The following is a 55,422-nucleotide window of genomic DNA, read 5'->3' as shown; positions in this document are numbered from 1 at the left end:
CCGTCGAGGACCGCGTAGTGCGAGGTCTCGCCGAACCGGTGGGCGAGCGCTTCGAGTGCGGGACGGATACGTACGTGCTCGGGGCGGGCCTCGTGGTGGGCGAAGGCCATCCGGAGGAACTCGTCGCCGAGCACATAGCGGCCGCGGGCGTCCTGGTCGGCCAGACCGGCCCGGCGCAGGGCACCGAGTGCCCGGTGCACGGTCGGCTTGGGGCTGCCGATCACCCGGGTCAGCTCCTCAAGTCCCACCCCGTCGGGGTACCGGGCGAGTTCCTTGAGGACGGCGAGCACCCGGTCCGATCCCACAAGTCGGCTGCTGTCTGCGCCTGTTGAGCCGTCCGCGCCGAGGTCTGTCGATCCTTCGAACGTCTGCGTATGCTTCATGGCGTTCCAAAGATTAGACCCCTGTGTCGATTATTGGAAGGAGCTCAATGGTGACGCTCCGCAGCGCCCAGTGGTACGCGGGCCAGGACCGCAACGCGTACATCCACCGGGCGTGGATGCGCCGTGGTGTGCCGGCGGACGCCTTCGCCGGCCGCCCGCAGATCGCCATCGCCAACACCGCCTCGGACCTGACTCCCTGCAACGCGCACCTGAACGAGGTGGCGGCCTCGGTCCGCAACGGGATCTACGAGGCGGGCGGCATTCCGCTCGACCTGCCCGTGGTGTCGCTCGGCGAGACACAGGTGCGACCCACGGCGATGCTCTGGCGCAACATGGCGGCGATGGCCACGGAGGAGATGCTGCGGGCCAACCCCATCGACGGCGTCGTCCTGTTGGGAGGCTGCGATAAGACGATCCCGTCGCTGCTGATGGCCGCAGCCTCGGTGGACCTGCCCGCCGTCGTCGTGCCCGGTGGCCCGATGCTGACCGGCACCTTCCGCGGTACGCCGCTGGGGTGCGGCACGGACGTGTGGCGGCTGTCGGAGGAGGTACGGGCCGGCACGCTCTCCCAGGAGCAGTTCACCCGCTCCGAGTCGGCGATGATCCGCAGCCGCGGGCACTGCAACACCATGGGCACCGCCTCCACCATGGCGTTGGTGGCGGAGGCCCTCGGTACGGTCGTGCCCGGTGTCGCCGGCACCCCCGCCCCCGACAGCCGACTGCTGGAGGCCGCGCACGGCACCGGCCGGCTGGTGGTGGACATGGTCGCCGTCGACCGGCGGCCGGGGACCTTCCTGACTAAGGCGTCGTTCCACAACGCGATCGTCGCGCTGGCCGCGATCGGCGGTTCGACCAACGCGGTCGTCCATCTCCTGGCGATCGCGGGGCGGTTGGGAATCGACCTGTCCCTCGACGACTTCGACCGCATCGGCTCCCGGGTGCCGGTCCTGGTCGACCTCCAGCCGGCCGGGCGCTTCCTCATGGAGGACTTCCACCGCGCCGGAGGCCTGTCCGCCGTCCTGCGCGAGGTACGCGACCTGCTCGACCCGGACGCGCTCACGGTCACCGGCGAACCGCTGGTCGGCCATCTCGACGACGCGCCGATCTGGGACGGCGAGGTCATCCGCACCCGCGCCGAGCCACTGGTCGCCGAGGGCGGCATCGCCGTGCTCCGCGGCAACCTCGCCCCGGACGGCGCGCTCATCAAACCCGCCGCGGCCTCCGCCCACCTGCTGCGCCATCGCGGCCGGGCGGTCGTCTTCGACTCGATCGAGGACTTCCACGCCCGCATCGACGACCCCGATCTCGACGTCGACGCCGACTCGGTCCTCGTGCTGCGCGGCTGCGGCCCCAAGGGCTACCCGGGCATGCCCGAGGTCGCCAACATGCCGCTCCCGAAGAAGCTCCTCGAACAGGGTGTCCGCGACATGGTCCGCGTCTGCGACGGCCGCATGAGCGGCACAGCGTACGGCACCGTCGTCCTGCACGTGGCCCCGGAGGCCGCGGCCGGCGGCCCCCTCGCCCTCGCGCGTACGGGGGACCACATCAGCCTCGACGTCCCGGCCCGCCGCATCGACCTCGACGTATCGGCCGACGAACTGGCCCGCAGGACCCCCACCAAGGCCACCGTCACGGGTTTCGCGAGCCCCCGGCGCGGCTGGGAACGCCTCTACGTCGACCACGTCCTGCAGGCCGACACCGGCGCCGACCTGGACTTCCTCGTCGGTTCCAGCGGCTCGGAGGTGAGCCGTGAATCGCACTGACTCCCGTCCGCCTCCGGCGGCAGAGCGCCCCACTGACAGCCGAGAACCTCCGAACCCTCACGAAGGCCGTTGATCTGCCAGCGACTCGAAGTAGGCCTGCTGGGCGGGGTAGTAGTCGTCGAAGCTCGGCGCCGGAGTGCCTTCGCGCGAGGCGACGAGCATGTCGAGGTAGTACTCCCAGCCCGGTCCGATCTCGCCGATTCCCTTCGTGGTCGTGAGGTGATGGACGAACTGGAGCTCCGTCGTCCCGGCCGACTCGGACAGCCGCAGTTCCATGCGCCAGTCGCCCGCTTCGTCGGACGTGGAGACGGCGAGGCGCCGCGGCGGTTCGCACGCGTCGATGCGCACCTCGGTCCACGCCTCGCCTTCTTCGAACGCCATCCGGACCCGGACGGTACGACCCGGCGCCGCGTCCCCTTCCCAGGGACCGAACCACCGTGCCGTGCGCTCCGGTTCGGTGACGCTCGCCCAGACGTCATCGATGGGTGCCCGGAAGATACGGGTAAGGATCAGGTCGTTGCCGTCGGCGGTGGACATGAGCCGGCCGCTGGGCAGTGGTTTCATGCGGTGTCCTCCGTACGTTCTCCGTGTGCTGCCGTGTGACGCGTGGACCTCTCACGCCGGGTGCGACGAACCTCTGTCTCAAGGGCATCCAGCCGCTGGTCCCAGCCGCCCGGCGCGCGAATCACAGCGACCCACTCGGCGACCTCCGCCAGGGGCGCCGCATCGAGCCTGTACATCCGCCGCCTCCCCACCAACTCGTCCCGAACCAGCCCGCACTCCCGCAACACCCGCAGATGACGACTGACCGCCGGCCGACTGATGGTGAAGCAACGCGCAATCTCCCCCACCGTGAGCGTGGCCCCACGCAGCATGAGAAGGATCTCCCTGCGCACGGGATCCGCTATCGCGTGGGCCACGTCGTCCATCCCAGAAGCGTAACCCATTGGTTACGGGTTCATGCGGACCGCTCCGGAGGAACGCCGGGATGTCACAGCCACTTGGCATCATGAACACGGTGAATACGACCGAGGCTTCAGACGAGCGTGACCAGCTTCTTCGTGTGCGGCTGACGAGCCTGCTGGAGGGTGTTCGGCCCTGGGACGAGCAGGAGCGTGCGCATCTTGCCGAGGCAGTGGAGTGGATCGCCGGCGGAGCTCCGCTCTATCGGGTACGGAAACCCGATGTGCCGGAGGTTCATCTGGTCAGCTACTTCGTGGTCCTGGACGAGAAGCGCGGCGAACTTCTGCTGGTCGCCCACCGGAAGGCCGGTCTGTGGCTTCCCAGTGGCGGTCACGTCGAGCCGAGGGAGGACCCGTGGGACACAGTGGTGCGTGAGTGCGGCGAGGAGCTGTGCATCGAGGCCGTCCCGTCGGGGGTCTCCGGCAGCGAGCCGTTCTTCCTGACCATCACGCAAACGCGCGGGCAGGGCCGGCACACCGACGTGTCGCTCTGGTATGTCCTGCAGGCGGACGTCGGCAGCATCGTCACCTTCGACGAGGATGAGTTCTCGGCGATCAAGTGGCTGTCGCTGTCACAGGTCCTCGCCGAACCCGTGGACACCCTCGACCCGCACATGCACAGGTTCACCCGCAAGCTCATGGCCGCGCAGCCAGGGTGAGGGCCCTCTCCGTCCGGTCACAGCTCACGTTCAAAGCGCGTCAGCCACCAGCGCGTTGGTGTCCGACCCGCTCGCGACGCCTTCCTGCGTCGGTGTCCGGCGACGAGCAACGCCGAGCCGGCGAGGGCCGCGATTCCGGTGCCGACGGCCCAGCCGCCAACGCCGCCGTTGTCCTCGGGCAGAGCGCAGGAGATCGTGCCGTTCTCGGCCACCTGGACGGGTGCCGTGTCGTTGCTGCGTTCGGTGTCCCTGACCCGGGTGCCGCCCGGCGCTGATTCGTCGGTCCAGGCCGAGACGGACACACAGCCGGAACGGGTGTCGTCGCTGGTGGTGCGCAAGGTGAACTCGTAGAAGACCTTCTGGCCGACCTCGCTGTACTGGCTGCAGGTGTAGCTGCGGCCGCGATTCTTCGTCCGGCAGACCTGGTCGGCCATCTCCTCCTCGGCCTCGGGGTCGTAAGGCGCCCGGATCACCTCGGTGCCGGGCGGTGCGATGAACACGGTCCGGATCTCGCCCGTCTCGGCGGGGCCGTTGTTGCGGTAGCCGATGCGGATACGGTGGGTCGTGCCGGCATTGCCGCGCAGCGCCGCGCCGATCGCCTCGATGTCGGCGGTGTTCCGCACCGGCACTCTCACCTCCGTCGGCTCAGGGGTGGTGGTGAACTTCGTCCCTCTGCCGCCGGTCGGGTCCGGGGTGAGGGAAACGGGTGTCCCCTGCCCCGGTGTGAGGCCGGAGGCGGGGGCGTCCACGCAGCACGGTGGGCCCGGGTGCCGTCCGGAGGAATGGAAGGACCACGCCCCGTAGGACAGTCGCTCCGCCAGCGCGGCACGGCTCGGCCTGACCCGCGGCACCGGATTCACCCGCATCGTCTCGCCGGGAGCTATGACGGCGTCGGGAAGGAGGCACTGGATGGTGTCGGCGTCCTTGGCGTAGCGGCAGTTGCTGTGCCGGGTGACCGCTGACAGATCTGCGTTGCCTTCGATGAGCAGGACGACGCCGCGGGCAGGAACATCGCCGGTGTTGCGGATGACGATGGGCACGCCGAAGGTCTCACCGACAGCGGTCGTCCTGAGCGCGGGACTCTCGTTCACCCGCAGTTCGGGCCGCCCGGCGATGACCTTCAGGCTGCCTCGGACGGCGGGCAGGCCCTCCGGCTTGAGGGTGTAGCTCAGGAGGCCGGAGTCCCCGGCACGGGCCCCGGCTGCGGGGCGGAGCTTCAGCTCCTGCATGTTCCAGCCCTCGGAGTCGGGGTGCAACTGCTTGGAACAGGTGAAGGACGGCATTCTCGGCCTGCAGCCATCGGCCCCCGACACGACGACCGCGACGCCGTCGATCCCCGCCGCGTCCACGGTCAGTTCGGCATTCCGCGGTGGCCCGTCGTACGCGAACTCAAGGCCGAGCACATCGGAGGTGTACGGCTCCTGCGAATGCAGCGGTACGTAGAAATACTCCTGTGTGACGTCGCGCGGACCCCTCTCCGCCGCCGTCGCCCGGCCCATGCCCGTGAGAGCGGTCATCAGGGTCAGGGCAACGGCCACCACACACCGCACGACGACCTCGCGCCGACGGTCCCGTATCCCGAACATTGCCGCAGTATCCCGCACCGCCTCCCATGTGACCTGCCGTCCGTGGAGCCGAAACAGGGTGGCTGGCCCTTGCAGTCGGGGCCTACGATCACGACCAAGGCGGGGTCGTAGCACAGAGGTAGTGCGCCGCGACATCATCTCGGAGGACGTCGGTTCGAATCCGGCCGCCCCGCCCCTTCAGAGCACGCGGTTCGAGGCCCGCGGTCAAGAACAGGCCACGGGTCGAGAACAAGCTCCAGGCGGAGACGCCTGTTCAGTCGATGATCGCGGTGGCCTCCACCTCGACCAGGAGGTCGGGCGCGGCCAGGGCGGCGACGCCAACCCCTGTGAGCGGTGGGGCCGGTGTGACCCCCAGCTTCGCGGCTGCCCGTGCGGCCCCCTCCATGAACAGGGGCATCTTGTCCGGGGTCCAGTCGACGAGGTAGACGGTCAGCTTCACCACGTCGTCGAAGGAGGCGCCGACCTCGGCCAGGGCGGTGCCGACGTTGAGGTAGCACTGCTCGACCTGTGCGGCGAGGTCACCTTCGCCGACCGTGACCCCATCGGCGTCCCAGGCGACCTGCCCCGCGAGGAAGACCAGCCTCGACCCGGTGGCGACCGACACCTGACGGTAGAGGTCGACCTTCGCCAGTCCTTCGGGGTTCACCAGAGTGATGGCCATGCTGACTCCTTGTCATAGAGCCCGGGGCTCGTTTCCGTCGAACCACGGTGCTCGTGCTCTCTTGTGGTTACTGGGAAACCGTAGGAGAGTGTGCGCTGACATGGAAGAACGCACTTTTCAGTGACTGGGGAACCTCATGGTGACCAAGCAGTTCAGCGACTCGCCCGACGAAGCGGACCTGACGCGCGCGGACTCCTTGGCGCGGGAGATCTTCTCGGACGTCGCCAACAAGTGGGCGCTCCTGATCATCGAGTCCCTCGGTGAGCGCACCCTGCGCTTCAGTGAACTGCGGGACGAGGTCGAGGGCATCAGCCACAAGATGCTCACGCAGAATCTGCGCATGCTGGAGCGCAACGGTCTGGTCGACCGGAAGGTGCACCCCACCGTGCCGCCGCGGGTCGAGTACACCCTCACCGAGCCGGGCCAGGGGCTACGGGCGACGGTGGACGGAATGTGCGACTGGACCCACCGCTACTTCGGCCACATCGAGGCCTCCCGCCGCAGCTTCGACGGCTGACAAGGGGGACTTGCGGGCGTTCTGTAATGGTTGTCATGCCTCGCGGTGTTACATCAGCCTGTCGGTATGCGCCGTACGAGTCCCAGTACCCAGGCCCCTGAATTCCCTGCCGGCGTCGCCACTCCGGACGGGGCGCCGGCGTGATCGCACTGACCATCAAGGCGCTCGTTCCGGTCGTCCTGCTCATCGCGCTGGGCTACGCGCTCAAGCGGACGATGATCACAGCCGAGACTTTCTGGTCGGACGCCGAGCGGCTGAGCTACCGCGTCCTGCTGCCCGCACTGTTCCTGTACAGCCTGGCGACCGCCGACACCGACGATCTGCCGGTACGTGCCCTGGCGGGCGTTCTGATCGCCTCCACGGTGGCCGTGGCCGTGCTGGTCATCGCGTGCAAGCCCATGCTGCGACTGAAGGACGACGCCTTCACCTCGGTCTTCCAGGGCAGCATCCGGTTCAACAACTACATCGGCGTGACGATCGCGGGCGGCCTGTTCGGCACCAAAGGCATTGCCTTCGCCGCGGTCTGCAACGCGGCGATCGTGCCCACGGTCAACGTGCTGTGCGTGCTGGTCTTCGCACGGTTCGGCAGTGCGCGGCTCAGCTTCTCGGGCGTTGTCAGGCAGCTGGTGACCAACCCGCTCATCCTCGCCTGCGCGGGAGGCATCCTCCTCCAGGCCCTCGACCTGCACCTGCCGCCGGGCATCGCACTGGCCATCCAGGCGCTGGGTGCCGCCTCTATGCCGCTGGGTCTGCTCTGCATCGGTGCCGCGCTGCGCTTCGGTGCCGCACGGTCGTGGACAGCACCCATCCTCGCGTCCTCGTCCGCCAAGTTCGCACTCATGCCGGCCGCCACGTTCCTGGCGGCTCAACTGGTCGGCCTGGGCTCCCACGCGCTGATCATCGCCGTACTCTTCCAGGCCCTGCCCACGGCATCGTCGTCGTACATCATGGCCAGGCAACTGGGCGGCGACGCACCGCTGATGGCCGGGATCACCGCGACGCAGACACTCCTGGGAATCGCCGCCGTTCCGCTCGTCGTGGCACTGGTCCCGGCATAGGGCCAACCCCGGTTGGAGGGGGAGAGGCAGCTGCCGAACTGCGCACCACTTCCTGTCGGGAAGGCAATCCGTGCCCGCTGGGCGCGCTAGCCCTGTTTCATGCGATGGCGCCGGACAGCGTCAGTGTTGGCACAGCGCGCGCGACAGTAGGCGCGGCGGCCGTTGCGGCTGGTGTCCACGAAGACGGTCCCGCAGGAGTCGAGCGCGCATACGCCCAGCCGTTCCCCCTCGGCCTCCATGGTGAAGATGGCCAGACCTCCCGCAGTCACGGCCTTCACGCGGCTCTGGAGGTCCTGGCCCTCCGGAGCGAAGTGCAGATGCGGTCGCAAGGCGTCGTGCGTGGTCAGGTACACACTTCCTGCTCCGTCCGCGAGCAGCGCGTTGATGGTCTGGCACAGCCCGGTCTGCGAAGACGCCTCGAAGGCGGGCCTCATCCGCCGCGACCACTCCCGGATCTCTTCACCGGCGGCAGCAGTCACCCGCGGACGCCGGATCTGATGCTCCCGCAGCGTCCGCTCCAGCACCTCGGGCATCCACGAGCCGCTCGATTCGAGATTCACCAGGGCCACGGCCAGATGGACGCCGACCATGTTGTCATGCTCAAACTGCACTCAACCATTACAGCACATGCCCTGCGCCGGAGTCGTAACGGTGGGTGCTCGAATTCGTCAACTGCCTTGCCTGTCCGGCAATTTGGCGGTCCGACATTGGCGCCGTCAGCCGGTGTCGCCTATTCTCGAAAATACCTACGGGGGTATCGCGTGAAGATCGTGAGGAGTCCTTCATGCCATTCACGTCCTCCACCCGCCGTTCCGCCCGGAGGCGCCACCGGGTACTGATCGTCGGAGGCGGAACCGCCGGGATCACGGTCGCTGCCCGCTTGCGCCGAGCCGGGGTCACCGACGTCGCGGTGGTCGAACCGGAGAGCACCCACTGGTACCAGCCGCTGTGGACCCTCGTCGGCGGCGGTCAGGCCCCGCTGGACATCACCCGCCGCCCCGAAGCCTCCGTGATGCCGACGCGGGTGTGCTGGATCCGCGAGGCCGCCGCATCCGTCGACCCCGAGGCACGTACGGTCACCACCACTGGGCGCCGCACCATCGGGTACGACCACCTGGTGATGGCACCCGGTCTCCAGCTGGACTGGGACGCGGTCCCCGGCCTGGACACAGCTGTCGGACACGGGGCCGTCTCCAGCAACTACTCCTTCGAGCATGCCCCGTACACCTGGGAACTGATTCGTGGCCTGCGCTCGGGCACCGCGGTCTTCACCCAGCCGACCGGCCCCGTCAAGTGCGGCGGCGCCCCGCAGAAGATCGCCTACCTGGCCGCCGACCACTGGCGCAGGCAAGGAGTTCTGGACCGTATCCGAGTGGTCCTCGTCCTGCCCGCGGACTCCATGTTCGGTGTACCGGTCTGGCGCCGGGCCCTGGAGCGGGTCGCCGGCCGCTATGGCATCGAGGTGCGGCTGAGCTCGGAGATGACGGCTGTTGATGGCGCCGCCCGCCGGCTGACCGTGACCGACCACTCCACGGGCGACGAGGAGACCCTCGGCTTCGATCTGCTCCACGCCGTCCCACCGCAAAGTGCCCCCGACTGGGTCAAGAGCAGCCCGCTCGCCGACCCCGCGAGTCCGTACGGCTATGTGGAGGTCGACAAGTACACCCTCCAACACCCTCGCCACCGCAATGTCTTCGCCCTGGGTGACGTCGCGAACCTGCCCACCTCCAAGACCGGCGCCGCCGTCCGCAGGCAGGCCCCCGTCGTGGTCGCAAACCTGCTGGCCGAGGCCCAACCCAAGAGCGAGCGGCCTGAACTGCGGCGCTACGACGGTTACACCTCCTGCCCGTTGGTCACGGCACGCGACAGGATGCTGCTCGCCGAGTTCGACTACGACCAGCGCCCAACTCCCAGCATCCCCTTGGTGGACACCACCAAGGAACGCCGGGACATGTGGCTGCTCAAGCGCTACGGCCTGCCTGCCCTGTACTGGCACGGCATGCTCAAAGGCCTTGCCTAGAGGTTCGGGTGTTCCGCACCCTGTCCGGCCACTCCGAGAACTCACTGCTCGAACCTGTGGGATGCGTGAACTGATGTACGCACCAGGCCAGTTGGGACGTACGTTGTGCGTTGAACCATCCATGCCTCGGCCGAGAGACGGGCTGCACTCATGACCGACCACGTGACAACACCCGGACCCGCGGCGCATCAGGAGATCGACACTTCGGTGCCGCACTCGGCGCGGATCTGGAACTACTGGCTGGGTGGCAAGGACAACTACCCCGTGGACAAGGAGGCCGGCGACGCCTACACCGCCGTCTTCCCCGGCATCGTGACCATCGCCCGCAGCAGCCGCGCCTTCCTGCGCCGCAACATCACGTACCTGGTCGCCGAGGCGGGCATCCGGCAGTTCCTGGACGTCGGAACCGGTCTGCCGACCGCTGACAACACCCATGAGGTCGCCCAGCGCCTCGCGCCGGAGTCCAGGATCGTCTACGTCGACAACGACCCGCTGGTCATCGCCCACGCCCGCGATCTGCTCCACTCCACCCCGGAGGGGGCGACCGCCTTCGTCGACGCCGACGTGCTGGACCCGGACCGGATCCTGGCGGCCGCCGCCGGGACGCTGGACTTCACCCGCCCCACCGCCCTCGTCCTCAGCAACATCCTGGGCCACGTCGCCGACCACGACCAGGCGCGCTCCATCGTCACCCGCCTCATGGACGCGCTGCCTTCCGGCAGCCACCTCTCCATCAACGACGGTTCACGCGGCATCGACCCGGTCTTCGAGCAGGCCCAGGACGCCTACAACGAAAGCGGCGCCGTCCCGTACAACCTGCGTACCGTCGACGAGATCACGGCGTACTTCGACGGCCTGGACCTCATGGAGCCCGGGGTCGTCTCGGTCCCCCTCTGGCGTCCGGACCCCGCCTCCGCCACCCCCGAACCCGTCGGCGAGCACGGAGGCCTCGCCCGCAAGCCGTGACCGTCGGCCGTACGGGAGTGCCTCAGGGGCCGAAGTGCTCCATGCGCGCCTGGGCGGGCGGACTGGGGGACGAGGAGGTCGTGCCGACGGACCAGTACTCGCCGGTGCCGGGGATCCGGGCGAGTGCGTTGAGCAGGACCGGTGTCGTCGCGAGCGGTCCGCGTTCGCTCGCCCAGGCCGTGCCGTCCCAGCGCAGATAGTGCGCCCGTGTCTGGTCCCAGAAGTCCCATCCTGCGATACGGTCCGGCCGCCCCTGCTCGTCGCCGGTGATGCCGCTGAGCAGGCCGACGGTGAACGGTGGGGTGACGTGGCTCCAAGCGGTGCCGTCCCAGTGCCGCAGGACGCAGCTCGGGGGCTTTCCGGGCGGTCCGCCGACTCCGTAGTCCCAGCCGGTGAGCCAGACGTCGTTGTCCGCGCAGGGGAGAAGCCCGGTGACACCGAAGCGGATCCCTGTGGGCGGCGGCAGTTCGGTCCACGCTCCGTCCCAGCGAGCGACGACACCGGTTCCGTACACCCATATCTCGCCACCCGGTGTGCGATGGACGCCTGACGGCGCCTCGGTCACCGTGCCCGGCAGCGGCGCGCACCAGCGCCACTCCCGCTTGTTCCAGTGCAGCAGCCCCTGCCCGTCACTGTTGCGGCCGGAGACCCAGGCCCGCCCGTCGGGGGCGACCGTCAGGCCGGTGAGTTCGGTCCCGGTGTCCTCCCGCCCCGGGTACGCCACCTCCCGCCAGGTGACGCCGTCCCAGGCGAGAAGGTGTCCGCGGCCGGAGGTGTCGGTGCCGACGGCCCACGCCGCGTCGGGGGAGCTGCCGGCGACGGAGTGCAGTTGTCCGGCGAACCCCAGATGGTCCAGGCCGGTCCGCGTCCACGCCGTACCGTCCCAGGCCATCGCCAGGGGCCTGCCCCGCGTGGATCCGTTCCGGCCCTCCTCGCCCACGGCCCACGCGAGCCCGGGCCCCGCGGCCGCCACGTCCAGGAGCTGCGCGGCCTCCTGCCCGTTCGGCACGGGTACGGGCTGCCAGCCCGGGGGAAACGCGCCGGTGGCGCTGCGGGCGGCCGCGAACGGTCCGGCCGCCGTGGTCAGCCCGAACCCTGCCGTGGTGCCGATCAATCCACTGACGAAGTGCCGTCTTCGCACGGGAACTTCCCTTCTTGTGCCGAGTAGGGAGGATCCACCGTTGGGCAGTACGCCGAAGAGGTCAATGCACGGAAGTGAGCATCTCGCGGGCCGTCGAGAATCGGCCGAAACACCCCGGCCGACGCCCTGGAGCGGGTGTGCCAGGAAGTCGTACGGTTCTCACCGCACCCGGGGCAGGCCCGTCACGGACATCATGAGCGAGTAGAGCGAGGTCGTGGCCGTGATGAAGAGCCGGTTGTTCTTCGGGCCGCCGAAGGCGATGTTGGAGACCGGCTCGGGCACGAGCAGTCGTCCGATGAGAGTGCCGTCGGGGTCGTAGCAGTGCACGCCCTCGTCGAACGCGGCGGCCCACAGCCGCCCTTCGTCGTCGAAGCGGATGTTGTCGAAGCCGCCCTCGGTGTGCTGGGCGAAAACCTTGCCGTCCGAGAGGGTGCGATCCTCGTGCACGTCGAAGACGCGGATCTGTCCGGCCCTCGTGTCGGCGACGTACAACTGCCTTTCGTCCGGTGAGAAGACCAGTCCGTTCGGTCCGCCGAAACCGTCCGCGACCCGTTGGATCCCGCCGGTCACGGGGTCGATGCGATAGACGTCGCAGGTGCCGAGCTCGCTCTCGGCGCGGAACCCCTCGTAGTCACTGGTGATCCCGAAGTCCGGGTCCGTGAACCAGACGGAGCCGTCGGAGCGTACGACCGCGTCGTTCGGGCTGTTGAACCGCTTGCCCTCGAAGCGGTCGGCGAGCACGGTGACGCGACCGTCGTGCTCGGTGCGGGTGACCCGGCGGTTGCCCTGCTCGCAGCTCACCAGCCGGCCCTCGCGGTCGATCGTGTTGCCGTTGACGTGCCCGGCCGGGGACCTGAAGACCCCGATCGCGCCTGTGGCCTCGTCCCAGCGCAGCAGGCGGTCGTTGGGAATGTCGCTCCAGATCAGCTGCCGCCAGGCGGGCAGATAGAGCGGCCCTTCGGCCCAGCGGCAGTCGGAGTGCAACCGCTCCAGCCGCGCGTCGCCGTTCGCGCACCGCCCGGTGCGAAAGCGCTCATCCAGGACCTCGTACAGATTGTTGAGTATCTCGCCGGACATGGCCAACCTCTCTCCGTGCGGATCTGAACACCATTCGCTGTGATCATAATATGACCGAACCAGATATGGTGGAGGCATGGGGATGGCCAACGGGATCGTGGACGACGTCGACAGGGCACTGATCGCCGAGCTGCAGCGTGACGCCGGGCAGGCTTATGCGTTGCTCGGCAGGGCGGTCGGCCTGTCGGCCGGCGCGGCACATGATCGCGTACGTAAGCTCCGTGAACGCGGCGTCATCCGCCGCACGACCGTGGAGGTCGACCCGGCCGCCCTCGGGCGGGGTGTACTCGCCTTCGTCATGGTCGACTCGTCGGCCTGGATGGGGGAGGCGTCCGAATCCTTCGCCGCCATCCCCGAGATCCAGGAAGCCCACGTCATCGCTGGCACGGCCTCCGTCCTCGTCAAGGTGCGCACGGCCTCCACGGAGCAGTTGCAGGACGTCCTGCGGCGGCTCTACGCGATCGAGGGTGTGAGCGGGACGCAGGCTACGGTCGTGCTGGAGACGTTCTTCGAAAGGCCGGTCCGCGCCGACTGATGTTGCTGGGCCGATGGAGTCGGGTGCCGGAAGGCAGCCGGGGGCCGGGAGGCGCTCCATCGTGAAACTGCTTGTTGGAAAGGGCACTTCGAAATCGTGAATCTCTGGTCGATCTACCAGCACGGCTTCGCGCGGATCGCCGCGTGCACCGGCCATGCGGCCATCGCCGACCCGCCCGCCAACGCGGAGGCGGTCCTGCGACAAGGCCGCCGATGCGCGCAGGAGGGGGTCGCCGTCGCCGTGTTCCCCGAACTCTGCCTGTCCGGCTACTCGATCGAGGACCTGCTGCTGCAGGACTCGTTGCTCGACGAGGTCGAAGCCGCGCTCCAGACCGTGGTCGCCGGTTCGGCGGATCTGCTGACGGTGCTCGTCGTCGGCGCCCCGCTGCGCCATCGCCACCGGATCTACAACTGCGCGGTGATGGTGCACCGCGGGCGGATCCTCGGCGTCGCGCCCAAGTCCTACCTGCCCAACTACCGCGAGTTCTACGAGCGGCGGCAGATCGCCGCGGGCGACGACGAGCGGGGCGGGACGATCCGGGTCGGCGGCGCGGCCGTGCCGTTCGGCACGGACCTGCTCTTCGCGGCGGAGGACGTTCCCGGCCTGGTGCTGCACGCGGAGATCTGCGAGGACATGTGGGTGCCGGTGCCCCCGAGCGCGGAGGCGGCGCTGGCCGGAGCGACCGTCCTCCTCAACCTCTCGGGCAGCCCCATCACGGTCGGACGGGCCGAGGACCGGCGACTGCTGTGCCGCGCCGCGTCCGCCCGCTGCCTTGCCGCCTACGTCTACGCGGCGGCCGGACTGGGAGAGTCGACCACCGACCTGTCCTGGGACGGCCAGACCATGATCTACGAGAACGGGGAACTGCTCGCCGAGACCGACCGGTTCCCGCTCGACGACCAGTACGCGGTGGCCGACATCGACCTCGACCTGCTGCGCCAGGCCCGCCAGCGGATGGGCACGTTCGACGACAACCGCCGCACCCACGCCGCACGCACCAGCGGCTTCAGGTCCGTGTCGTTCCGGCTGGACCCGCCCGCGACCGACCTCGGACTCCGCCGCCGGGTCGAGCGGTTCCCGTTCGTGCCGGCCGACCCGAGCCGCCTCGCCCAGGACTGCTACGAGGCGTACAACATCCAGGTCACGGGTCTGCAGCAGCGACTGGCGGCCATCGGCGGCCCGAAGGTCGTCATCGGAGTGTCGGGTGGCCTCGACTCCACGCACGCGCTGATCGTCGCCGCCCGGGCCATGGACCGCGCGGGCCGCCCGCGCAGCGACATCCTGGCCTTCACGCTGCCCGGTTTCGCGACCAGCGAGGGCACCAAGGGCAACGCGCACAAGCTGATGCGTTCGCTCGGAGTCACCGCCGCCGAACTGGACATCACGCCGACGGCCCGACTCATGCTCCAGGAGATCGAGCACCCGTTCTCCTCCGGTGAGCCGGTGTACGACGTGACCTTCGAGAACGTGCAGGCAGGGCTGCGCACCGACTACCTGTTCCGGCTGGCCAACCAGCGCGGTGGCATCGTGCTCGGCACCGGTGACCTGTCCGAGTTGGCGCTCGGCTGGTGCACCTATGGCGTCGGCGACCAGATGAGTCACTACAACGTCAACTCCGGCGTCCCGAAGACACTCATCCAGCACCTGATCCGATGGGTCATCAGCAGCGGCCAGTTCGAGGAGGAGACCAACGAGACGCTGGCCGCCATCCTCGACACGGAGATCAGCCCGGAGCTCGTGCCGGGAGAGGAACTGCAGTCCACCGAGTCCAAGATCGGCCCGTACGCGCTGCACGACTTCACCCTCTTCCACATCCTGCGCCACGGCTTCCGGCCGTCGAAGATCGGCTTTCTCGCCTGGCACGCCTGGCACGACCAGGACGCCGGTGTGTGGCCGCCGGGATTCCCCGAGGCCAAGCGGACGGAGTACGACCTGCCGGAGATCCGGCACTGGCTGGAGACCTTCTGCCGCCGCTTCTTCGGGTTCGCGCAGTTCAAGCGCTCAGCCATGCCGAACGGGCCGAAGGTCCTGGCCGGCGGCTCCCTCTCACCTCGCGGCGACTGGCGCGCCCCCTCGGACAGCACGGCGGCGGTCTGGCTCAGGGACCTCGCCCGCTGGGACGTGCCGCGGGAACAGGAAGGGGAGTAGCCGGGCCCCGGAACTGCGGACAGAGCCTAGGAATGTTCCCGCAGTGGGCGGATGTCGTCGCCGTCGAGGACCGGCTCAAGGCCATCGCATCACGACAGGAACCTGTGTCCGAGGGATGAGGGGCGAGCCCGTTGTTGCCGGGTGGCGAGGCTATGCGTACGGCCGGTCGCCCGCGATGGCGACCCGTTCCGCCACCCGAGGGTGCGGCGCGTAGTCGTTCACCGCGTAGTGCTGGGTCGCGCGGTTGTCCCAGAAGGCGACATCGCCCGGCTGCCACCGGAACCGCACCTGGTACTCCGGTACATGGGCCTGCTGTGTGAGGTAGCGCAGCAGCCGGTCGCTCTCCTCGCGGTCCATGCCGGAGATCCGTGTGGTGAACGAGGTGTTGACGAAGAGCAGTCGCCGCCCTGTCTCCGGGTGGGTGCGCACCACCGGGTGCTCCACGGGCGGAAAGGTGTCCTGGAGCGGTACGAGCCGCTCGGGCGGGTAGAAGCGGGCGAAGCCGGGGATGAAGTCGTGCACGGCGGTGGCCCCGTCGACGCGGTCCTTCACCTCCTGCGGCAGGTTGTCGTAGGCGGCGGCCATGTCGGCCCACATGGTGTCCCCGCCGAGCGGCGGGACCTCGTGCAGTTGAAGCACCGCGCCGAGCGCGGGCCGCTCCCGGAAGGTCACATCGGCATGCCAGACGTTCTCGAAGGTCGGCGTGGACCCACTGCCCTTGTCGAAGCGGACGACATCCTCGCTGGAGCCCTGGGCGAGCAGGGGGTTGGTCTCCAACTCCCCCCACTGCCGGGCGAAGTCACGCTGCTGCGCGGATGTCAGCCGCTGGCCGCGGAAGAACAGCACCTTCCACTCCAGCAGTGCCCGGTTCACCTCCTCGCGCAGCGCGTCTCCGAACGGCCGCGCGAGACTGAGGCCGCGTATCTCCGCCCCGATCGTGCGCCCTTGCGGCACGACCTCGAAGTGTTCGTACGGGCGCTCCTCCCATCCCTCGGGCAGGCGGCGCAGGACGCGTGCGCCCTCGTACATCCCGCCCTCGGGTACGCGGGCCTCGCGCAGTGCGGGCTGCGGCCCGGCGCTCATGACAGTCATGGCTTCCAACTCCTCGAATGCGTACTTCCGGTGGCAGAAGGCGGGTTGCTGAGTGCGCGTGCCCTCGCCTGCCGCGAACGGAGGAGTTCAGCGACGCGGTGCGAACGTGCACCGGGGAGTCGTCCAGGCCATGAGGAAGTGGGAGTCGTTCCGGACCATGAGGAAGGAAGACCGGCACTGTCAGGGCGGGGGCGCGGCGAGCGAACGGCTCGGCAGCTGCCCGGCTAGCGGCCTGAGCGCTCGCACCCGGTCCGATCCGGGACGCGCAGCGGCCCCGTCGTGTCGAACCAGTGTCCGGTCATACCGATGAGTGTGTGAGTTCCGCTGGGTACTGTCAACAAGGCATCGCGGGTCAGCCTGTCGACCGCCATGGTGTGGTGGCCCAGGGATGTTGTGTTGCCCGCCGGGCGGCGGCCGCGTCCGGCCGCCGCTGTGCCACCTGCACCCACGGTGGAGTGAGACGTGTCACCCCGGCCGTGTCACCCGACAGGGCGGCGGTCAGGCGGTGACCGGCTCCTGCTCCGCGGAGTTGTCCGCCGCGGATGTCTCGGCCGCCGTGTAGAAGACGGACGAGCCCTGCTTGGTGCGCTGGACATGGCCCTTGGCGACGAGCCCTTCCACCGTGGTGCGCACGACCTTGGGCTTGATGTCGCGGTCGGGGTGGGCCTGGGCGAGCGCGGTGCTGATCTCCGCGGAGGACCGCGGTTCGGACTGCCGTCCGAGGTGGTTGTGGATCAGCTCCACGAGAGTGGGCAGCTTGGCCGCGGGTGCGGACGCCTTCGTCTCGGGGGTCTTGGCTGCGGCCTTCTTCGGCTTCGAGGCAGTTGCCTTCTTGCGCCTGCCCGGCTTGGACTCGGCCGAGGCCTGTCGCGGCAGCGAAGGCTTGGCCGGGACACTGTCCTTCTCGCTCGAACCCGCTTGTTCCAGGCTCTCGGTGCCCAGCGTCCGCTGCAGGTTCGCCAGCAGGGACTGGTCGTGCTCCAGGGCACTCAACTGCTCCTGAAGCGCGGCCACTTCGGCGCCGATACGTTCCTGTTCCTTGGTGTTGCGCTCAAGGTCCGCAGCCACCTGAGCGGCGTACTGCGTCTTGAGTTCCGTGGTCGCTGACTCGACTTCGGACATGGCAGCTACCTCTCCTCCTGCATTGTGTGGTGCTGACGCCGGATGGTACTCGCATCATCCACGCCATGATCCTCACTGTGTCCAGGCTTGTCTCGAGGATCCACGACCTGGACACAACTGCCTTGCGCTGCATATGCCTGGGAAAGAGTGCACTCAGGTGGCGTCAGCACCTCCAGCACGTGATGTCTCAATTTCAACCTTCAAGGTGAACGAGACGCGGGAACGAGAAGGGCCGGCCCGACGCAGTTGGCGTCGGGCCGGCCCTTTCAAGTGGTGTGGTGCGCCTCCCTGGACGGTCAGTCCGTGCCGGACTCCATCGCGGCACGGTCCAGCAGCGCGTCCTCCTCGGAGACCTCGCCGCGGGAGGCGATGGCCTCGGCACCGCCCTCCGGCATCTCCGGCATGGTGCCGATCAGCCCGGTCGCGGCCGCCTGATCGGCACCGATGGCGGGACTGCCGGTGCCGATCAGGCCGAGGACGGCGTACTGCTCCAGCTTGGCGCGCGAGTCGGCGATGTCGAGGTTGCGCATGGTGAGCTGGCCGATCCGGTCCACCGGGCCGAACGCCGAGTCCTCGGTACGCTCCATGGACAGCTTGTCCGGGTGGTAACTGAACGCCGGGCCCGTGGTGTCGAGGAGCGAGTAGTCCTCGCCGCGCCGCAGCCGCAGTGTCACCTCGCCGGTGACGGCCGCGCCGACCCAGCGCTGCAGTGACTCGCGCACCATCAGTGCCTGCGGGTCCAGCCAGCGGCCCTCGTACATCAACCGGCCGAGGCGCCGGCCCTCGTTGTAGTACTGGGCCAGGGTGTCCTCGTTGTGGATGGCGTTGACGAGACGCTCGTACGCGGCGTGCAGGAGGGCCATGCCGGGCGCCTCGTAGATGCCGCGGCTCTTCGCCTCGATGATGCGGTTCTCGATCTGGTCGGACATGCCGAGGCCGTGCCGGCCGCCGATGGCGTTGGCCTCCATGACCAGGTCGACGGCGGAGTCGAACTCCTTGCCGTTGATCGTCACCGGGCGGCCCTGGTCGAAGCCGATCGTCACGTCCTCGGTGAGGATCTCGACCTCGGGGTCCCAGAACCGCACGCCCATGATCGGTTCGACGGTCTCCACGCCGGTGTCCAGGTGCTCAAGCGTCTTGGCCTCGTGGGTGGCGCCCCAGATGTTGGCGTCGGTGGAGTACGCCTTCTCCGTGCTGTCCCGGTAGGGCAGGCCGTGGGCGAGCAGCCACTCCGACATTTCCTTGCGGCCGCCGAGCTCGGTCACGAAGTCCGCGTCCAGCCAGGGCTTGTAGATCCGCAGGTGCGGGTTGGCGAGCAGGCCGTAGCGGTAGAACCGCTCGATGTCGTTGCCCTTGAAGGTCGAGCCGTCGCCCCAGATCTGTACGTCGTCCTCAAGCATCGCCCGCACCAGCAGTGTGCCGGTGACGGCGCGGCCGAGAGGGGTCGTGTTGAAGTACGCGCGCCCGCCCGAGCGGATGTGGAACGCGCCACAGGTGAGGGCGGCCAGGCCCTCCTCGACCAGCGCGGCCCGGCAGTCGACCAGGCGCGCGATCTCCGCACCGTAGGCCTGCGCACGGCCGGGCACCGAGGCGATGTCGGGCTCGTCGTACTGGCCGATGTCGGCGGTGTACGTGCAGGGGACGGCGCCCTTGTCGCGCATCCAGGCGACCGCGACCGAGGTGTCGAGTCCGCCCGAGAAGGCGATACCGACGCGCTCGCCGGTGGGCAGGGAGGTGAGGACCTTAGACATAGGAAGAGTATGCACCACGACGCATGATCATACAAAGCTGATGTGGGGCAGCCCTTTGTCGCTGGTCGAGAAAGCTCAGGATGGCCCGTGGATGCCGTCAGGGGTTACCCGCGGTGACGTCAGGGAGTGAACGTGTCCGTGAGGCGGATGTCGTAGCCGTCCTCTTCCATCAGGACGACGGTGACGCCGAAGGGGGAGGGGTGGTCCATCTCCAGCGGAGTGAAGGAGAAGTCGACAGCGGCCCGGATCGGCGGGACCAGCTCGCCGCCCGACTGCGGCTCGGGAGCGGGAAGCCAGTGGGGTGCGGCCGACGCCTGGTCTTCGGGGGAGTGGGGCGAAGGCTGCTCGTTGTAGGGGAGCTGGTGGAGCACGTGGCCGCCGTCCTTCGTGGCGTGCACCATGTTCAGACAGGGCGCCGGGCCGGTGACCGGCAGCTGACAGGCGGTGGCGACGTCGTGGGTCTCCCAGACGAGGACGACTTCGTCGGCGCCGGCCGCCGCGGCGATGTTCGAGAGCTGTGCGATGCCGGTCTGCGCGTCCCTGCCGACGCTCGTCGGGCGTACCCGGATCAGGCCGACGAGTTCGCCGCGCACCAGCGGCAGGATGACCGGGCGGGGCACCGCTCCTTCGCTCAGACCCGCGGTGTACGCGTTCTTCATCGACTCGACCAGCGTGTCCCAGATCTGCGTGTCCACGAACTTCCCCTTACCAACGACCTGTTCACGAGCACGCCGACCCTGTCACGGCAGCCGCTCAGCCGCCAGCGGCCACGGACAGTGCCGTCCGAGTCACTGTGTCACCGCCGTGCGGGGGCGCACCGCACACAGGGGAAAGCCCCGACTGGACGGGGGAGACCAGCCGGGGCCGTAGGTCGTGGCGTGCGGAGGGCGGTCGCCTCTCGGCGGGGTGCTCCATGGGGCTTCAGCCGAACGATCGTCCCCATGGGCTTGAGGTGAGGCCCGGGGACACTGTCCCCTCCGCAGCCACATACAGATGAACGGCCGGCCGTCCCCGCTTGTTCCGTGAGGGGGCCCGGGCGCCTTGTGAGTTGGGGCACTCAAAGGCGCGCCAGGGTCGCCGCGCGCCTCGCCGACGCCACATCCGCCCCGGCGCTCAAGGAGTGCCCCGTGTCCCCGCCGGTCCGGCCAGGCCGGAACGGTGCATGACCTGATCCACGGTTTCGGTGAGGGAGTTGCCTGCGGGAATCACGGTCTCGATGTCGCCCGGCAGGAGGTCCAGCGGCCGGTACCAGTCGCGCAGTTGGTCTTCGCCGACCGTGTGGGCGATCGGTTTGGTGGCGTGCCGGGCGAGGGTCTCCTCGAAGGGGACGTCCAGGTAGAAGCAGTGGGCGCGGTTCGGGTGGTCGGCCAGGAGCCGGGCCAGCATCTCGCCGTAGTGCGCGACGGACAAGATGCCTTCCAGCACGGTGTGGAAGCCGTGTTCCAGGGCGTGCCGGACCGTCAGGTCGATCAGACCGATGTTCGCGCCGCCGGGGATGTCGCGCTCGCGCAGCACATCGCGGCGGAGGGTGTCCTGGCTCACCAGGGCGAGACCCCGCCCATATCGTTCGCGCAGACCGGCGGCCACCGAACTCTTGCCGCTCGCGCTGTTGCCGCGCAGCACGACCAGTTGTGCGGAGGAGGAGGCCGTCGTCATCGGGATCACCCTACCGATGTCGCCCTCGTCCAAATGCGCTTGTCCGTCGTCGTGGCACCGCACTACCTTGCCGAGGTGCATCTCTTCTCACGCTCCTGGACGGCGTTGCGCGCGGCGGTCGCCGAACTGCCGGACGAGGACTTCGCCCAGCCGTCCGGCTGTACCGGCTGGCTCGTGCGCGACCTGGTGTGCCATCTGGTCATCGACGCTCAGGACGTCCTGATCACTCTCGTGACGCCCGCCGAAGCGGAACCGACCCGCGACGCGGTGACGTACTGGGAGGTCGCCGAAACGCCACCGACCGGGGACGACCCGCTCGACGCGCTGACCGTCCGGCTGGCCGCCGCCTACGGGGAGCCATGGCTGCTCAAGTTCCACCTGGACGACGTCGGCTCCGCCGCCGGCCGCGCCGCCGAACTCGCCGACCCGGGGCGCCGGGTGGGCACCCGCGACCAGGTCCTCACCACGGGCGACTACCTCTGTGCGTACGTCCTTGAGTGGACGCTGCACCACCTCGACCTGGTCGCGCACCTCCAGGGCGCGGCGGAACCGCCCGCGGAGGGGCTCGCCCGGTCCCGTGAGATGCTGGAGAAGATCGCCGGGTCCGCGTTCCCCGCGTCGTTCTCCGACAAGGACGCGCTGCTGGTCGGCACCGGACGGCGTGCCCCGACCGACGCGGAGAACACCGAACTGGGCGGACTGGCCGCGAAACTCCCGCTCGTCCTCGGCTGATCGTGTTCCACGAATCCGCTGATTCCATTCAATCGTCGTGACCCGCGAAAACGATAGAGCGATCCTCGCTATCGCTTGCACAATCCTCTTCGCTTCGGGAGCACAGGGTCGACCGTGTGCTGCAATTGAGGCATGTACCTCGACGAGCTCCGAGCCCTGCTGGTCCGGCACGCGCGGCCGGACTGGACCACCGCCATCGACGGCGTACTGATCTCGAAGGTCGACCGCTCGGATCCACCGTCCCTGTCGATGTCCGGCACGGTGCTGGCGGTCATCGCCCAGGGCGCGAAACGCCTGGCGCTGGGTGAGCGGGTATACGAGTACGGCGCCGGGCAGTACCTCGTCACCTCGGTCGACCTGCCGGTGACCGGCCACTTCACCGAGGCCACTCCGGAGCACCCGGCACTGGGGTTCGGGCTCACGCTGGAGCCGTCCGCTGTCGCCGAGCTGCTGTTGCAGGCGGGGGCGGGAGACATCCCCCGCTCCGGCGGCAGCGCGCCGCCGGGCATCGCCGTCAGTGACGCTCCCGAGCCGCTGCTCGACGCCGTGGTCAGGCTGTTGCGCCTGCTCGACGAGCCACGCGACCGGGCGGTGCTCGCGCCGCTCGTGAAGCGCGAGATCCTGTGGCGGCTGATCACCGGCGAACAAGGCGGCATCGTACGCCAGTTGGGCCTGGCCGACAGCAGTCTCAGCCACATCGCGCGGGCGGTGCGATGGATCCGCGAGCACTACGCGCAACCGTTCAGGGTCGAGGACGTGGCGCAGCTTTCCGGCATGAGCGTCTCCGCCTTCTACCGCAACTTCCAGACGGTGACCGCGATGAGCCCGATCCAGTTCCAGAAGCAGATCCGGCTGCAGGAGGCCCGACTGCTGCTGGCCACCCACCCCAACGACATCACCGGGGTCGGTCAGCGCGTCGGCTACGACAACCCGTCGCAGTTCAGCCGGGAGTACCGCCGCCAGTTCGGCGCACCACCCAGCCAGGACGCTGCCGGCCTGCGCCGCTCCGTACGTACCCCCGCGGCCGCCCTCCCCTGACAGGGCGCAACACAACGGAAGAGGATTGTGCAAGGAGGCAGGAGAATTGTTCTTCTTTCCTCCCGTTTCAGAGTGCTTCCATGAATGAGTCGGATTTCCCCATTGAATTCCCTGTCGGATTCCCCAGTGGGCAAATATAGATCCACTCATGTGCAGGAGGCACGTCATGAAGGTCGCCATTGTCACCGGTGCCAGTTCCGGTATCGGTCGGAGCGCGGCAATACAGATCGCCAAGCGGGGGGTCGGAGTGATTCTGACCTTCAGCGGTAACAGGCAAGGGGGCCTGGACACCGTGGCGGCGATCGAGAAGGAAGGCGGTACGGCTGTCGCGCTGCCGCTGGACGTCGGTGAGAGCGGCAGCTTCCCCGCCTTCCGCACTTCCGTGATCGACGTGCTGCGTGACACCTGGCAGCGCGACACCTTCGACCACCTCGTCAACAACGCCGGCTTCGGGCAGATGGCGATGTTCGAGGACACCACCGAGGAACTCTTCGACCGGTTCATGCGGGTCCTGCTCAAGGGCCCGTACTTCCTGACCCAGACGCTGCTGCCGTTGATGTCCGACGGCGGGGCCGTCGTCAACACGACGAGCAACTCGGCGATGACGTCGGGACTTGAGCCCGGCTACTCGGCCTACGCGTCGATGAAGGGCGGCCTGATCGTGCTGACCCGCTACATGGCCAAGGAGTTCAGCGTGCGGGGCATCCGCGTCAACGCGGTCGCACCGGGTTCCACCCGCACCCGGATCTCCGACGACGCCTTCGAGCGGTTCCCCGAGGTGATCCCGGCACTCGCGGCGAAGACGGCACTGGGCAGGGTCGGCGAATCCGACGACATCGGCCCGGTGATCGCCTCCTTGCTCTCGGAGGAGAGCCGTTGGATCACCGCGCAGAACATCGAGGTGTCCGGCGGCTACAACCTCTAGCGGAGTCCACCGGCGCCCGCACTTGTCGTCTCGGCGGTTCCTGCCGACGCGGCGACAGCGGGGGCACCGCAACCGCCGAGCCCGGGGAGGTGATACCGGGCCAGGAGACGCGGACACCAGCGCTCGTGGGGGACATCCGAGAGCGGGCGCCGTCGGCGGCAGCGCGGCGGGCGCGGTCCGTACCTACCTGGACGGCAGGCAGAGCCGGTACCGCATCGCGGACGCGCAGCGCGGGCAACGTGACAGCGGGCGGTGCCCTGCCGGGTGAGACATCCGGCAGGGCACCGCTCGCCCGGGCATCGGCCACTCCCGCGCCGGGCCCGTACGGACGGGGAATCGTCCGGCCGATCACCGGGTTGACGAGTCAGCAGCCGAGATCCTCGAGGAGTCGACATGTCCGATGAACCCGCTGTCCGCGAACTCCGCCTGGTGGTCACGGCAGCCGACTACGACGCGGCGCTGCACTTCTACCGCGATGTCCTCGGCCTGACGGAACGCGGTGCGTTCGCTTCCGCCGACGGACGGGTCACCATCCTCGATGCCGGCCGCGCCACCCTGGAGCTGACCGATCCCAACCACGCCGCCTTCATCGACGACGTCGAGGTCGGCCGGCGCGTGGCCGGCCACGTTCGGGTCGCCTTCCAGGTCGACGACTCGGTCGCCACCACGTCGAAGCTGGCCGCCGCCGGAGCCCAGGTGATCGCCGAACCGACCCGTACTCCCTGGAACTCACTGAACTCCCGGCTCGACGCACCGGGCGATCTTCAGCTGACGCTCTTCACGGAACTCGACGACTAGGTCGAGGGCTCGGGGTCTCCCGTCTCTGCCGGGAATACGGCTGCGGGGTCCCCTGTTGCACCAGTCAGAATGACATGCCTCCGTCAAGTAGAGGAGGCGGAGGATGCCGTCGCCTCCCGGTGGACGGCTGTGAGGAAGGAAAGCCCATGAGGGTCGGCATTCACCCCGTTTCCCGCCCGGTCGTCTACCGAGACCGTGCCGCGGACGTCGCGTTCCTCACCCGTTCGACCGCGGACTCGTCGAGGACGATCGAATGGGAGGACGGCAACACCTACCCGCTGATCGATGTCGAGGTCTCGTCGGCCAGCCACCCGTTCTACACGGGGACCTCGCGGGTCATGGACAGTGCGGGCCGCGTGGAGCGGTTCGAGCGGCGCTACGGACGTACGGCGTCACTGGCCCGATGACGTGCGGTCGGCATCCGAAAAGATGGGGAGAGCAGAGCCATGAAGGTACGCAAGTCGTTGCGCTCACTGAAGTCGATGCCCGGGGCGCAGGTGGTGCGCCGACGGGGCACGGTGTTCGTGATCAACAAGAAGAACCCGCGCTTCAAGGCCCGCCAGGGCTGACGCGCAGCGCGTACAGCGTGTGAAAGGCAGGGCCCGGCTTCCGGAGACGAAGTCGGGCCCTGCCTGCTGTGCTCCTCACCCGCGGACGGCGCCTGCCGAAGCCGTCCGGCAAGCGGTCGACGCACGTGAACCGGGTGCGGGAGTACCGGTCATCCCAGGTTGCCCAGGCGGGCGTCCCGCCACAGGTCGACGCCGCCGTCGGTGGCGTACTTGTCGATCTCGGCCAGTTCCTCGCTGCTGAAGTCGGGGTTCTCCAGCGCGGCGACGTTCTGCTCCACCTGCTCGGGGCGCGACGCGCCGATCACGAGCGAGGTGACACGTTCGTCCCGCAGGGCCCAGGCGAGGGCCATCTGAGCCAGGGTCTGACCGCGACGGGCCGCGATGTGGTTGAGGGCGCGCAGTCTGCGCAGCATGTCGTCCGACAGCCACGTGGTGTCGAACGACGTGCCCTGTGCCGCTCGCGAGTCCTGCGGGACCCCTTCGAGGTAGCGCCCGGTCAGCAGTCCCTGGGCGAGGGCCGTGAAGCCGATGACCCCGAAACCTTCCTGCTCCGCGGTGTCGAGCAGACCATCGGTCTCGACCCAGCGGTTGAGCATGCTGTACGACGGCTGGTGAATTAGCAGTGGGGTGCCCAGGTCCCGGAGGATGGCGGCCGCCTCACGGCTGCGCTCTGCGTCGTAGGAGGAGATGCCGACGTACAGGGCCTTGCCCTGGCGGACGGCGGTGTCGAGCGCCCCCATCGTCTCCTCGAGGGGAGTGTCGGCGTCGAGCCGGTGGGAGTAGAAGATGTCCACGTACTCCAGCCCCGTGCGGCGCAGCGACTGGTCGAGTGAGGCGAGCATGTACTTGCGGGAGCCGCCGCCCTGGCCGTACGGGCCGGGCCACATGTCCCAGCCGGCCTTGGTGGAGATCACCAGCTCGTCCCGGTACGGCGCGAGGTCCTGCTTCATCAGCCGCCCGAAGTTGGTCTCCGCGGCGCCGTACGGCGGACCGTAGTTGTTCGCGAGGTCGTGATGGGTGATACCGAGGTCGAAGGCGCGCAGAGCGATGTCGCGCTGGCTCTCGAAGGACCGGTCGTCCCCGAAGTTGTGCCAGTAGCCCAGGGACAGGACGGGCAGGTCGAGCCCCGAACGCCCGGTGCGCCGGTAGCGCATGGTGCCGTCGTAGCGGTCAGGATTCGTGACATGGCTCATCGAGTGATCTCCGGGTGGTGCGGTACGGGACGGACCCATCGGGATCGCGGGGATCCGCCGGCCCACACTGCCCCCGCCTGATCCTGAAGTCCAACAGCTCCCCGCCATGGGATTCAGCGGTGCCGCTTCTGAATCGGAAGGGGCGTCACCCAGGGGCCGGATTGACGGATTGGCGTCCGGCCCCGCTGGGCAGGGAGCCATGGAATGTCATGAGCACGACTGCCTTTCCCCCACAAGGAGGTCGACCATGCACGTACGAAAGCCGACTATCGGACTCGCTGCCGTCCTGACGGTGACCTTTTCGCTGATGGGCGGCCAGGCCGTGGCCGCCCCTTCCACGACCGCTCCTTCCGAGGTCGCGGACAGCGCCGTCGCCGCCCGTGTCTTCACCTACGACGCGAGCGGTTCCGCGGAGTTCAGGTCGGCCGTCGACCGCGGTGCGGCGATCTGGAACGAGAGTGTCGACGCCGTCGAACTGCGCCCGGTCGCGACCGGGCAACGCGCCAACATCCGGGTCCTGGCAGACAACGGCTGGCCCCGCGCCCTGCCCACCACACTGGGCAACGGAACCGTCTACATCGGGCGCCAGGCCGTTGACCAGGGCTACAACACGATCCGCATCTCGGCCCACGAACTGGGCCACATCCTCGGCCTGCCGGACCGCAAGCCCGGCCCGTGCTCGAGCCTGATGTCCGGTTCCACCGCGGGAACCGCGTGCACGAACCCCTACCCGGACACGGTGGAGAAGGCGGAGGTCGAGGACAACTTCAGCAGCGCGCTCGCCAGGACGGGCGACGCGGCGCGGAGCGGTGTCCTGATCGTGGACTGACGCACGGTGCCGTGCGCGGGTGTTGGGCGGACACCGGGACATCGCGGTGTCCGCCCGCACCCGCACACGGCGACTGTCCGAGTGATCTCCCTGACGTCAGCCCCGCCGACGCAACTTGCTCAAGAAACCCCGGGCCTGAGCCCGCCGCCGTGGATCGGCGGAGGCACGGCGTACCTGTTCGATGGTGCGCCGCCCCTGAGGACTCCTGGCGAACCGTTTGATCTTCTCGATCATCCCGGGCACAACTCCTCCTACGGCGAGGCCGGTAACGCGGATGCCTGCACGCCCTGTATACCCCGTCGTCGGGAAGTAAGCGCCTGGCGGGCCCCGCTCACGGGATCAGCACCGGTCGGTGCCGGCTACTGCCCCGCCCGGGGAAGGCACTGTCGGACGTGTCCTCTAAGCTCCCGCGCATGAGCGAGGGGGACAGCGACAGACGCGTCATCGACGGTCGGTTCCGGCTGGAGTCGCGACTCGGCGGCGGCGGGATGGGAACGGTCTGGCGGGCCACGGACCTTGCGCTCCACCGGAACGTGGCAGTCAAGGAGGTACGGCCGCCGGACGCGGGGCTGGCCGAGTACGACCCCGACGCCGCGCGGATGCTGCGGGAGCGGGTCCTGCGCGAGGCCAGGGCGCTGGCCAGGATCGATCACCCGAACGTCGTGACGATCCATCACATCGTCGACGGCGGCGAGGGCACCTATCCATGGATCGTCATGGAACTGGTCGGCGGCGGATCGCTGGCCGACCGCCTGAGCCGTGGACCGATGGACCCGGCCGAGACGGCCCGGCTCGGCCGCGAGGTGCTGGCCGCACTGCGCGCCGCGCACGATGCGGGCATCCAGCACCGGGACGTCAAGCCCGCCAATGTGCTGCTGCGCCCCGACGGCCGCCCCGTGCTCACGGACTTCGGTATCGCGGCGATCCGCGAATCAACGGCTCTCACCGCCACCGGGTCGATCATCGGCACGGCCGACTACATGGCACCGGAGCGAGTGTCGGGCGGCGACGGCGGAGCGGCATCGGACCTCTGGTCGCTGGCGATGATGTTGTACGCCGCTGTCGAGGGCCGGCACCCCCTGCGCCGGGGCACGACGCTGGCCACACTCGCGGCCGTCCTCTACGAGGAGGTCCCGCCGCCGGTAAAGGCCGGTCCCCTGGCGGACGTACTGATGCGTGTGCTGGTGCGGGATCCGGCAGCGCGGCCCGATGCCGAGGCCCTCGACCGGATGCTGGCTTCGGTGGTCGAGGACGGAGCGGCCGCCGCCGTGGCCGAGGGCACCACTTCCTACCGGCTGATCCCTCCGTCGGCCGCCCCGACCACCCCGCCGTTTCCTTCCGGATCGGGCGAGTTCGGTCCACCGACCGGGTACCCGACACCGCAGGACGCCGTTCCCCGGCTCCCGGCCGCTCCCACGTCGTACCCGGCGGCACCCGCCGGTACGCCGACGCCCACCCGCCCCTCTCGGCAACGCCGCTGGTCCAAGGTCGTCCTGTCCGCCGCCGCGACAGCGCTCGTCGGCGTCCTGGTGTGGACCCTGGTGCCGGACGGGGAAAAGTCCGGATCCTCGCCCTCCGGGGGTGCCGGCAGCGGGGCGAGAGCGACACCGTCGACCGGCAGTACGCCGACCGGTAGGCCGACGCCCGAATCGTCCGCCGATGCCTCGACGCCCACGCCCAGGCAGACGGAAAAGGGAAGCACCACCGATCTGTTGACGCCCGACGGCATCCGCACCGCGATCAAGGCGTTCAAGAAGGAGACGGGCAGCGATCGGTTCGGCGATTTCACGGTGTACCCCGGCTACATCAATGCCTACGTGATGGTCAAGGGGAGCCGGACCCAGTACGACACGTACAGCTACCGTGTCGACCGGGGTTTGGAGAAGGGAATCATCAAGGGCTCGCTGGGGGGCGGAAGGCAGCCGTTGAGCCTTGACGCATTCGATTGGGACGCGGTCCCGGCGCTGATCGCAGAGGCCCGGAAGAAGCTGAAGGTCGACAGCCCCACGAGCCGTTACCTGGTGATCAGGCAGCCGAACGACGTGTTCGACACCCCCGCCGGTATGGCTGTGTACCTCAGTAACGACTACAACAAGAGCGGCTATCTGGAGGCCGACATCCACGGCAAGGTGACCAGAGTGATGGCCGCCGACAGCTGACCCCGGGACCGCCTCCCCGTCGTACGCGCCGCGCGACCTCAGCGAATGCGGTGCTTGGTCCAGAAGGGGCCCAGATCCTTGTCGGTCACGGACTGTGCGGCCTTCTTGAAGTCGGCGGTGGTGGAGAGGCCGTACCAGTGGTCGCGGGCGTACCGCTTGAGGAGGCGCGCCATGGTGTCGGCTCCGAGGGCGTCTTCCAAGCGGGCCAGGGCGCAGGGGCCGGCCGTGCAGATCAGGTGGTACTCGTTGCGGTGCTCGGCCCAGTAGGCCATCGAGTTGGTGAGCGCGGTGCTCTCGCTCGGCCAGTCGTCGGACCAGCAGTCGCTGGTGTCCCAGCCGTAGAAGCGGGCGTTGGCGTACTGGGCGAAGCTCTCGTCCAGCCAGGGTGCGCCGTATTCGTCGTTGCCCACGATGCCGTACCACCACTGGTGTGCGACCTCGTGGACGACGGCGCTGCCCTCTTCGGTGGTGCCGAGGAGGACCAGGCCCGGGTACTCCATGCCGCCGCCGAACTCCTTGGTCATCACGAGGTCGAGCTCGCCGTACGGATAGCGGCCGAACTCCTTGCCGAACCGGTCGACGGCGGCGACGCCGTCCTTGCGGTTGAGGCGTACACCGGCGGCGGGTGTGTCCGGCGCCCAGTACGACTTCACGCGCACGCCCCCGGGAGAGGTCTCGGTCGCCGTGCGGAACGGGCCCGCCGCCCACGCGAAGTCCCGGACCCGGTGCGCGACGCTGTGTGTGACCGTGCGCCCGGGCTTGCCGGGGCTGGTCCAAGTACGGCCGGTAGCCGGGACCTTGAGGGCCGAAGGGTGGTCGATGCGTGCCCTGAAGTCGCTCGCCAGGGCGTAGAAGCTCTCGCCCGTCGACACGTACGGATCGAGGTGCCAGCCCTTCGCGTCGTGGACGGCGAGCACCGGCAGGGCGTTGCCCAGGAAGCGGAACGCGCCCTCACGGCCGAAGCGGGCGTTGCGCTCGGGCACGGTGATGGACACGTCGAATGCGATGGCCGTCCGCTCACCGCGCGCGAGCGGCTTCGGCAGGGTGATGCGCAACGCCGTGCAGTTCACGGTGAGTTGGCCGACGGTGCCGCCGCGCACCCTGGACAGCTTGACGGGCGACGGCTTGCCGGGTGTGCCGCACTTGTCGTCTCCGTTGCCCCACAGGCGTACGTACACCTCGTGCAGCGGACGTTCGGAGGCGTTGCGGAACGTCACCCGCTGGCGGCCCGTCCAGTGGGAGCCGTCGGTGTCGCCGCGCAGGGTCACGTCGTAACGATGGCGATCGGGCGTCGCGGCCTCGGGCCTGCTCGCTTCGGCCTTGGGCGACGTGGCGGCATCGGCCACGGTCGCGCTCGTCGCCGCGAGCAACGCGACCAGGCCAACGAACAGACGGCGCACGGTTCTTGAGGGTTTGACAGGCAGCGACGACATGGCAGCGGATGATGCCACACCGGTCCGACATTCGTGCCCGCCGCCGCTACAACACAACTGACAGATCCCCGCCGTCGGCCGCCAGTCACAGGGGTCCGTGTCCGGCAGCCGTCGTTCAGCGCAGGCATTGGACATCCGGGCAGTCGGCCAGGGGAGTCGCCGTACGCATCGGCCCGCAGCCACCGCGTCGGCAGCCAGGTACTGCACACGCCGACACCGTTCGGCGAGGCGCTGTTGAGCGGCCGTCTGCCCACCGCGGGGCCGTGACCCGAGAGTTTCGGGCACCGCCGAAACGAGTGGTGCGTTCGGTACACCGCCCCCAAGCTGGTGGCGCCGACCGGGGCCTCGACCTGCCCCGAACGGGAGATGACAGCGCCCGCACGCCTCACCCCTTTGTCTCGACCCCATCAACGAAGGAATGCCCCCACATGGCAGACGAGTTGGTCCTGCGCGCCCAGAGATTCGTCAACCAGGCCTACGGCGACAAGATCGGCATGACCGTCGAGGAGAACGGCCGCACGGGCTGGAGCACCATGTACGCCCTCACCAGGGCTCTCCAGTGGGAGTTGGGCATCAGCCCCGTGGCGGACAGCTTCGGCCCCACCACCCTGCGCACCCTGACGCAGAAGTTCCCCCGGCTCAACAGTGCCACCGTGCCGTCCGCCAACTTCTGCCGCATCATCCAGTCCGCGATGTACTGCAAGGGCTATGACGGCGGTGACATCGACGGTGTCTACAACGCGAACGTCCAGGCAGGCATCACCAAGCTCAAGCAGGACATGGGGGTCGACGGCGTCTACCCCGGCTCCGACCTGACCCCGAAGGTCTTCAAGGGCCTGCTGAACATGGACCCGTACGTCCTCGTCAGGTACGGGGACAGGCCCGGCGACGAGGACATCCGTTCGATCCAGCGCTGGCTCAACGGGCGGTACATCCACCGGCAGGACTTCTTCGTCATCCCCTGCGACGGCCACCACTCCCGCGATGTGGCCAAGTCAATGCTGTTCGCCATCCAGTACGAACTGGGCATGGCCGACGGTGTCGCCAACGGCTCCTTCGGCCCGGCGACCCAGGCGGGTCTCAGACAGCACACCCTCAGGGTCGGCAGCACAGGCGTCTGGGTGAACCTGTTCACGGCCGCCATGATCCTCAACCAGCGACCCCATATCGCGTTCGGCGGCACCTTCACGTCCGACCTGTCCTCGGCGGTCTTCGAGTTCCAGGACTTCGTCAGGATCTCCCCGAACGGCGACGGCGACTACCCCACCTGGGCATCGCTGCTGATCTCCTACGGCGACCAGTCCCGCTCCGGTGCCGCCTGCGACTGCATCACCACCATCACCCAGGCCCGTGCCCAGTCCCTGCGGTCCGCCGGGTACGTGTACATCGGCCGCTACCTGTGCAACGTCCCGAACGGCCGGGACAAGATGATCAAACCCGGGGAGCTGCAGACCATCGCGGCCAACGGCCTGAACTGCTTCCCGATCTACCAGACCTTCAGTGACGGGGCCGGCTACTTCAACTACAACCAGGGCACCCGTGACGGCCTCGACGCCATCGACTGGGCCAAGTACCACGGGTTCAAGGACGGCACCCGCATCTACTTCGCCGTCGACTACGACGCGTTCGACCACGAGGTGACCTCCAACATCCTCCCGCACTTCAGGGGCATCTTCCGGGCGGTGCAGGAGAACTCCCGCTACCGGGTGGGCATCTACGGGCCGCGCAACGTGTGCCGCAGGGTGCGCGAGGCCGGGTACACCGACGCGAGCTTCGTCTCCGACATGTCCAGCGGGTTCTCCGGGAACCTGGGCTTCCCCATGCCGGGGGACTGGGCCTTCGACCAGATCGCCACCGTCACCGTGGGAACCGGCGCGGGAGCCATCGAGATCGACAAGAACATCGCCTCCGGACGAGACCTCGGGCAGAGCAGTTTCGACCCCGGCGCGGACACCGCGGGACTGGACGTCGACTTCAACGCGACGTACCGCGCCGCCATGCTCCAAGAGGTGCGCTCGTACCTGGAGTCCATCGGGGTTCCCGAGACCGGCGGCGACGGCTGGACCGACACGGACTGGGCGACCCTGGGAGGCATCTCCAACACCAGGGCGTTCGAGCTGGTCCTCTCCGCCGACTGGCTGTTCACCTCGCTCGCCCGGCAGCTCAGGGTGCGCAAGGCCCTGATCCAGACTCCGGTGCTCTGGGAACTGCGCAAACTCAACCCGGGGGACTTCGCCGCCGACACGGCGGTGAAAGCCGGCGTGAAGGACGACTGCAGCACCGGCTACAGCCAGATCTTCGGGCGGGTGGCGATCGATGCCAGGAACTACTGCGTCCAGCAGGGCATCATCAACGGCTCGGTCCTGGACCGGGAGCGGGACCTGGAATCGGTCTGGACCCAGCTGAACGAGGACCCGATCTACAACATCAAGTCGGCGGCCTACCTGACGATCTTCAACGCCCACCAGATCAGCCTGCCCAGACCGGGGCTGAACACGAGTGAGGGCGACTCCGAGAGGATCCTCAGCCGCTACAACGGTCCCCCCGTGACGAATGACGGGGAACCGAACCTTCCCGCCCTGCAGTACGGCCGTGAACTCATCGGTCTGTACCGGGTGTTGGAGAAGTACTACCGGCTTTCCCGCAATGGCTGACGTGAAGGGGACGAACAGCGTGACAACTGGCATGACAGGCATGACGCGACGTGATGTCGTCAGGCACACCGCGGTCCTCGGCACCGCAACCCTGATGGGCGGCGGCTCCGTGCTGGCCCTGCCCGCCGGGGCGGCGGCCGCCGGGAGACCCGGGCCCGGCGACGCCCCGAAGCGGCCGACGTCGCCCAACGGCTGGGAGCTGGAGGAGAAGGCCAACGACGTCTCCACGGTGTGGACCCGCCCCGTACCGGGCACCGGCCTTGACGTGGACGTACGTATCGGAGACGTGGAGACGGTCCTCGTGCACGTCGTCCGGCGCTTCCACTACGAGATCGACGAACTCCGCAAGGGAGACCTGGGCGGCTGGCGAGCACCGGCCCGGGTGAAGCTGACGCGGGCGGAGGGCAACCAGGCGTCCGGTACCGCCGTCGCGATCCGGCCCGGCTCCTACCCGCCCGGAGCCGAGGGAGGGTTCTACTCGCCCCAGCTCATGGTGATCCGAGACATCCTCGCCGAGTGCGACGGAGTCGTGCGGTGGGGCGGGGACGACGACCGCCCGTACGAGGCGCTGTTCTCCATCGACGTACCGCCCGGTGACAAGCGGCTGACGGACCTCGTGGCCAGGCTGCGGAACTGGGCCGACGAGCCCGGAGCCGGCCCGGGCACCCGGGTGGACGTGGCCGACGCCAAGCGGCGCGCGGCCGCCACCGCGCTGGAACGGCGACAGAAGAAGACCGCCTGACACCGAACGCCTGGCACCGGCGTGTGGCCGTGGATCCGTGTGGTCCACGGCCGTCCGCCGCACGCGCGTGGCGGCGCCGACGGGTGAGCCCGTGGACTCGAGTCATCTAGGATGACAGGCCAACGCGCTTGTATGCGCGCGGAGTTGAGTTCGACGCCGGGGAGAATTTCCATGGGTGCCACAGAGCCCGTAGGCACACCGGATGTCCGAGAGGCCCTGGACGCCCGGACCGCGGGGCCGACAGTGCCACGTCTGGTGCTGGGGGCACGGCTGCGCCGGCTGCGGGAGGAGTCGCTCTTCTCCCGTGAGGAGGCGGGCGAGGCCATCCGCGCCTCCCAGTCCAAGATCAGCAGAATGGAGTGGGGCCGGCACGGGTTCAAGATGCGTGACGTGTCCGATCTGCTCACGCTCTACGGAGTCACGGACGAGGCCGAGCGCTCCACCTTGCTGGCTTTGGCCAAGCAGGCCAACACCCCCGGCTGGTGGCAGCCGTACAACGACGTGGTGCCCGCCTGGACGCAGGCCTACCTCGGGGCCGAACAGGCGGCGAGCCTCATCCGCTGCTTCCAGCCCCAGGTCGTTCCCGACCTGCTGCAGATTCCCGACTACGCTCGCGCCGCCATCCGGCTCACCTGCCCGGAGGCCGCCGCGGAGGAGATGGACCGGCGGGTCACTCTGCGCATGAAGCGCAGGCAGATCCTGCACCGGCAGGGAGCGGTTCAGCTCTGGGCCGTGATCGACGAGGCGGCACTCCGCCGCCCGGTGGGCGGCACCGGCACGATGCGCGCGCAGCTCCAGCACCTCATCGAGATCTGCCGACTCCCGCAGGTCACCGTGCAGATCGTGCCGTTCCGCGCCGGTGGTCACGCCGCGGCCGGCGGTCCGGTCACCATCGTGCGGCTGCCCGGCGGGCTGTTGCCCGACATGGTGTACCTGGAACAGCTCGCCAGCGCCGTCTATCCCGACAAGCCGAGCGAGATCGAGTACTACTGGGGCGTCATGAACCGCCTGGTCGTCCAGGCCGATTCGCCGGACGCGACGTGCACGACCCTCCATCGCATCCTTCAAGAGACCTGACCCGTCGGATCAGGACTTGCGGTGGTCGATGGAGTGCGTGACATGTCGTCGCGCCCGGCGGTCGTCGCGTCGGCGTACGCCAAGTGGGCCTTGGGGCGGAGGACTTCAACGCTTGAGGGCGACGCCTCCGTACTGATGCACTTCCGCCGGGAGACCCAGGGCCTCGGTGTCGGGCCGCCAGCGCGAGCACGACGCCACGCCGGGTTCGAGCAGTTCCAGACCGTCGAAGTAGCGCTCGATCTGCTCGGGGCTGCGAAGGATGTACGGGATCGAGCCGCCCTCGTTGTACTGCCGGATGGCATCGACATAGGCGTCGCTGGTGTCGGTGCTGTCGTACTGCACGAGGAAGCTGCCGGCAGGCAGACTGTCCACCAACTGCCGCACGATGGAACGTGCTTCGTCGTGGTCCTCGATGTGGCCGAGGATGCCCATCAGCATGAGGGCGACGGGCTGGTCGAAGTCCAGCGTCTTGGCCGCTTCCCGCAGGATCGTGCTCGGCTCGCGCAGATCGGCGTCGACGTAGTTGGTGACACCCACCGAGCTGCTGACGAGCAGCGCGCGGGCGTGCGCGAGCACCAAGGGGTCGTTGTCGACGTAGACGATCCGGCATTCCGGAGCCACCCGCTGGGCTATCTCATGGGTGTTGTCCACGTTCGGCAGCCCGGTGCCGATGTCCAGGAACTGCCGGATTCCCTCCTCCGCGGCCAGATGACGGACGGCGCGGGCGAGGAAGTAACGGGCGGCGCGGGCTCCGGTCTCGATCCCCGGGAAGATGTCACGGAACGCGTCACCGGCTATTCGGTCGACCTCGTAGTTGTCCTTCCCGCCCAACCAGTAGTTCCAGATCCGGGCCGATTGAGGCACGGTGGTGTCGATCTTGGAGAGTGCCTCCTGGTCGGAGTTCTCTCGTGCATCAGTCATGGACACTCCTGTGTGTACGTATGTGTGTACGTAGTGTGAGAACCGCGAAACTGTCGAGCACCAGTCGTGGAGGGCCACGTTATTCCCCGGGTTTGGATCATGTAAATCCGCAGGCCCAACCTGTCCGTGCTTCGTCGGCCAATGACTTGTTTGTGTTCTCCGGGCGGGCCAAAAGTCGACATCCGTGCCGTCACTTCACAGAACGCGCACAGAAGTTCATGGGCCCTTTAGGTTTCAAGCGTTACGCTCGCCGACAGTCGAGTGGTCGATGTCGGCGCCCCACCCGCCGCGGCCCTCGCCCCCCAGAGGCACAGGAGATTCGGCGTGCGTGACGGCGACGTAGTGGTGATCGGCGGCGGCTATGCGGGCGTCCGGCTGGCGAAACGGCTGGACGGGACCGCGCGGGTCACGCTGGTCGATCGCAAAGAGGTCTTCTTCCACCGCATCGCCTCCCTGCGCGCCGGTGTGCGTCCGGAATGGACGATGGCCCCGTTCATCCCGTACGACCGGCTGCTCGGCAACGGCAGGGTGGCCGTGGGCAAGGCGGTCCGTGTCGACACCGCCGAGCGAGAGGTGGTGCTGGCCACCGGTGAGCGCCTCCCGTACGACGTGGTCGTGATCGCCACCGGCGCCGACTATCCCGAACCGGCCCGTTTCACCGGCACCACCGCCGAGGAGGCGGCCAAGTCCTTCGCCGGACACCAGCAGAACATCGCCACCGCGGATCATGTCCTGGTCGTCGGCGGCGGGCCCTCCGGTGTCGAGCTGAGCGCCGAGATCCGCCTGGCCCGGCCGGACGCCCGGGTCACACTCGCCCACTCCGGGCCGACACTGCTCCACGCCACGGGCAGCGGGCGGGCCGGGCGCAGGGCCCACGCCTGGCTGGAGTCCCACGACGTAGAGGTGCGGCTCGACTCGTTCATGTCCCCGGGCAACGACTTCGGTACGTACCGCGACGCCCGCGGGAACGTGATCGAGGCCGACCGCTCCTTCTGGGCGACCGGCACCACCCCCAACACGCTCTGGCTGCGCCTGGCCGGACACGGTGACTGGCTGAACGCGAGCGGACATGTGAAGGTCGACCGGATGCTCCGCGCCGAGGGCCGACTGGATGTCTTCGCGGTCGGCGACGTGAACGACGCGAGCGAGCTCAAGATCACCCCCGCCGCGCTCGCCCAGGCGGACCTCGCCGCCCACAACATCCGTGCCTATCTGGGCAGTTCGGGCAAGCACCGCACACAGTCCCGCTCGTACCGGCCGATCCACCGCACCCCGCTCATCGTGCCGTTCGGCGAGGCCGACGGAGTGACCATGCTGCCCGTACTGGGCGGCGAAACCGCGGTACTCGGCGGCCGCACCACCACGTTGGCCAAGTCCAAGACCCTCATGACCCCCTACATGAGGCGCCAACTCGGGTACACCGCGGCCTGATACGCGGCGCGCGGTTCCACCACACGAACGACGACACGGCGGTGCCCACCCGTCGTTCGCCCACGTATGCGCCCTGGGGTAAGGTCCCCACGTTTCCAACTACCGACTGAAGGCGAGCCGGTACGGGGAGTGCGGAAGGGGCGGCAAGGCGATGGAATCCCAGTTGGGCGACGGCGGGTCCGTGGACCTGGACGACACACCGTTGGAGGCGATGACTCCCGAACCGCTGCTCACCCGGGACTACGAGACACGCCCCTCACTGGTGTACGAGCGGCTGAGGCAACGCCACGGCCCGGTCGCGCCGGTCGATCTCCTGGGCGTACCCGCCTGGTTGGTCCTCGGCTACCGGGAGGCACTCGATGTGCTCCAGGACGACGACGGATGGCCGAAGGGCCTGGAGAACTGGCGGGCCCGTTCGGAGGGACGCGTGCCGGCCGACTGGCCGCTCGGGCCGTCCCTGGAGGTCAACCACGTTCTGATCCAGGGCGGTCCCGGATACCCGCAGTTGCGTGCGGCGTGGGACACGGCTCTCCGGCCCTTCCAGGATCCGCGCCATCCCCAGGCGAAGAAGCTCAAGACGGCTGTCACCGCCTACGCCGACGAACTGATCACCCTGGTGGGACAGGCCGGCGGAACGGGTCTCGCGGACCTGTCCGCCCAGTTCTCCCGGCCCCTCCCGCTGATGGTGGCAAGTCACCTGCTCGGCTTCCCCGGTTCACAGGGCGACGACGCACTGATGGACATGTGGCGGGTGCTCGACGCCGGTCCGGACGCGGAGCCCGCCCTGGAACGCCTGTTGGCGACGCTGGCCGAACTGGCGGCGATGAAGCTGAAGACACCGGGGGACGACTTTCCCTCGCACCTGCTCGCCGCACACCCGGACCTCTCGCTCGACGAACTGGCCCGTGAGCTGTTCATGCTGCTGGGCATGACGTCCGACCACGTCGGCATCCTCATCTCCAACACGGTGGTCGAGGTCCTCTCGGGAGACGGCGGCGCGCGTGCCAGCCTGTCCGCCGGCATGGTCAGGGAGACCATGAACCGGGTGGTCATGCGGAAGCCGCCGCTGGTGAACTTCGTGCCGCGCTTCGCCACCAAGGACACCCCGCTCGGGAACTACACGATCCGTGCGGGCGATCCGGTCTGGGTCTCGTCCGCGGCGGCGCACGCCGACCCGCTCTTCGCCGACAGCGCGGCGAAGAGCACCACCGTCAGCACCCGGGCGCACCTGTCCTGGGGCGCGGGCCGCCGCCAGTGCCCGGCGCGCGAACTCGCCTCCACGGTCGCGGCGGTCGGCGTGAGCCGCCTGTTCGAGCGGTTCTCCCGTCTCGACCTCGCACTCCCCGTCGACCAACTCCCTTGGCGCTCCTCGCCCTTCATGAGGGGCCTGCGCTCGCTGCCCGTCCGGTACGAACTCGCCTCGGTGCCCGAGCAGCCGCCGGCGCACGACCCGGCAGCGGAACCCGCCGAGACGACGCTGCCGGATCCGTCCGCCCGACAGCGCTCATCACTGTGGCGCTATCTGACGAGTCTGATCCGCGCCGGCCGCTGACGCCGGAACACGCGTGACGGCCTCACCTCAGCTCCCGCACCGCCCGCCCCATTCTGTCCAGCGCGTGGCGCAGGGTGGCGGGTGACGCGGCGAAGTTGAGGCGTACGCATCCCGCGCCGCCGGTGCCGAAGACGTGACCGGAACTGAGGGCGACGCGGGCTTCGTCGAGGAACATCCGCGCCGGTCCGGCGAGGTCGGCCACGACGCCCGGGCCGTTGGCCCGGTGTTCGTCGTGCAGTCCCAGCCGTGTGCAGTCCAGCCAGGCCAAGTAGGTGCCCTGGGGCGGCAGATACCGGATGCCGGGGAGGTGTTCCTCGACGAGCTGCCCCAACAGGGTTCGGTTCGCGTCGAGTCCGCCCAGCAGCTCGTCGAGCCAGTCCCCGCCTTCCCGAAGTGCTGCCGTGTGGGCGAGGATCCCCAGGTGGCTGGGGCCGTGACCGACTTCCTCCGGCATCCGGCGAAGGTCGGCGGCAGCCTCCTCGCCCGCGACGGCCAGGGCGGCTTTGAGCCCGGCGAGGTTCCATGCCTTGGAAGCGGACATCAGGGCGAAGCCGTTCTCGGACCCCGGCACACTGAGGAAGGGCGTGAACGTGGCGCCCGGCAGTACGAGCGGGGCGTGGATCTCGTCGGAGACCACGCGGACACCGTGCCGGCGGGCGAGTGCCGCGACGGCTTCGAGTTCCTGGCGGGTGTGCATGACACCGGTCGGGTTGTGCGGGTTGCACAGCAGAAACGCCGGACATCGGCCGTGCCGCCGCGCCCGTACGAAGGCGTCCTCCAGGGCACCGAGGTCGATACGCAGGTCGGGGCCCAGGGGGGCCTCGACCACCTCGCGGGCGTCATGGCCGACGAAGGCGTAGAACGGCGGGTAGACGGGCGAGCACACGACGACGGCTTCGCCGGGGTCGGTGATGAGACGGAGGACCTCGACGATGCCCATCATGACGTCGGGCACGATGGCCGTGTTCGCGACGCGAAGGCCGTCCCACCGCCAGCGGTCGGCGGCGAAGGCGGCCAGGGCCTCGGCGTAGGCGGTTCCGTACGGGTATCCGGTGTCGCCGAGGCCGATGGCCCTGTGCAGCGCGTCGGTGACGCAGGGAGCCAGCGGAACGTCCATCTCCGCCACCCACAGGGGCAGTACGTCCTCGGGATGGGCGCGCCACTTCATACTGGTACGCCTTCGCAACTGCTGCAGGGACACCTGCACGAGAGGATCGGTCCGCCTGGTTTCTGCGTCCTCGGACACTGCCTTCTTGGTGGTTTCGGTCACGCGATCCTCCAACGTCCGGGCGATGCGGGCCTGTAGATGATGGCCGCCGCGTGCCGGCGGCTTCGATCGGCCGGCAGTCTCTGGGCGGACAGAAGGATGATGCGGCCGGCTCGGCACTTCGGGACCCCTCCCAACGCCGTACACATAGCCTCCGGCGCATGTCCCCGAACCTCGAAGGACACCGTGTCAGCCCCGTGGCGATCGTGCTCGCGATGCTGTTCGCGCTGGTCGGCTGTTCCTCGTCCACTCCCTCGTCCTCGAAGTCGTCGTCGCCCAGGCCGTCTCCGAGTCCGTCCGATCTCGCGCAGGCACTGTCGAGGTACGCGATGTCCTCGTGCGCCCTGCTCGACGATCAGGAACTCGCAGCCTACGGAATCACACAGCCTCCTCGCGAGATCGACCTGTCCGAGGGGCCTGCCCTGTCGTGCTACTGGCTGGTTTCAACGGGCATCCAGTTGGGCTGGATTCCGTATCCCCGCGAAGAGGCGCGGAAGAGCAAGGCGAACGAGCCAGGAGCGGAAGTGGTCGAGGTGGCCGGCTATTCCACGATGCAGACCGCCGACAAGAAATCCTGCTACCAGAACATCGGGATCAGTTCCGACGACTCCTACAACTCCTTCAGCATCCTCGTGGTGCGACACGAATCGGATGCTCCCAAGGACCTCTGCGGGATCGCCACCTCGTTCGGCAAGCTGGTCATCTCCAAGCTCCGGCAGTACGACGGGACCGCCTGAGCACGTTGAGACCGTGCCGCTAGGGTTCGGCCATGAAAGCAGCCGTGCACAACCGGTACGGTCCGCCCGGCGTGATCCGGGTCGCAGAGGTGGACAAGCCGTCGATCGGGGACCACGACGTTCTGGTGAGGGTGCACGCGACGACGGTCAACCGGACGGACTGTGCCTACCGGGCGGCCAGTCCCTTCTTCGTACGCCTGCTCACCGGCCTTGTCCGGCCCCGGCGTACGGTGCTCGGGACCGAGTACGCGGGAGTGGTGGAAGCGGTCGGCAGCGGTGTCACGTCCTTCAAGGCCGGCGACCGGGTGTTCGGCTACAACGAGGGCGCGTTCGGAACCCATGCCGAATACCTGTCGGTTCCGCACGACGGTGCCATCGCGGCCATGCCGAGCGGGGTGACCTTCGAGGAGGCCGCTCCCGGTACCGAGGGCTCCCACTACGCGCTGGCGTTCGTCAACAAGGCGGGCATCCGGCCCGGGCAGGACGTCCTCGTCCACGGCGCGACCGGCGCCATCGGCTCGGCGGCCGTGCAACTCCTGAAACATCGGGGGGCCACTGTGACCGCGGTGTGTGACGGGGCGCACATGGAGCTGGTGAAGGGCCTGGGAGCGGACCGGGTCGTCGACCACACCGCCCAGGACTTCACCAGGGACGAGCAACGATATGACGCGGTGTTCGATGCCGTCGGCAAGAGCACGTTCGGCCGCTGCAGGCTGCTGTTGAAACCCGGCGGGGTATACCTGTCGTCGGACCTGGGCCCCTGGTGTCAGAATCTTCTCCTGCCACTCGTCACCCCTCTGTTCCGCGGCAGGAAAGTCAAGTTCCCCTTTCCGAAGCAGAACCAAGAGATGGCGCGGTATTTCCGGGACCTGATGGAGTCGGGAGAATTCAGCCCCGTCATCGACCGACGCTATTCCCTGGAGCAGATCGTCGACGCCTATCGGTATGTCGAGACGGGGCAGAAGATCGGCAATGTCGTCATCATTGTCGTACCGCCGACTTGACCGACCGTCAGGAGTGCTGCTGTGCGATCCGATGAGACACCATCCGCGCCCGGCGGCCTCGGCTGGAACCGTGAGACAGCGACCCTGGCGCTGCTTTCCTTCGCCATGCTGATCGTTTCCCTCGACCAGTACATCGTGGTCGTGGCACTCCCCGACATCGCACGCGACCTCGGCTACTCCGCACAGACACTCCAGTCGGTCATCAGCGCCTACGCCGTGGCCTCGGCCGGCTTCCTCCTGTTCGGCGGGCGCGCAGCCGACCTGCTCGGACGACGCCGGATCCTGGCCACCGGCCTCGCTCTCTACGCCGGGGCGGCGCTCGTCGGGGGATTCGCGACCGGCCCCGGCACCCTCCTCGCCGCCCGCGCGGTCCAAGGCCTCGGCGGAGCCCTCGTCTTCCCCACCACCCTGGCGCTCATCAACACCACCTTCGCCGAAGGCCCCGCCCGCAACCGCGCACTGGGCATCTGGGGAGGGTCGGGCGCGGCGGGACTGGTCATCGGTGTGCTGCTCGGCGGCCTTCTCACCCGGGTGTTCGGCTGGGAAGCGGTCTTCTTCGTCAACGTCGCCCTGGCCGGCCCCGCGCTGCTGCTCGCCTTCGTCCTGATCCCCCGGGACGGTCCACGCGAACAAGGCCGCGCCTTCGACCTGCCCGGTGCGCTCAGCGTCACCCTCGGCATCACCCTCATCGTGTTCGCCCTCGTACAAGGCCCCGGGCTGGGCTGGCTCTCCCCGGGCATCCTCATCGGCTCAGCGGTGGGCCTGTTGCTGATCGGCGCTTTCGTTCTCGTCGAGCGGCGCAGCGACGATCCGCTCATGCCACCCGGGCTGTTCTCCCATCCTCATCTGGTCACCGGCGTAGTCATCGCCTTCATGTTCATGGCGACCTTCGGCTCCGTGCTCTACTTCCTGTCCCTCTACTTCCAGGAGATCCTGGGTTACGACGCTCTGCAGACCGGCGCCGGCTTCCTCATCCCCACGGCCGTGGTCGTGGCCGGTTCGACCACCGCGGGCCAGTTGGTGACGCGGTTCGGGCTCAGGCTCACGCTGTCGGCGGCCCTCGCCGTCGGCGCACTCGGCGCGGTCGCACTGGGTCTGGCGATCTCGCCGGACGGCACCTACCTCGAACTCGTCCCCGGTCTCGTGGCCCTCGGCATCGGTGACGGGGTGGTCTTCACCGGCATGTTCATCGCCGCGGCCACCGGCATCCCAGACCGACAGCAGGGCATCGCCTCCGGTATCGCTTCCACCGGCTCGGGTGCGGGCGCGGCCGTCGGCCTCGCCGTCCTCGTCCTGGTGGCGACCCACGACCTCGACGGTCTCTCCGGCGAACAGCTTCGAGTCGCCACCGCCGACGGGATCCGCACCACGCTCTTCGTCGTGGCGGGCGGGATCGCGCTGACCTTGCTCGTCGCCCTGCGCAGATGCCCGACACCGGCCGAACCACGACCCGCTCCGGTGCCGTACCAGACCCGCCGCTGCTGACGGAGTCCAGTGACGGAGAGTGTCATGCCTGGACGGTGGGGCGAACGTTGATCTCGCCGATCTCGACGTCGGCGGGCTGCTCGACGGCGAACGCCACCGCGCGGGCGACCGCCTCCGGAGGGATGCCCATCGCGTCCATGTTCTTGCGCGTCTGCTCGCGGATGTGCGGGTCCACCATGGAGTCGGCGAGATCGGTACGGATGTATCCCGGCGAGATGGCTGTCGTGCGCACCACCCCGTCGGTGGACTCCGTGCGCAGCCCTTCGTGGACGGTGCGCACCGCGTTCTTGGTCGCGGAGTAGACAGCCATCGAGGGAGACACGCCGGACAGGCCGGCCACGGAGACGATGCTCACCAGGTGGCCGGACCCCTGCTCGCGGAAGGCGGGCAGCGCGGCGGCGATGCCGTTGAGCGTGCCCCGAAGGTTGACATCGATCATCGCCGACCAGCCTTCGGTGTCGAGGTCGGCGAGCGGGCTGATCGGGGCGATGCCGGCGTTGTTCACCAGTACGTCGATACGGCCGTACTGGTCGATGGTTGTGGAGACCAGGCGCCGCAGGTCCTCGGCCTCGGTGACGTCGACGACGCACGTGGCGGCGCGGCCGCCCTGATCGCGGATGTCCTGGGCTATGGCGTCGATGCGCTCGCTGCGGCGCGCCGACAGGACGACCGCGGCGCCGCGTTGGGCGAGCAGCCGGGCCGTGGCTTCGCCGATGCCGCCACTCGCTCCGGTGATGGCGACGATCTTTTCGTGAAGAGAGAGCACTACTGCCTCCTAGTAAAGTGGACACGTGTCCGGTGCGTGGTTCAGCCTACCGGACACGTGTCCACTTGTCGGAGGCTGAATATCAGGAGCGGCCCATGAGTACGCCGGCACGCCGTCCGGACGCGGAGCGGAACCGGACCCGCATCGTGGAGGCCGCCCGCGCGGCCCTCGCCGAGTCCCACCACGTCCACCTCAACGAGATCGCCAAGCGCGCCGGCGTGGGACAGGGAACGCTCTACCGGAACTTCCCCAACCGTGAAGCGCTCCTGGCCGAGGTCTACCGGCGCGACGTCGAAGAACTCGTGACTGCCTCCACCGCTCTGCTGGCGGACCATGAGCCCGTGGAAGCCCTGCGTCGCTGGCTCGACCGAGTGATCGACTACGCCGAGATCAAGCACGGCGTTCTGGCGGCCCTGGAGCCTGCGGCGTGGCAGGACCTTGTCGCCCACAGCCAGAACCCCATCGAGGGCGCCCTCGGCCGCCTGCTGGACGCCGGGAAAGCGACCGGTTCCATCCGCACGGACGTGGACGCACCCGGGGTCATCCTGCTCATCGCCTACCTCGGCCGGCTGGACCGCGACGAATGGGAATCAGCGGCACGACCTCTGATGAACGTCATCCTCGAAGGCCTTCGCCTGCAGGACGCGGATCAGTGAGGACGGAAGAGCAGAGCACGGACCGGGGAGGGCGGAGAAACAGGACACGGACCGGGGAGGGCGGAGCAACGGAACGAGGGCCGGTGAGCCACTGGACCGCGGGGGGCTCAGGTCTCACACCCGCACGGCAGACCCGCGTTCGCTCATCTGCGGTGCGCACAGCACCCGCTTCTTCCGCACGCGCTTGCCCTCGATCGCCGCGACCGTCAGCCGTGCAGCCTCCGCCGCGATCTGGGTCAGCCCCCAGTCCACAGTGGTCAGCGGTGGGGTGAGCACCCGCGACACCGGATGGTTGTCGAAGCCGACCACGGAGACATCCCGGCCCACCTCCAGCGAGGCGTCCGCCGCGGCCGCGTACACCCCGTACGCCAGTGAGTCCGAGAAACAGAACACGGCGGTCGCGGGGCGGGCCCCGTCCAGGACGCCGCGCGCCACGGCTGTCGCCTCGCCCAACTCCTGCGGGCAGGGGACCAGTTCGGCTTGGAGGCCGAGGCGGTTGGCCGCCTCGCGGACATAGACGTCGGCGGGCCGGTCCGGTGTGCTCGGGCGGGTCGGGGTCAGAACGGTCACCCGGCGGTGGCCGAGGCCGTGCAGATACTCAAGTACGGCGTCGATACCGGCCCGGTTGTCGAAGATGACCTGTCCGGCCGTACGGGCCCGGCTCAGCGAGTCGCCGACGGCGACCACCGGGAGTGAGTCGGCGATCGCGGCCCAGCCCTTCGCGGAGGGGTTCACGGGGGACACCAGCAGCGCGTCGACCCGCTGGTCGCGAAGCTGCTTGGCGAGGGCCAGTTCACGGTCGGGGTCACCACCCGCGTCGAGGATCAGCGCGTAGCGGTCGCCGGCCAGCAGCTCCCGGCCGATGGCCGCCATCAGCTGCTGCTGCCAGAGGTCCTGGAGGTCGCCCGCGAGGACGCCGACCATGCTGGTGCGGCCGCTGACCAGTGCGCGGGCGATGGGGTCGGCCTCGTAACCGAGTTCGGCCGCAGCCTGGCGCACCCGTTCCTCCGTCTCCTTGGAGACGTGTTTGCCGCGCAGGGCGTAGGAGACGGCGGCGGTGGAGAGGCCCGTGGCCTCGGCCACCTCCCGGAGGGTGGTGCGCTTGTTGGGCCTGGCCATGCCCGGAAGCCTACCGGGACGAGTCCGCAGTGTGGGCACACGGCCCGCCGAGTGCCGCCGTGGTCCCGTCCGTACTCGGGCGCCGCTCCTGAGCGCGACCCCCGTCCCAGCCGCCTGCATGCTTGACAGAGCCGCTTGTTAATCGCTTAAGTTAACCGTATAAGTGAAACGCTTAACCTAGGTTGACCGCCCCTCTTCATCCTTGCCAGCCCGAGGACCGCCGCGTGCCCACCGACGTCCACCAGCACATCTGGCCACCCGACTTCATCGAGTTGCTGCGCTCCCGCACCACACCGCCGCACCTCGACGGCTGGACCCTGCACGCGGACAGCGAACCGCCCTACGAGGTCGACCCGGCCGACCACGACATCACGGCCCGTACGCGTCTTGCCGCCGCCGACGGTCTCGGCCTCGCCCTGGTGTCCCTGTCCAGCCCTCTCGGCATCGAGTACCTGCCGCCCGCCGAGGCCGGCCCGCTGCTGGCGGCGTTCCACGACGGCGCCCTCGCGCTGCCGGCCCCCTTCGGAGTCTGGGCTTCTCCCTGTCTGTCGGCGCCGGACCCCGAAGCCGTCGAACGTGAACTCCGGCGCGGCTGCGCGGGCCTTCAACTGCCCGCCACAGCCCTGCTCGACGCGGCCGGGTGGGCCAGGAGCGCCCCCTTCCTCGACGTCCTCACCCGCCACGGCAAACCCCTCTTCATCCACCCGGGCGCGGTCCGGCCCACCGCCGACGCCCCGCCTTGGTGGCCCGCCCTGGTTCCGTACGTGCACCAGATGCACGCGTCCTGGTTCGCCTTCCGCGCCTTCGGCCGTGCCCGCCACCCCCGCCTGCGCGTCTGCTTCGCCGCGCTCGCGGGCCTGGCCCCACTGCACGGCGAACGGCTCGCGATCCGCGGCGGCGGGCGGGGCCAGGTCGACTTCGACGCGTTCTACGAGACCTCCTCCTACGGAACTCGCGCCGTGGACGCGGTAGTTCGTGCCGTCGGCATCGACGTGGTCGTCGGTGGCAGCGACCGCCCGTACGCACCCCCGGTCATCCCCGACCTCGGCGCGGCCGCCGCCGTCCACGCCCTGCGCACCACCAACCCCGCCCGCCTCCTGCACGGCCGCACCTGAGCCGTGTCCCCGTGGCGGACCCGACCCGAAGGGAGCCACTCATGACGTACGAGTCCCTGCCCGACCGCACCCTCGACAAGCGCGAACTCCAAGCCCTCGTCGACGACCTCGCCGCCCGCCCAGACCTCTGGCGCGAACAGGTTGCCTTCTCCGACGAACAGCGGCACTACGCGTCCTTGTACCGAGACGAATACGTCGACGTCTGGCTACTCTGCTGGACCCGGCAGAACGACACCGGCTGGCACGACCACGACATCTCCTCCGGCGCCGTCGGCATCGTCCAGGGCGCGCTCCACGAGTCCAACCCACGCATCGGCGGCAGCCACCTGTCCGTCACCGTCGGCACCGGCGAGTCCTTCTGCTTCGGCCCCGAGCACATCCACCGGCTCACCGGAGCCACCGACGACGCGGTCTCGATCCATGCCTACTCGCCACCGCTGTGGCGCCTGGGCCAGTACGACATCACCGAGGACGGCCTGATGCGCCGCCTCTCCGTCTCGTACGCGGACGAACTGCGCCCCCTGGACACCCCGGCGGCCTGAGGCGGACTGGCCCGACCGATCGTCCCTCAGCTCTGACCTCGATCGAGAGGAGCGCTGACGGCGAAATCCTCATCGAGCTTCGCGACCACGGCAGCGGCGATGGACGGGGTCTGACTCGTAGCCCACGCCTCAACTGCACCGAGGAATCCGACAAGCCGATCCTGAACCGAGCCGAGAATTTGCGGCAGTTGAGCCAGAGGAAGCTCGATGGGAAGACCCTCCGGACGATCCCCATCGGGCCACAGCCGGGCGACCGCCCCGGCATGCTCGATGCGCGGCGTGGGGTCGTGGCCGAGCCACGGCTCGTCGCCGTTCATCAGATCAAGCCAGTCCCGCCAGTTCTCCAGCCCGGAACAGCACCCGGGCACCGCTGTGACCCCGGTGACTGTGTCCCGAATCCGCAGGCCGCCGGGAGCAACGACGCACTCGGTCGCCACCAGACGTCCGACCTGCTCCAGGCTGTCCTTGGGCGCGCGTGGTCGGCGTTCGCGCTGCCCCTTGTTGTAGCTCGTCAGAACCGCCATGGCGGTGCCGAGTTCGCGTGACGACAGTTCGCCGGACAGGACCAGGAGCCGATCCGGAGGCGAGTCGGCAACGGGCCACAGGGCGAAGTCGGCGGCCACGTATGTCTCCAGTACGGCATCCACGATGAGCACGCCCCCAGTGTCCCCCGTCGGGATACGGAGACCACAGTCGGATCTCCTGTCCACGACTGGTCCTCGGCTGCGACCACGGGGCATGTCAGTGGCAGGGGCGATGCTGTCCCTGTGACGACCCATGATGAGCACCCGAGCGCCGGGCCGGCCGAGAACGGTGGCCTGCCTGATCCGCGTTCCGTGATCGAGGACACCGACTGGGCCGCGCTGGACCATGCCTACGGGCCGGCGCACGACACGCCGCTTCGCCTGTGTCAGCTCCTGGACGAGGATCCGGAGGTCCAGGCCGGTGCGTTGGGAACGCTGGACATGTCCGTCCTGCACCAGGAGTCCTTGTACAGTGCGACGCCGCCGGCCGCGCTGTACGTGGCAGCGATTCTGGACGACCCCCGCACCCTGGCCCAGCACGAGAACTACTTTCCCTGGGACGACCGTCCTCGGCCGTTGCGGGCCGCCCTGCTGGAATGGCTGGGCCAGATCGCGGACTCGGCCGCCTACGGTGAGACGACCGGTGCGGACGACGGCAACGCCCCGGGAGTGTCCGACGCCGTCCGGGCCGTCCGCGGCACGCTCCACACCGCCGTCTCCGCACACTTGTCGGCCCCGGACCCCACCGTCCGAGCGGCCGCCCTCGCCGCCGCGTCCGCACTCCTCCAGGCGCCCGAGCTGGCCGGGCGCATCACCGGAACCGCCCGGCACCTTCGCCGGCTGCTCACCGAGAGCACCGACCGGCGTGAACGCGCCGCCACCGTGCTGACCATCGGTTCCTGGGGCGAGGACACCACCGGCTGGCTCGCCGACCCCGACCCCGCCGTCCGCGCCTGCGCGGCCCTGGCACCCGGCTGTATCGGCAACGGCCGGGCGACGCAGGTGATCCTCCATGCCCTGCTCGAACCCGCCGCCGTCGACGCCTGGTTCCGGGAACCCACAACCGCCGACCCATGGGTCGAGGACCCACTCCCGCAGATCGACGGACGCCTGCGGTACGCCCTGCTGTCCGCGGCAGTCGAACGCGCCAACGACTTCGACGAACTGCTCCCGGTCGCCATGGCCTCCGTGCCGTTCTGCAGCAACCTCACTGTCGCCGACGACTGGGGCCCGCTGCTCGCCGCGGCATTCCCGACCGGCTACAGCCAGGATGCCGACCTCATGCCGGCCCAGCACCGCTATCTCGGTGCGCTCGCCGACCGGGATGTGTGCTGGCGATACACCCACATCATCGCGTCCTGGCTGCGGGACGTCGGCCTTCCCACGGACCGGGATGCCATCGAGGTGCTGCTGGGGCGGGCCCGCTGAACGGTGCCACGCCCAGAGCGTTCGGCGTCAAGGGCTCCGGAAGCGCTCGACGCCCTGATGAGTGCCCGACTGTGCTCGTAGGGAGCAGCCTGGTGATCGGGACCGCGGCGGCGCCGACCTTGCTCTGTCCGGCGGCGCGGGCTAACGTACAACCTAATGGTTGTACGTCAGGATTCCACCGATCGAGCCGATCGCATCTTTCATGCCTTGGCCGATGCGACGCGGCGCGAGATCGTGGCTCTCACCCTGACCGGTGAGCACTCGGTCTCGGACCTCGCCCGGCGGTTCCCGATGAGTTTCGCGGCCGTGCAGAAGCATGTGGCGGTCCTGGAACAGGCTGGGCTGGTCACCAAGGAGCGGCAGGGCCGGGAGCAGCGAGTGCGCGGCAACGCGGACTCCCTGCGGGAGGCTCATCGGCTGCTGGACCAGCTGGCAGATGTGTGGCGTGGACGGATCGACCGGATCGGCACGATCCTTGCCGATCCCGATCCCGATCCCGATCCCGATCCTCACCCCCGAGACGGCAAGGAGCACTCTCATGACCGTGATCGACGTTCAGAAGAACCCTGAGGCCCTGGCGCTGACGATCACCGCGCGGTTCGACGCGTCACCGGCGCGGGTGTGGCAGGTCTGGCAGGACCCTCGTCAGCTGGAGCGGTGGTGGGGGCCGCCGACCTACCCCGCGACCGTTGTCGACCATGACCTGAGCCCCGGTGGCGCGGTCACGTACTTCATGACCGGGCCGGAAGGTGACAAGCACTACGGATGGTGGCGTGTCCTGACTGTCGACAGCCCGAACCGGCTGGAGTTCGAGGACGGCTTCGCCGACGACGCCGGCCGGCCCAACCCGGACATGCCGACCATGACCGTCCGTGTGCGGCTCACCGCGGACGGCGAGTCAGCCACCCTGATGACGGTCGAGAGCACGTTCCCCACTTCCGAGGCGATGGAACAGCTCGTCTCCATGGGTATGGCCGAGGGCATGTCCGCGGCCATGGGCCAGATCGACGTCCTGCTGGCCGATCCCACAACCTGATGGCGGAGTGAGTCACTGTTCGGTCGGCACGCAGAGCACCGGGACGCTCGACAGGTGAAGCAGCTTGTGGGGAGTCGAGCCCAGCAGCGCCCCGCGCATCGGGCTCTCTCCCCAGCTGCCCACCACGATGAACCTCGCCCCGTGGCGTGACGCGGCGTCGATCAGCGCCTGGGCCGGCTTCTGGTCGATGATTTCGACGGTCGTCCGTACGTCGGCCTCGTCGGCCACCCGGACGGCGTGGTCGAGTGCCACGCGTCCGGCCTCGCGGACGGCCTCGCGGTGAGCCCCGTACTCCTCACCCAGGGTTCCCGGAGCCGCGGCGCCGTAGACCAGCACGAGCGGCTCGTCGAACGCGGCGGACACCTCGATCGCGACGCGCAGTGCGCGTGCCGCGCCCGGCGACTCGTCGTATCCGAGGACAACCGACATCTCAGGACTCCTTGCCGTGGACGAGATCGGCGTCGGCCACACCAGGGCGTTCCGACCAGAAGACCGGCGACATCAGCCGCCGTACGACCATGAGCACCAGACCCACGAGGGCGATCCCGATGCCGATGACGAGCGGGGGACCGAGCCCGAACCACGAGACACCGCTGTAGGAGTTCTCGGGGTCGGCCATGTCCGAGACCGATTCCACCAGCAGCCACGCCAACAGCCCGGCACCGACCAGCGGTCCCAGGCCGATGAGTACGAAGTAGCGCACGCTCTCGGTCAGATGGCGGCGGTAGTAGACCGCACAGGCGACACCCGTGAGCGCGTAGTAGAACGCGATCAGCAACGACAGCGCGGTGAGCGAGTCGAAGAGGGCGTTGGTGCTGATCTGGTTGACGACGACGTACCAGACGATGGCGATGCCGGCGACCCACCAGGTACTGACGTCGGGCGTACGGAACCGTGGGTGGATGTGTGCGAAGTGCTCGGGCAGCGCGTGACGGCGCGCCATGGACAGCGCCGTGCGCGACGCCGGGATGATCGTCGTCTGTGTCGATGCCAGCGCGGACGTCGACACCGCCAGCAGCACGACCCAGTCCCAGCCGCCCATCACCTCGGTTGCCAGCAGGGCGAAGATGAACTCCTCCTCGTCGGCGTTCTCGGCGAGGAAGGTCGTGCCGGCGTAGGCCACGACCGCGAAGCCGACCGACAGGTAGGTCACCAGCAGTACGACCGTCGACCAGACGCCCGCCTTGCCGGGAGCGGTGGCGGAGTCCTCGACCTCCTCGGTGAGATTGACCGCCGATTCCCAGCCCCAGTAAATGAACACCCCCAGCAGCAGGGCTCCGGTCAGTGACGCGCCGCCGGCCCCGAACGGATCCAGCCACTCGAAGGAGGGGTTGATGGAGTCGAAGGTGCTGGTGCCCGCGTAGACCCGGTAGAGCGCCACCACGACGAAGGCGATCAGACAGGCGACCTGCGCCAGGATGAGGACGTTCTGCACCTTGGCCGACACCTCGGTGCCTACGACGCACACGGCTGTCATCACGAGGATGAGCAGCACCGCGAGCAACTGGCGTACGAAGTCGTTGTCGACCCAGCTGTCGAGGCCGAACGCGAGCAGCGCGAAGCTGACGGCTACGTCCGCAAGCGACCCGACCACCAGAACTCCGGTCATCGCGATGGCCCATCCACCGAGCCAGCCGGCCCACGGCCCCATGGCCCGGGTGACCCACGAGAAGGTCGTGCCACAGTCCTGGTCGACCTTGTTGAGGTAGTAGAACGCCGATGCGATCAACAGCATCGGCACGAACGACGCGACCATCACCCCCGGGGCGTAGATGCCCACCAGCGCCACGATCGGACCGATGACCGCCGCCAACGAGTACGCCGGGGAGGTGGAGTTGAGACCGATGACGAGCGCGTCGACGAAGCCGATCGCGTTGGCCTTCAATCCGACAGGTGGGGGCGCGTCCGCAGTGTCGTTGGCCATGTTCCCTCGCTCCGGTTGTGCGTGAATCCATACAACAGGGCGTTGTGGAACTTTTTACGCCATTGAGGGCCTCTTGGATACGCATGTCACCTGAGTAGGCGTCCGCGGGCTCCTGGGCGGCACAGACGGCAGGCGGTACGTGGAAGTCAGAGGGCGGGGCCGTCGGTCCCGTCTCCGTGTAGGGGCGTGTCCTCGCGCATGCCCCACGGTGACCCGTACTCCGTCAGCAGGTCGAGGAACGGCCGGGGCGGCAGTGCCTCGGGACCGAGCACTCCGCTGCCGTGCCAGGCTCCCGACGCGATGAGTTCGAGAGCGGCCACGGGGTTGATCGCGGTCTGCCAGACCACGGCCTGGGAGCCGTACTCCCGCATCGACCACTGGTTGTCGACGACGTGGTAGAGGTAGACCTCCCGCGGGCGGCCGTCCTTGGTGCCCTTGACCCACGTACCCGCGCACGTCTTGCCGTGCATGCGGTCCCCGAGGCCGGCCGGGTCGGGCAGGCAGGCGGCGACCACGTCCCGCGGGGAGACGGAGACCTTGCCCGTTCCGGTGCCGGTGCCGCCGTTCACGGTGACCGGGTCGGTGCGGTCCAGGCCCAGCTTGTGCAGGGTCTGGAGGACGCCGATGAACTCGTCGCCGAGACCGTACTTGAAGGTGACCCGCCGGGCTTTCAACCACCGGGGGACCAGCAGCACTTCCTCGTGCTCGACGTTGACGCACTCCACCGGCCCGATGCCCTCCGGGAAGTCGAAGACCTCCGGCTCGCTGAAGGGCGGCGTGGTGAACCAGCCCCGCTCCGCTTCGTAGACGACCGGTGGGTTGAGGCATTCCTCGATGGTCGTCCAGATACTGAAGGACGGGGCGAAGTCGTAGCCGTCCACGACCAGGTTGGCGCCGTCACGGATGCCGATCTCCTCGATCTCGTCGAAGAGGACGTCGGCGGCGTAACGGGCGAAGACGTCCGACATGCCCGGCTCCACACCCATGCCGACCAGCGCGAGCCGGTCCGCCGCCTCCCACTCGGCGGACCGTGCGAACTGCTCGTCTCCCAGTTTGACGCCGCACTCCTGGTAGGGGTGGGTCGGGTGCGGCCGGGACAGGGACATCGCCATGTCCAGGTAGTGGGCGCCATGAGTGAGGGCGGCGTCGAACAGCGGCAGTACGAAACGGGGGTCGGTGGCATTGAGCAGGACATCACAGCGGTGCTCGACGAGGGCGGCCAGCACACCGGCCGTGTCCGAGGCGTCGAGTCGCACCGCCGTGAACCTGTGCTCGTCCTCCCCGAGCGCCGCGACGGCGGACTCCGCCCGCGCCGGGTCGTAGTCGGCGACGACCATGTGCTCGTAGAAGGAACGCCGGGCCGCGATCCTCGTGATCGCGGTCCCGACGCCTCCCGCTCCGACCAAGAGAACTCGCATGGCGCAGCACTCCTTCGTCCCGCCGTCGCAGGGGGAGCCCCCTGCCTGTTCGGTGGGCCAGGACGATATCAGCCGGACCGCCCGGTGAGAGGTGACTGATCCGGAGATGTCGCGCCATGCTCGATCGACTTCGTATGCCCAGGTCAGAAGCGGAGTTCTACTGTGCTGTGTCGCTAGATCGCTGCCGCGCCGCGCGGGGTTGATCGGGGTGTGACGCTGGGCGGCGGCGCGCTGTGGGCGTGGAGTTCGATGGCCAGGGGTGCGGCGGTGAACATCGACGAGTACGTGCCCACGACGATGCCGATGAGCAGCGCGAGGGCGAAGTCGGTCAGGGAGTCTCCGCCCAGCAGGGTGAGGGCGGAGAGGATGAACACGGCTCCCATGCCCGTGTTCACCGTGCGGGGGAGCGTTTGCAGGATCGCGGTGTTGGCGAGGCGTGAGAAAGGCGTCTTCCGGTCGCCGGCCGACAGCTCCCTGATCCGGTCGAAGACGACGACGGAGTCGTTGACGGAGTATCCGATCACGGTCAGCAGCGCCGCGAGGAAGACGCCGTCGATCGGTTTGCCGAGCCAGGCGAAGACACCGATGAGGATCAGGGCGTCGTGAGCCATCGCCGCGACCGCGGATGTGCCGAAGGTCCAGCGGAAACGCACCGCGAGATACAGCAACTGGGCGGCCAGGGCAGAGGCGAGGGCGATGAGAGCTCCTCGGCGCAGTTCGTCCCCGAGGCTGGGGCCGATGAGCTCGTCGCGGATCTTCTCGGCACTGCCCGCGAGGTCACCGATCGCCCTGTCCACCTTCACCGCCTCTGCGTTGGACAGTTGATCCGTGCGTACGGAGAGGTCGCCGTCGCCGGAGGTCTGGACGACCGCGCGGGGCAGACCCGCGTCGGCCAGGGCGTCCCGGGCGCGGTCGGCGTCCACAGGGGTGGAAGTGGCGTACTCCATGAGCCGTCCGCCGGTGAACTCGACGCCGAAGTCCAGCCCCCGGAGCGCGATGCCCGAGGTGGCCAGGACGAGCGCGGCAGCGGACGCGGCCAGCCAGGTGCGTCGGCGGCCCATCAGGTCGGGATTGCGGCGGACGAGCCAGTCGCGGACCCTTCCGGTGTCCGCGATGCCGGTGAGACGGGGACGGCGTCGTACGGATCGCCGGGCGACCGCGTAGTCGGCGAGGACGCGGGTGATGACCAGGGCGCTGAGCATGGAGGCGAGAACGCCGATGCCCAGGGTGACGCCGAAGCCGCGGACGGGT

At 68.9% G+C, this 55,422-nt stretch carries 54 protein-coding genes (2 of these 54 only partly in view); 30 read left to right on the top strand and 24 right to left on the bottom strand.

Going from position 1 to position 55,422, the window contains the following annotated elements; genetic code table 11:
- On the bottom strand, nt 1-383 hold the 5' end (the start) of the coding sequence (locus OG718_RS08825) for an IclR family transcriptional regulator (protein ID WP_143641577.1). The gene continues 442 nt to the left of window position 1, outside the view; only the first 383 of its 825 coding nucleotides appear in the window; it begins with the start codon at nt 381-383; its stop codon lies beyond the left edge, outside the window.
- A 47-nt stretch (nt 384-430) separates the two neighbouring features.
- Between OG718_RS08825 and OG718_RS08820 the strand changes: the two genes are divergently transcribed.
- A complete protein-coding gene (locus tag OG718_RS08820; protein WP_223064958.1) occupies nt 431-2,146 on the top strand; it encodes a dihydroxy-acid dehydratase in 1,716 nt (571 codons plus the stop codon).
- Nucleotides 2,147-2,203: 57 nt separating this feature from the next.
- Here the strand turns inward: OG718_RS08820 and OG718_RS08815 are convergent, their stop codons facing one another.
- Both OG718_RS08815 and OG718_RS08810 read right to left on the bottom strand, forming a co-directional pair.
- On the bottom strand, nt 2,204-2,710 hold the full coding sequence (locus OG718_RS08815) for an SRPBCC family protein (protein ID WP_328843821.1): 507 nt from the start codon (nt 2,708-2,710) through the stop codon (nt 2,204-2,206).
- On the bottom strand, nt 2,707-3,075 hold the full coding sequence (locus OG718_RS08810) for a metalloregulator ArsR/SmtB family transcription factor (RefSeq protein WP_143641579.1): 369 nt from the start codon (nt 3,073-3,075) through the stop codon (nt 2,707-2,709). The genes OG718_RS08815 and OG718_RS08810 overlap by 4 nt, the downstream gene beginning before the upstream one ends.
- A gap of 59 nt (nt 3,076-3,134) precedes the next feature.
- Between OG718_RS08810 and OG718_RS08805 the strand changes: the two genes are divergently transcribed.
- On the top strand, nt 3,135-3,767 hold the full coding sequence (locus tag OG718_RS08805; protein WP_328843820.1) for an NUDIX hydrolase: 633 nt from the start codon (nt 3,135-3,137) through the stop codon (nt 3,765-3,767).
- 17 nt (nt 3,768-3,784) lie between these two features.
- On the opposite strand, the gene OG718_RS08800 is transcribed toward OG718_RS08805, so the two are convergent.
- Both OG718_RS08800 and OG718_RS08795 read right to left on the bottom strand, forming a co-directional pair.
- Complete coding sequence (locus tag OG718_RS08800; protein ID WP_143641583.1) at nt 3,785-5,353, bottom strand: hypothetical protein; 1,569 nt, start codon at nt 5,351-5,353, stop codon at nt 3,785-3,787.
- 253 nt (nt 5,354-5,606) lie between these two features.
- On the bottom strand, nt 5,607-6,014 hold the full coding sequence (locus tag OG718_RS08795; RefSeq protein ID WP_143641584.1) for a RidA family protein: 408 nt from the start codon (nt 6,012-6,014) through the stop codon (nt 5,607-5,609).
- 136 nt (nt 6,015-6,150) lie between these two features.
- Between OG718_RS08795 and OG718_RS08790 the strand changes: the two genes are divergently transcribed.
- Together OG718_RS08790 and OG718_RS08785 are read left to right on the top strand one after the other, a co-directional pair.
- Entirely contained in the window at nt 6,151-6,531 is a 381-nt protein-coding gene (locus tag OG718_RS08790; protein ID WP_055616014.1) for a winged helix-turn-helix transcriptional regulator, read from the top strand.
- A gap of 140 nt (nt 6,532-6,671) precedes the next feature.
- Entirely contained in the window at nt 6,672-7,589 is a 918-nt protein-coding gene (locus OG718_RS08785) for an AEC family transporter (RefSeq protein ID WP_328843819.1), read from the top strand.
- Between the two features lie 86 nt (nt 7,590-7,675).
- On the opposite strand, the gene OG718_RS08780 is transcribed toward OG718_RS08785, so the two are convergent.
- Entirely contained in the window at nt 7,676-8,200 is a 525-nt protein-coding gene (locus tag OG718_RS08780) for a CGNR zinc finger domain-containing protein (protein ID WP_143641585.1), read from the bottom strand.
- Between the two features lie 173 nt (nt 8,201-8,373).
- Between OG718_RS08780 and OG718_RS08775 the strand changes: the two genes are divergently transcribed.
- Together OG718_RS08775 and OG718_RS08770 are read left to right on the top strand one after the other, a co-directional pair.
- Nucleotides 8,374-9,609, top strand: a complete 1,236-nt coding sequence (locus OG718_RS08775) for an NAD(P)/FAD-dependent oxidoreductase (protein ID WP_328843818.1) — start codon at nt 8,374-8,376, stop codon at nt 9,607-9,609.
- A 150-nt stretch (nt 9,610-9,759) separates the two neighbouring features.
- Entirely contained in the window at nt 9,760-10,575 is an 816-nt protein-coding gene (locus OG718_RS08770) for an SAM-dependent methyltransferase (protein ID WP_143641587.1), read from the top strand.
- Nucleotides 10,576-10,597: 22 nt separating this feature from the next.
- On the opposite strand, the gene OG718_RS08765 is transcribed toward OG718_RS08770, so the two are convergent.
- Together OG718_RS08765 and OG718_RS08760 are read right to left on the bottom strand one after the other, a co-directional pair.
- Nucleotides 10,598-11,716: a hypothetical protein gene (locus OG718_RS08765; protein ID WP_328843817.1), complete on the bottom strand. Its 1,119-nt coding sequence runs from the start codon at nt 11,714-11,716 to the stop codon at nt 10,598-10,600.
- Between the two features lie 159 nt (nt 11,717-11,875).
- Nucleotides 11,876-12,793: an SMP-30/gluconolactonase/LRE family protein gene (locus OG718_RS08760; RefSeq protein WP_328843816.1), complete on the bottom strand. Its 918-nt coding sequence runs from the start codon at nt 12,791-12,793 to the stop codon at nt 11,876-11,878.
- A gap of 97 nt (nt 12,794-12,890) precedes the next feature.
- On the opposite strand from OG718_RS08760, the gene OG718_RS08755 reads away from it, so the two are divergent.
- Together OG718_RS08755 and OG718_RS08750 are read left to right on the top strand one after the other, a co-directional pair.
- Complete coding sequence (locus OG718_RS08755) at nt 12,891-13,328, top strand: Lrp/AsnC family transcriptional regulator (RefSeq protein WP_143641797.1); 438 nt, start codon at nt 12,891-12,893, stop codon at nt 13,326-13,328.
- 96 nt (nt 13,329-13,424) lie between these two features.
- Complete coding sequence (locus OG718_RS08750; RefSeq protein ID WP_328843815.1) at nt 13,425-15,476, top strand: NAD(+) synthase; 2,052 nt, start codon at nt 13,425-13,427, stop codon at nt 15,474-15,476.
- 150 nt (nt 15,477-15,626) lie between these two features.
- On the opposite strand, the gene OG718_RS08745 is transcribed toward OG718_RS08750, so the two are convergent.
- From OG718_RS08745 to OG718_RS08725, 5 genes are all read right to left on the bottom strand, one after another.
- Nucleotides 15,627-16,568, bottom strand: a complete 942-nt coding sequence (locus OG718_RS08745; RefSeq protein WP_328843814.1) for a TauD/TfdA dioxygenase family protein — start codon at nt 16,566-16,568, stop codon at nt 15,627-15,629.
- A gap of 498 nt (nt 16,569-17,066) precedes the next feature.
- Complete coding sequence (locus tag OG718_RS08740) at nt 17,067-17,690, bottom strand: BlaI/MecI/CopY family transcriptional regulator (RefSeq protein ID WP_143641592.1); 624 nt, start codon at nt 17,688-17,690, stop codon at nt 17,067-17,069.
- A 296-nt stretch (nt 17,691-17,986) separates the two neighbouring features.
- Nucleotides 17,987-19,441, bottom strand: coding sequence for an argininosuccinate synthase (gene argG / locus OG718_RS08735; RefSeq protein ID WP_143641593.1), 1,455 nt, complete (start codon nt 19,439-19,441; stop codon nt 17,987-17,989).
- Between the two features lie 119 nt (nt 19,442-19,560).
- Nucleotides 19,561-20,136 (bottom strand): hypothetical protein, encoded by a 576-nt coding sequence (locus tag OG718_RS08730; RefSeq protein ID WP_328843813.1) that lies wholly within the window; start codon nt 20,134-20,136, stop codon nt 19,561-19,563.
- Between the two features lie 418 nt (nt 20,137-20,554).
- Nucleotides 20,555-21,097 carry an AAA family ATPase gene (locus OG718_RS08725; protein ID WP_328843812.1) on the bottom strand — a complete coding sequence of 181 codons (543 nt, stop codon included), beginning with the start codon at nt 21,095-21,097 and terminating at the stop codon, nt 20,555-20,557.
- Between the two features lie 75 nt (nt 21,098-21,172).
- On the opposite strand from OG718_RS08725, the gene OG718_RS08720 reads away from it, so the two are divergent.
- The 6 genes from OG718_RS08720 (at nt 21,173) to ykgO (ending at nt 25,159) form a co-directional block, all read left to right on the top strand.
- Nucleotides 21,173-21,829 carry a maleylpyruvate isomerase N-terminal domain-containing protein gene (locus tag OG718_RS08720; RefSeq protein WP_328847713.1) on the top strand — a complete coding sequence of 219 codons (657 nt, stop codon included), beginning with the start codon at nt 21,173-21,175 and terminating at the stop codon, nt 21,827-21,829.
- Between the two features lie 132 nt (nt 21,830-21,961).
- A complete protein-coding gene (locus tag OG718_RS08715) occupies nt 21,962-22,867 on the top strand; it encodes an AraC family transcriptional regulator (protein ID WP_328843811.1) in 906 nt (301 codons plus the stop codon).
- A 166-nt stretch (nt 22,868-23,033) separates the two neighbouring features.
- Nucleotides 23,034-23,792 (top strand): SDR family NAD(P)-dependent oxidoreductase, encoded by a 759-nt coding sequence (locus tag OG718_RS08710; RefSeq protein ID WP_143641597.1) that lies wholly within the window; start codon nt 23,034-23,036, stop codon nt 23,790-23,792.
- 393 nt (nt 23,793-24,185) lie between these two features.
- Nucleotides 24,186-24,590 (top strand): VOC family protein, encoded by a 405-nt coding sequence (locus tag OG718_RS08705; protein WP_143641598.1) that lies wholly within the window; start codon nt 24,186-24,188, stop codon nt 24,588-24,590.
- 146 nt (nt 24,591-24,736) lie between these two features.
- Nucleotides 24,737-24,997, top strand: coding sequence for a type B 50S ribosomal protein L31 (locus OG718_RS08700; RefSeq protein WP_143641599.1), 261 nt, complete (start codon nt 24,737-24,739; stop codon nt 24,995-24,997).
- Between the two features lie 39 nt (nt 24,998-25,036).
- On the top strand, nt 25,037-25,159 hold the full coding sequence (gene ykgO / locus OG718_RS08695; protein WP_055617363.1) for a type B 50S ribosomal protein L36: 123 nt from the start codon (nt 25,037-25,039) through the stop codon (nt 25,157-25,159).
- 149 nt (nt 25,160-25,308) lie between these two features.
- Here ykgO and mgrA read toward each other — a convergent pair whose 3' ends face one another.
- Nucleotides 25,309-26,352, bottom strand: a complete 1,044-nt coding sequence (gene mgrA / locus OG718_RS08690; RefSeq protein WP_328843810.1) for an L-glyceraldehyde 3-phosphate reductase — start codon at nt 26,350-26,352, stop codon at nt 25,309-25,311.
- A 247-nt stretch (nt 26,353-26,599) separates the two neighbouring features.
- Here mgrA and OG718_RS08685 point away from each other — a divergent pair, with 247 nt between their 5' ends.
- Complete coding sequence (locus OG718_RS08685; RefSeq protein ID WP_143641601.1) at nt 26,600-27,181, top strand: snapalysin family zinc-dependent metalloprotease; 582 nt, start codon at nt 26,600-26,602, stop codon at nt 27,179-27,181.
- Between the two features lie 413 nt (nt 27,182-27,594).
- Nucleotides 27,595-29,340 carry a serine/threonine-protein kinase gene (locus OG718_RS08680; protein WP_328843809.1) on the top strand — a complete coding sequence of 582 codons (1,746 nt, stop codon included), beginning with the start codon at nt 27,595-27,597 and terminating at the stop codon, nt 29,338-29,340.
- Between the two features lie 38 nt (nt 29,341-29,378).
- Here OG718_RS08680 and OG718_RS08675 read toward each other — a convergent pair whose 3' ends face one another.
- Entirely contained in the window at nt 29,379-30,773 is a 1,395-nt protein-coding gene (locus OG718_RS08675; RefSeq protein WP_328843808.1) for a M1 family metallopeptidase, read from the bottom strand.
- Nucleotides 30,774-31,201: 428 nt separating this feature from the next.
- Between OG718_RS08675 and OG718_RS08670 the strand changes: the two genes are divergently transcribed.
- The 3 genes from OG718_RS08670 (at nt 31,202) to OG718_RS08660 (ending at nt 35,246) form a co-directional block, all read left to right on the top strand.
- Nucleotides 31,202-33,427, top strand: coding sequence for a glycoside hydrolase domain-containing protein (locus OG718_RS08670; protein WP_328843807.1), 2,226 nt, complete (start codon nt 31,202-31,204; stop codon nt 33,425-33,427).
- A 31-nt stretch (nt 33,428-33,458) separates the two neighbouring features.
- Nucleotides 33,459-34,169: a hypothetical protein gene (locus OG718_RS08665; RefSeq protein ID WP_143641605.1), complete on the top strand. Its 711-nt coding sequence runs from the start codon at nt 33,459-33,461 to the stop codon at nt 34,167-34,169.
- Between the two features lie 171 nt (nt 34,170-34,340).
- Complete coding sequence (locus OG718_RS08660; protein ID WP_143641606.1) at nt 34,341-35,246, top strand: helix-turn-helix domain-containing protein; 906 nt, start codon at nt 34,341-34,343, stop codon at nt 35,244-35,246.
- 105 nt (nt 35,247-35,351) lie between these two features.
- Here the strand turns inward: OG718_RS08660 and OG718_RS08655 are convergent, their stop codons facing one another.
- Nucleotides 35,352-36,167, bottom strand: coding sequence for an SAM-dependent methyltransferase (locus OG718_RS08655; RefSeq protein ID WP_143641607.1), 816 nt, complete (start codon nt 36,165-36,167; stop codon nt 35,352-35,354).
- A gap of 324 nt (nt 36,168-36,491) precedes the next feature.
- On the opposite strand from OG718_RS08655, the gene OG718_RS08650 reads away from it, so the two are divergent.
- Together OG718_RS08650 and OG718_RS08645 are read left to right on the top strand one after the other, a co-directional pair.
- Complete coding sequence (locus OG718_RS08650) at nt 36,492-37,598, top strand: NAD(P)/FAD-dependent oxidoreductase (RefSeq protein ID WP_143641608.1); 1,107 nt, start codon at nt 36,492-36,494, stop codon at nt 37,596-37,598.
- Nucleotides 37,599-37,749: 151 nt separating this feature from the next.
- Nucleotides 37,750-39,150 (top strand): cytochrome P450, encoded by a 1,401-nt coding sequence (locus OG718_RS08645; protein ID WP_143641609.1) that lies wholly within the window; start codon nt 37,750-37,752, stop codon nt 39,148-39,150.
- Nucleotides 39,151-39,172: 22 nt separating this feature from the next.
- Here the strand turns inward: OG718_RS08645 and OG718_RS08640 are convergent, their stop codons facing one another.
- The gene (locus OG718_RS08640; protein WP_328843806.1) at nt 39,173-40,420 is read right to left on the bottom strand and encodes a MalY/PatB family protein; all 1,248 of its coding nucleotides are present in this window, start codon (nt 40,418-40,420) and stop codon (nt 39,173-39,175) included.
- 158 nt (nt 40,421-40,578) lie between these two features.
- On the opposite strand from OG718_RS08640, the gene OG718_RS08635 reads away from it, so the two are divergent.
- Genes OG718_RS08635 through OG718_RS08625 form a run of 3 tightly spaced genes read left to right on the top strand, consistent with a single transcriptional unit; the run spans nt 40,579 to nt 43,643 of the window.
- Nucleotides 40,579-41,154, top strand: a complete 576-nt coding sequence (locus OG718_RS08635) for a DUF3558 family protein (protein ID WP_143641611.1) — start codon at nt 40,579-40,581, stop codon at nt 41,152-41,154.
- Between the two features lie 32 nt (nt 41,155-41,186).
- Nucleotides 41,187-42,158 carry an NAD(P)-dependent alcohol dehydrogenase gene (locus OG718_RS08630; RefSeq protein ID WP_328843805.1) on the top strand — a complete coding sequence of 324 codons (972 nt, stop codon included), beginning with the start codon at nt 41,187-41,189 and terminating at the stop codon, nt 42,156-42,158.
- A gap of 21 nt (nt 42,159-42,179) precedes the next feature.
- Nucleotides 42,180-43,643: an MFS transporter gene (locus tag OG718_RS08625; protein WP_328843804.1), complete on the top strand. Its 1,464-nt coding sequence runs from the start codon at nt 42,180-42,182 to the stop codon at nt 43,641-43,643.
- Nucleotides 43,644-43,665: 22 nt separating this feature from the next.
- Here the strand turns inward: OG718_RS08625 and OG718_RS08620 are convergent, their stop codons facing one another.
- Entirely contained in the window at nt 43,666-44,409 is a 744-nt protein-coding gene (locus OG718_RS08620; RefSeq protein ID WP_328843803.1) for an SDR family oxidoreductase, read from the bottom strand.
- Nucleotides 44,410-44,504: 95 nt separating this feature from the next.
- On the opposite strand from OG718_RS08620, the gene OG718_RS08615 reads away from it, so the two are divergent.
- Complete coding sequence (locus OG718_RS08615; RefSeq protein ID WP_328843802.1) at nt 44,505-45,065, top strand: TetR/AcrR family transcriptional regulator; 561 nt, start codon at nt 44,505-44,507, stop codon at nt 45,063-45,065.
- Nucleotides 45,066-45,179: 114 nt separating this feature from the next.
- On the opposite strand, the gene OG718_RS08610 is transcribed toward OG718_RS08615, so the two are convergent.
- Entirely contained in the window at nt 45,180-46,184 is a 1,005-nt protein-coding gene (locus OG718_RS08610; protein WP_143641614.1) for a LacI family DNA-binding transcriptional regulator, read from the bottom strand.
- Between the two features lie 224 nt (nt 46,185-46,408).
- Here OG718_RS08610 and OG718_RS08605 point away from each other — a divergent pair, with 224 nt between their 5' ends.
- Together OG718_RS08605 and OG718_RS08600 are read left to right on the top strand one after the other, a co-directional pair.
- Nucleotides 46,409-47,299: an amidohydrolase gene (locus tag OG718_RS08605; protein WP_143641615.1), complete on the top strand. Its 891-nt coding sequence runs from the start codon at nt 46,409-46,411 to the stop codon at nt 47,297-47,299.
- Between the two features lie 41 nt (nt 47,300-47,340).
- Nucleotides 47,341-47,841: a cysteine dioxygenase gene (locus OG718_RS08600; RefSeq protein WP_328843801.1), complete on the top strand. Its 501-nt coding sequence runs from the start codon at nt 47,341-47,343 to the stop codon at nt 47,839-47,841.
- 26 nt (nt 47,842-47,867) lie between these two features.
- On the opposite strand, the gene OG718_RS08595 is transcribed toward OG718_RS08600, so the two are convergent.
- A complete protein-coding gene (locus tag OG718_RS08595) occupies nt 47,868-48,497 on the bottom strand; it encodes a hypothetical protein (RefSeq protein WP_143641617.1) in 630 nt (209 codons plus the stop codon).
- Nucleotides 48,498-48,608: 111 nt separating this feature from the next.
- On the opposite strand from OG718_RS08595, the gene OG718_RS08590 reads away from it, so the two are divergent.
- From OG718_RS08590 to OG718_RS08580, 3 genes are all read left to right on the top strand, one after another.
- Entirely contained in the window at nt 48,609-49,793 is a 1,185-nt protein-coding gene (locus OG718_RS08590; protein ID WP_328843800.1) for a HEAT repeat domain-containing protein, read from the top strand.
- Between the two features lie 156 nt (nt 49,794-49,949).
- Nucleotides 49,950-50,363, top strand: coding sequence for an ArsR/SmtB family transcription factor (locus OG718_RS08585; protein ID WP_328843799.1), 414 nt, complete (start codon nt 49,950-49,952; stop codon nt 50,361-50,363).
- Nucleotides 50,332-50,829 carry an SRPBCC family protein gene (locus OG718_RS08580; RefSeq protein ID WP_143641620.1) on the top strand — a complete coding sequence of 166 codons (498 nt, stop codon included), beginning with the start codon at nt 50,332-50,334 and terminating at the stop codon, nt 50,827-50,829. Before OG718_RS08585 ends, OG718_RS08580 begins: the two co-directional genes overlap by 32 nt.
- 12 nt (nt 50,830-50,841) lie before the next feature.
- Here the strand turns inward: OG718_RS08580 and OG718_RS08575 are convergent, their stop codons facing one another.
- The 4 genes from OG718_RS08575 to secD all read right to left on the bottom strand — a co-directional run.
- Nucleotides 50,842-51,258, bottom strand: a complete 417-nt coding sequence (locus OG718_RS08575) for a universal stress protein (RefSeq protein WP_143641621.1) — start codon at nt 51,256-51,258, stop codon at nt 50,842-50,844.
- A gap of 1 nt (nt 51,259) precedes the next feature.
- A complete protein-coding gene (locus OG718_RS08570) occupies nt 51,260-52,753 on the bottom strand; it encodes an APC family permease (RefSeq protein ID WP_328843798.1) in 1,494 nt (497 codons plus the stop codon).
- 146 nt (nt 52,754-52,899) lie between these two features.
- Nucleotides 52,900-54,171, bottom strand: a complete 1,272-nt coding sequence (locus OG718_RS08565; protein WP_143641623.1) for a saccharopine dehydrogenase family protein — start codon at nt 54,169-54,171, stop codon at nt 52,900-52,902.
- A gap of 173 nt (nt 54,172-54,344) precedes the next feature.
- Nucleotides 54,345-55,422, bottom strand: partial view of a protein translocase subunit SecD gene (gene secD / locus OG718_RS08560; protein ID WP_328843797.1) — the 3' portion only. 1,205 nt of this gene lie beyond the right edge of the window; the window shows 1,078 of its 2,283 coding nt (coding positions 1,206-2,283); the start codon falls outside the window, past its right edge — the gene reads right to left on this strand; its stop codon occupies nt 54,345-54,347.

Origin of the sequence: Streptomyces sp. NBC_00258 (assembly GCF_036182465.1) — a bacterium.
Lineage (GTDB): Bacteria > Actinomycetota > Actinomycetes > Streptomycetales > Streptomycetaceae > Streptomyces.
The sequence above is the reverse complement of the archived record's forward strand: the minus strand, read 5'-3'. Positions and strand labels throughout refer to the sequence as shown.

What these genes read in the sequence shown, in the direction of transcription:
- OG718_RS08820 (WP_223064958.1), top strand. Translation starts at nt 431, where the DNA reads ATGGTGACGCTCCGCAGCGCCCAGTGGTACGCGGGCCAGGACCGCAAC.
- OG718_RS08815 (WP_328843821.1), bottom strand. Translation starts at nt 2,710, where the DNA reads ATGAAACCACTGCCCAGCGGCCGGCTCATGTCCACCGCCGACGGCAAC.
- OG718_RS08810 (WP_143641579.1), bottom strand. Translation starts at nt 3,075, where the DNA reads ATGGACGACGTGGCCCACGCGATAGCGGATCCCGTGCGCAGGGAGATC.
- OG718_RS08805 (WP_328843820.1), top strand. Translation starts at nt 3,135, where the DNA reads ATGTCACAGCCACTTGGCATCATGAACACGGTGAATACGACCGAGGCT.
- OG718_RS08800 (WP_143641583.1), bottom strand. Translation starts at nt 5,353, where the DNA reads ATGTTCGGGATACGGGACCGTCGGCGCGAGGTCGTCGTGCGGTGTGTG.
- OG718_RS08795 (WP_143641584.1), bottom strand. Translation starts at nt 6,014, where the DNA reads ATGGCCATCACTCTGGTGAACCCCGAAGGACTGGCGAAGGTCGACCTC.
- OG718_RS08790 (WP_055616014.1), top strand. Translation starts at nt 6,151, where the DNA reads ATGGTGACCAAGCAGTTCAGCGACTCGCCCGACGAAGCGGACCTGACG.
- OG718_RS08775 (WP_328843818.1), top strand. Translation starts at nt 8,374, where the DNA reads ATGCCATTCACGTCCTCCACCCGCCGTTCCGCCCGGAGGCGCCACCGG.
- OG718_RS08770 (WP_143641587.1), top strand. Translation starts at nt 9,760, where the DNA reads ATGACCGACCACGTGACAACACCCGGACCCGCGGCGCATCAGGAGATC.
- OG718_RS08760 (WP_328843816.1), bottom strand. Translation starts at nt 12,793, where the DNA reads ATGTCCGGCGAGATACTCAACAATCTGTACGAGGTCCTGGATGAGCGC.
- OG718_RS08745 (WP_328843814.1), bottom strand. Translation starts at nt 16,568, where the DNA reads ATGACTGTCATGAGCGCCGGGCCGCAGCCCGCACTGCGCGAGGCCCGC.
- OG718_RS08740 (WP_143641592.1), bottom strand. Translation starts at nt 17,690, where the DNA reads ATGTCCGAAGTCGAGTCAGCGACCACGGAACTCAAGACGCAGTACGCC.
- argG (WP_143641593.1), bottom strand. Translation starts at nt 19,441, where the DNA reads ATGTCTAAGGTCCTCACCTCCCTGCCCACCGGCGAGCGCGTCGGTATC.
- OG718_RS08725 (WP_328843812.1), bottom strand. Translation starts at nt 21,097, where the DNA reads ATGACGACGGCCTCCTCCTCCGCACAACTGGTCGTGCTGCGCGGCAAC.
- OG718_RS08715 (WP_328843811.1), top strand. Translation starts at nt 21,962, where the DNA reads ATGTACCTCGACGAGCTCCGAGCCCTGCTGGTCCGGCACGCGCGGCCG.
- OG718_RS08710 (WP_143641597.1), top strand. Translation starts at nt 23,034, where the DNA reads ATGAAGGTCGCCATTGTCACCGGTGCCAGTTCCGGTATCGGTCGGAGC.
- OG718_RS08705 (WP_143641598.1), top strand. Translation starts at nt 24,186, where the DNA reads ATGTCCGATGAACCCGCTGTCCGCGAACTCCGCCTGGTGGTCACGGCA.
- OG718_RS08700 (WP_143641599.1), top strand. Translation starts at nt 24,737, where the DNA reads ATGAGGGTCGGCATTCACCCCGTTTCCCGCCCGGTCGTCTACCGAGAC.
- ykgO (WP_055617363.1), top strand. Translation starts at nt 25,037, where the DNA reads ATGAAGGTACGCAAGTCGTTGCGCTCACTGAAGTCGATGCCCGGGGCG.
- mgrA (WP_328843810.1), bottom strand. Translation starts at nt 26,352, where the DNA reads ATGAGCCATGTCACGAATCCTGACCGCTACGACGGCACCATGCGCTAC.
- OG718_RS08685 (WP_143641601.1), top strand. Translation starts at nt 26,600, where the DNA reads ATGCACGTACGAAAGCCGACTATCGGACTCGCTGCCGTCCTGACGGTG.
- OG718_RS08680 (WP_328843809.1), top strand. Translation starts at nt 27,595, where the DNA reads ATGAGCGAGGGGGACAGCGACAGACGCGTCATCGACGGTCGGTTCCGG.
- OG718_RS08675 (WP_328843808.1), bottom strand. Translation starts at nt 30,773, where the DNA reads ATGTCGTCGCTGCCTGTCAAACCCTCAAGAACCGTGCGCCGTCTGTTC.
- OG718_RS08670 (WP_328843807.1), top strand. Translation starts at nt 31,202, where the DNA reads ATGGCAGACGAGTTGGTCCTGCGCGCCCAGAGATTCGTCAACCAGGCC.
- OG718_RS08665 (WP_143641605.1), top strand. Translation starts at nt 33,459, where the DNA reads ATGACAGGCATGACGCGACGTGATGTCGTCAGGCACACCGCGGTCCTC.
- OG718_RS08660 (WP_143641606.1), top strand. Translation starts at nt 34,341, where the DNA reads ATGGGTGCCACAGAGCCCGTAGGCACACCGGATGTCCGAGAGGCCCTG.
- OG718_RS08655 (WP_143641607.1), bottom strand. Translation starts at nt 36,167, where the DNA reads ATGACTGATGCACGAGAGAACTCCGACCAGGAGGCACTCTCCAAGATC.
- OG718_RS08645 (WP_143641609.1), top strand. Translation starts at nt 37,750, where the DNA reads ATGGAATCCCAGTTGGGCGACGGCGGGTCCGTGGACCTGGACGACACA.
- OG718_RS08635 (WP_143641611.1), top strand. Translation starts at nt 40,579, where the DNA reads ATGTCCCCGAACCTCGAAGGACACCGTGTCAGCCCCGTGGCGATCGTG.
- OG718_RS08630 (WP_328843805.1), top strand. Translation starts at nt 41,187, where the DNA reads ATGAAAGCAGCCGTGCACAACCGGTACGGTCCGCCCGGCGTGATCCGG.
- OG718_RS08615 (WP_328843802.1), top strand. Translation starts at nt 44,505, where the DNA reads ATGAGTACGCCGGCACGCCGTCCGGACGCGGAGCGGAACCGGACCCGC.
- OG718_RS08610 (WP_143641614.1), bottom strand. Translation starts at nt 46,184, where the DNA reads ATGGCCAGGCCCAACAAGCGCACCACCCTCCGGGAGGTGGCCGAGGCC.
- OG718_RS08600 (WP_328843801.1), top strand. Translation starts at nt 47,341, where the DNA reads ATGACGTACGAGTCCCTGCCCGACCGCACCCTCGACAAGCGCGAACTC.
- OG718_RS08585 (WP_328843799.1), top strand. Translation starts at nt 49,950, where the DNA reads ATGGTTGTACGTCAGGATTCCACCGATCGAGCCGATCGCATCTTTCAT.
- OG718_RS08580 (WP_143641620.1), top strand. Translation starts at nt 50,332, where the DNA reads ATGACCGTGATCGACGTTCAGAAGAACCCTGAGGCCCTGGCGCTGACG.
- OG718_RS08575 (WP_143641621.1), bottom strand. Translation starts at nt 51,258, where the DNA reads ATGTCGGTTGTCCTCGGATACGACGAGTCGCCGGGCGCGGCACGCGCA.
- OG718_RS08570 (WP_328843798.1), bottom strand. Translation starts at nt 52,753, where the DNA reads ATGGCCAACGACACTGCGGACGCGCCCCCACCTGTCGGATTGAAGGCC.
- OG718_RS08565 (WP_143641623.1), bottom strand. Translation starts at nt 54,171, where the DNA reads ATGCGAGTTCTCTTGGTCGGAGCGGGAGGCGTCGGGACCGCGATCACG.